Origin of the sequence: Vibrio inusitatus (genome assembly GCA_024346935.1) — a bacterium.
Classification (GTDB): domain Bacteria; phylum Pseudomonadota; class Gammaproteobacteria; order Enterobacterales; family Vibrionaceae; genus Vibrio; species Vibrio inusitatus.
The window spans coordinates 57,672-115,342 of record AP024879.1; the positions used below are offsets into that span (position 1 = coordinate 57,672).

Consider the following 57,671-nt stretch of genomic DNA (forward strand, 5'->3'; position numbering starts at 1 on the left):
CAACAATGGTAGTAGGATTAATGGTTGCTGTGTTACCAGTCGTTTCCACATAGGCTGGGACTGTGGTTGAACCAAGCTGAGTCCAGCCGTAGTGTTCATGTACTTTGGCTGTGACTATGACTTCGTCCCCAACATTCAAATTGTTGGTGTTCGCATTGACGAAAATACCATCAGAAGTTCTTGGATCATGATCACCAGTCTTATCTTGCATAAAGAAACCAGTCAGCAGATCGTTACCTAGTTTAGAGGTTTGAGCATGTGTGATGATGCCGATGACTTCAAAGGTTTCATCTGATTCATATTTATGGTTTTCAGGATCAGTATAAGGCGACCACATTCCTTCGCCTTGAAGTTCCATAACGGTCGCTGGGATACCATTAGGTGGCTCAGGAGGTTCTGGTGCTTCACAGGTTTCTGCTATGTCGCCTAAACCTGACCAGTCATTCGTTGGCAAAGTGAACCACTGAGTTTCATCCCAAGTAGGACTAGCTTGATAGCTACAACGTACTAACGTGATATCTTTATTAAAATCTTGGCAATTAGAACCACTATTGTTCTCAAATCCGATAGTGTCCATAACCGAACCGTTTTGTACCAATCTAATAGCATCATCGCCGTTAAAATTGGCTAGACTGTTGTCTTGTGCATCAAGTCTAGATAAGAAATCCGGGTCGTTTGGATTATTGCTTTGTCCAGAGTGCCCAATAACGTATGTAGATAAAGGTGATAATACAATACCGTCTAGGGAATGTTCATTTCCCCAATCGCCTTTACAGTTCATTAAATTTTGTAGAGCATACCCATTTAAAGAGACTGCTTCATTTCCAGTATTCGCTATCTCGATAGCTTTATGGAAACCAGTACCTTCAACAACTTCCGAGATGATAATATTCGCATTTGCATTCCCTGCTAATAAAAAATAAGGTAGTGACCATGCGACTTTTAACTTATTCATTTTAGTCCTTGATTGGCTTTATATTATAGGTCGAATTTTAAAGGTGAATTAATTAAGTTCAATTTTTTATTTTATATATGGCGGTCATGTTTATTTTATCTGTAATTTCTTTGAAATAAAATGAATGATCACTTGCTTAATTTAAATTAATACGTGATGTTAATCACGATTTATTACGGATTAAAATCAAATTGAAATGTTTTATGAATAAAACATTCACAATAGATAAATGTTACAAGCTATTTTTATTTTTAGGGTTTTTAAATATTTAAACTTAAACAAAATTGTCGCATTTATTTAATTTTCCAGTATTAGCATGCTTTTTGTTCTAGCCACTTCTGGCTATAAATATAAATATAAATATATGGAAATAAAATGAACAAGAAACTATTAGCAGTGGCAATCGTTATGGGGTTAGCTGGTTGCAACTCCTCAAGCTCTGACAATGATAGCCAAGATAGAGAAGCTCTGAATCTTCGCATACTACATATTAATGACCATCATTCAAAGCTGGATGCTACAGGGCCACTTGCTCTGAACCTTGGTGGCGTTGACACTCAAGTAGAGGTTGGTGGGTTTCCTCGCTTAGTTACTAAGTTCAATGAACTGCAAAATAGTAATACTCTTCGTTTGCATGCCGGTGATGCAATTACAGGGACTATGTTTTATAGCTTGTTTCGTGAAGAGCTACCCGATGCACTAATGATGAATCAAATATGTTTTGATGCTTTCGCTTTAGGAAATCATGAATTTGATGACGGTAACGAGCAGTTAGCTCACTTTATAGATACTTTGAAAAATGGTGAAGATGCGTGTGGCACTGAGGTTTTGGCTGCCAATATTGAAGTGCCTTCTACTAATCCTATTTACGGTCTCTATGACCCGTATAAAATATTTGATGTAGCGGGTCAGAAAGTCGGTGTTATTGGCATCGATATATCGAGCAAAACTCAAGCATCTTCCTCACCTTCACCTGATACCGAGTTCTTCGATGAAGTGGAAACGTCGCAACGCTATATCGATATCCTAAAAGAGAAGAGCGTTAATAAGATTGTTTTAGTCACTCATTATATGTATAGCAATGACATTGCGATGGCTAAACAGTTATCGGGTGTTGATGTCATTGTTGGAGGCGATAGTCATTCACTGCTTGCAAACAATGAATTACACACTGAAATTGGTTTTGGTATCGCTGAAGGTGAGTATCCTACGGTAGTTCACAATGCGGACGGTAACGATGTATGTATCGTTCAGGCATGGGAAAACGCACTGATTCTTGGTGAGCTCAATGTTAGCTTTGATGCACAAGGTAACGTCACTCAGTGTGCAGGTACCCCACATTTACTACTAGGCGATGAATTCATTGCGCCTAGTGATGAGGAAAATCCTGACGCGACGCATACTCCGGAGGAGTTGGAGAAGATTGCTCAATATATTGCCGAAAAGCCAGAACTGAGTTCAGTTAAAGAGGATGGGGTAACAGCGGAGAAGCTCGCATTTTATGCCGATCAAGTCGATGAAAAAATGAAGGAGATCATTGGTAAAAGTAATGGGCTTTTATGTAATGAGCGCACTCCTGGATCAAATCATTCATCAGGTGCACTGTGTGCCGAGGGCAGTGATGAGCGTGAATTTATGAATCAGCATGGCAGTATCATGGCAAATGTGGTTTCTGAAGCGTTTGTAGATATGTCCATCCGTGCTGATATAGCTATCCAAAATAGTGGCGGTGTTCGTACCACTATTCCTAAAGGAGACGTTTCAGTAGGGCACGCTTTCAATGTTCTACCTTTCACTAACTTGCTTGTGAACCTTGATATGACAGGTCAAGAAATTGTAGACACAATAGAAGATGCTATTGATAACGTGGTAGTCAATGATTCAAGCGGTGCATTTCCAGCTGCGGCAAACCTTAGGTTCGATGTAGATATGAACGCAGTAAAGGGTGAGCGTATAAGCAATGTTGAAGCGCGTCGTAAAAATGACGATGGAACACTTGATGAATGGCACGATATCGACCTCGGTGGTGGGTATGTAGTTGTGACTAATGACTTTATTGCGCAAGGTGGTGACCGATATGATTCGTTTGTCCCAGTATACGAAGATGAAAGTCGTCGTGAGGACACTGGACTTCTTTATACTGACTCGTTAATCAATTACATAAAGAAACTTGAAAAACGAGGGGAGAGTTTAGATATTCCTGATGAAAGCGAAATGGCAGTGAGTAGTTTTATACCTCTAAACCCTTAATATTTTCTTTCCATTGGCCGGCTGAAAATTGCCGGCCTAGTTTCTATTGCTCTGATTTAAAACGACTATTCTCTTATTCATATTTTAAATACGAGTTGTGATTTTCGTAAATACGGCTGTAATGTCTAGCATCGCTGTTTTTAATTTACTGTCATCAAACGCCCTTTTCTATGCTTCCTGCCTATGCCCCTGATCTTATAGTTGGAACTATAGAGATAAGAGAGTTAAGGGCTCGTTTGTGTGTTTCAAACATGAAACCTTCAGTTGTAGCTATTGCACACGCAATCGTTTACCTGTATTTTTCGCATCTGAAATCTTTACTCACATATTTGATGAAAAACGCTGCTAATTTGTCGTTTTTCTGGCAATACAAAGGAAATAGCATGTCCGAGAATAGCGCACCCCAAGCAAATGGTGCTTCTGTAAAAGGCAGTTGGTTAGATACTTTCTTCTTGATTTCACAACGAGGCAGTAATGTTCGTCGTGAAGTTGTAGCAGGTTTAACAACCTTCTTGGCGATGGTGTACTCAGTTATTGTTGTGCCTAGCATGCTAGGAGCTGCAGGCTTTGATCAGAACTCAGTGTTTATAGCAACCTGTCTCGTTGCTGCATTTGGTTCCTTATTGATGGGCCTTTGGGCTAATCTGCCAATGGCTATCGGCTGTGCTATTTCACTTACCGCTTTTACTGCTTTTAGCTTGGTATTGGGGCAGGGCATTTCTATCCCTGTTGCGCTAGGCGCAGTCTTCCTCATGGGTGTTATCTTCACGGCTATCACGGTAACCGGTGTACGCCAGTGGATCCTAACTAACCTGCCAGCCGGTATTGCGCATGGTACTGGTATTGGTATTGGCTTATTTTTACTTCTAATTGCAGCAAGTGGCGTAGGCCTAGTCATCAAAAACCCTTTTGAGGGCTTGCCTGTGACTTTAGGTGAATTCACTTCTTTCCCTGTAATTATGTCGATGCTAGGTCTGGCGGCTATTTTTGGTCTAGAGAAACGTCAGGTTCCAGGTGGCATTTTGCTGGTGATCATCGCTATCTCTGTATTTGGGTTAATCTTTGACCCTGCAGTTCAATACCAAGGATTCTTTGCTCTGCCAAACATTGGTGGCGAAAACTCTTTGTTTGGCACCATGGATATCATGGGTGCGCTGAATCCTATCGTATTGCCTAGTGTTTTAGCGTTGGTGATGACCGCTATCTTTGACGCAACAGGTACTATTCGCGCTGTAGCAGGACAAGCTAATCTTTTAGATAAAGATGGCAATATCATTGATGGTGGTAAAGCACTAACCTCAGATTCAGTTTCAAGTATTGTCTCTGGTGCTGTCGGTGGTGCTCCTGCTGCGGTTTACATCGAATCGGCTGCTGGCACAGCAGCTGGTGGTAAAACAGGTCTAACCGCTGTCGTAGTAGGTGTGCTTTTTTTGTTCCTACTTTTCTTAGCGCCAATTAGCTATCTAGTACCTGCTTATGCAACAGCTCCAGCCCTAATGTACGTAGGTCTTCTGATGCTAGGTAATGTTCGCAAGCTAGACTTTGATGACTCAGTTGATGCGTTAGCCGGCCTTGTTTGTGCCGTGTTTATCGTACTGACTGGCAACATCGTAACGGGCATCATGCTTGGCTTCCTTTGTTTGGTTGTTGGTCGCGTGTTTGCTGGAGAATGGAAGAAGTTAAACCTAGGTATTGTGTTAATCACAATCGTTCTGGTTGTCTTCTATGCCGGAGGTTGGGCGATCTAAAATTCGCTATTCAACGTATTTCTCTAATACCCAGCCTTGGCTGGGTATTTTTTTGTCTAGCAGATCTTTAGTTGGAATTATCTTTTAAGGGATAGATTGAAATTTTCTGCTGATTCATCATTTCTATATTAAGGTCAATGAAGATTCAAAAGGAGTGATTGTGATGGTAAAGAGCATGATTCGTTTAATGGGCGTGCTTGTCGTAGCGCTTATGCTGACTCGCCCTGCATTAGCTATTGAGCCGGTGTATAGTGATTTCTTTGGTAAGGCTATTGGGGGATATGACTCTGTTGCTTACTTTACTGAGGGCAAACCGGTAGAAGGAAGCAAGCAATTTAAACACCAATGGAACGATGCTACATGGTATTTTTCTTCAGATGAAAATCGCGCTGCCTTTATTGAAAATCCTGAGAAATACGCACCTCAATACGGTGGTTATTGTGCGTGGGCTGTAAGCCAAGGCTACACCGCCAAAATAGATCCGAATGCTTGGTATATTTATGAAGGCAAGCTCTATCTAAATTACAACAAATCTATACAAGCAAAGTGGCAGAAAGACATCCCTAACAACGTAACTAAAGCCGAGGCCAACTGGCCAAGTTTGCTAGCCAATTAAAGTAAAGCAATGATTTACTGACGAAATCATTGCTCACCTTTTTCAGTTCATGACTTTTTGGCGTGGAACATAGGCTGATTACGTTTGTCCGCATTAGACCAAAAGTTGATATTGAATTGAGCGTCATCCGACATTTCAATTCGGTGCCAATACTGTGGTGGACTGGTAGCAAACTGTCCCGCATTAATGGTGACCTTTAGCTCCGGCTCTGTGGCTGCTTCGTTGGCAAAGCCAAAATAGGTCACGCTACCTTCCATAACACAAAGCTGCCCAAATACTTCTGCTGCCGTATTGTGATGAGTTAACAATGCTTGAGGGACGTTGTCTTTAGTAAAGAAAGGAGTAGAGCGTTGAATAGTCCAGCCTTGGGGGATTCTTAAATGACTCATAGTGTTCACCTGTGTTTTATATGATTAATTTTAAAAATGTTCGATGTTTATGACGCAGTCGAGCAGCACGACCATGCATCATTGAGACGGTTAAGCAGGCGTTTAAGAAATGATTGTCTACATTGTCTTTGAGCTACTGCATCGCATGTACTTGCATTGCAATGTAACTCTTCGATGAAAGCCTCTTCGGTTCGGTTTTCCAAAAACATCTGATACATGCTGTTCTCTTGTCAAAATGATTCATTCAATGATGTCTTAGATATAGCAAACGCCATGCCAGAAAATTAATTCACATAATTTCAATGGTTTAACTTAAATGGTTAAAAGATGTTGTCATATGGATAACCCCTTCCTTTATCAATAATACAAATCATTATCACTTGGATACTCCGGTGAGAGCTTGATGCAGGTAAAAGTGAGAGGGTGTGTCTAATGATTAATTAAGATACCTATTCTTTCTCGCCTCTTTGTAAAACAAGCTCTAATCTAAAAGAATCAGGTAGTTAACAGAGTAGTGAATATGAGCCGAAAAAAACCAACACCAAAGCGCGTCACTGTAGTCAGTTCTGAACAGATTTCCCCAAATATGCAAAGGATTCGATTGAAAGGTGAGGCGTTGTCAGTGTTTCCTGAGGACTGCGAGGGGAGCTATATAAAGTTCTTATTCGATTCTGAAGGCAATACGATTGAAGCTATGGTGGAAGGGCAAAGACCTGTTATGCGAACGTATACCATACGTCGGTTTTTTGCGGATGAAAGTATCATTGAGGTCGATTTTGTTCGCCATATTACCCATGATTTACAGTGTGGTTTTGCTGCTCGTTGGGCCGATTCTGCCAAGATCGGCGATGAGATCAGTATCATGGGGCCAGGGCCTATTGCTGATATTAACTTAGAAGCGGACTGGTTTTTCATGGTAGCGGATATGACAGGTCTTCCTGCATTATCAGCAAAGGCGCGTACGCTTCCTTCTGATGCTAAGGGCTATGCTGTAATTCAGGTTTTAAAAACTGATGATATCCAATCCATTGAGCTTCCTTCGAATATGCAAGCGGTATGGATCCATGCAGGGGATTCATTGTACGAACATGCGCAAGCTCAGACATGGCTTGATGGAACCCCATTTGTTTGGGTCGCCAGTGACTTCGATTCAATGCGAGAACTGCGACAGTATTTTAGAAATGACAAAGCTGTTGATAAACAGGATATTTATATCAGTAGTTACTGGAAGCAAGGCGTCTCAGAAGATGGGCATAAAGCTATCAAGAAGCAAGATGCAGAAGAGAGCGGCTTCTAAACGGTTCTGGTAAGAAAACAAAAGCCCTGTCTCGGCACACCGAGTTCAGGGCTTAGTTTTATGAGACGATCAGGTTCTACTTTCCAGAGTAATAGATAATCACCGCATCATCATCTAAGGTTCTAGAAAACCCATAACCACGCTCTTGCTTGATGTCTTTATGCACTCCGCCGCCAATAGCAGGGTGACGCTGACGGAATTGGCCTAGTGTTTGCCAATGTGTAAGAAGTGCTTGTCGCTCTGCATCGAGCTTCCAAACCATATCCGAGCGAGTACCTTGATGGAAGTCATCCGCATATGGACCGATGTCGCGGGCTACTTCATCACCGTAGTAGATCTGAATAGCGCCTGGAGAGAGTAACAAGGCATTGGCCGCGTTGCGTTGCATCTCTAAAGACTTAAATCGAGCAAAGAACAATTCAGTATCATGTGAAGACATGTAACTTACTGGGGTATAGCCAGAATTGTCTTGGATTTCTGCGCTGTAATTGGCGTAAGTCTTGCGCATATCAGAGAAACAAACCGCTCCGCGGTCTAGTTGCTTTTGCATATCGAAGTTAATCAATGCATCAAAGCCTTCATCTGCATATGGAGAGCGGTAAGCAGAGTGTGCCCATACCTCACCCATCATCCAAAAGGGCTCTTGAGGTCTGCTATTTTCTTTTTGCCATTGAGCTAGATTTTCACTGGCCTTCGCCTTAAGGTCTAGCCACACATCACCCTCAACGTGTTTTACTGTATCTACGCGAAACGCATCAATGCCAAAACGCTTAACCCAATCGGTTTGCCACTCGACCAAATAGTCGGCTACACGATAGTCGTCTTTTTTAACCACTCGTGTACCCGGGTTATCCAACAGCCATTGTGGCGGAGTTACGGCTTTATCTGACTCCGTTTTAAAGTCTGGTAGTCCGGCTAGGGTGAGCGTTTTATCGCTGCTTCCTGGGCTATCATAACCGGGTAAGCCAGAGCGTACCCAATCTGCTCCCCACCATTGCGACCAGTTTTCACTTTTGTAGTCGACGAGATCATGGGAAGAGTGCCAGTTTTTACCTGATGCAGGTTTCCATTGTGTTAGATCTTTGCCTTGGGCATCAGGGGTGAGCACTTGTAAATTATCATGCTGAATATCTGCAAGCGTAGCGTATCCAGGGTGGTTAATGACTGCATCGAGCATAACCTTAATCCCACGCTTATGTGCTTCGGTGACCAATTTCTTTAGGTCTTCATCATTACCGAAGTTTTGGTCAATCTTGGTAAAGTCTCGTGCCCAGTAGCCGTGATAGGCATAAAATGGGAATGAACCTTTATCGCCACCACCGACAAAACCATGTACTTGTTCAACAATTGGCGACAGCCAGATCGCGTCTGTTCCTAGCGATTGAATGTAATCCAACTTTTCTATCACGCCCTTGAGATCACCACCATGGAAGGTACCGATTTCTTGTTTGCCATCTTTAAGGCGACCGTAGCTGCGATCGTTGCTTTGTTCTCCATTATTAAACCTATCGACCATCACGAAATAGATATTGGCGTTGCGCCAATCCAGCGCACTATCGGCTTTAGGTTTGGTGGCAACCTTTTCGATGAGCATGACAGCGCCAGTCTCTCGTGTGGGATTGAAAGTGATAGTGCCATTTTTAACTATCGCGGTTTGTCCACTAAAGGTCTCTTTGAGCTCAGTTCCATCAGCAAAAGTGCCCGAGACGTTAATCATGGCCGGCATGTCGGTATAAGTCTCACAGCCAACCTTAGGAAGTGGGCGAACGAATTCTTTCTTGGTGGATTTTTTAGGTTGGCGCTTAATGGACAGTGTTTGTTTTTGCTCATCATAGGTGATGGCATAGTCGCCAGAGAAACGTATCTTAATTGGTAGTTCTGTTTCGGTATTACAGTTCAAACTAAGAGGAGTATTAAAGCGAATACGTTGTTCTTCTGGGGCTGCGCACTCCCCTTCAATTCCGCTGACCTTAAAAACGTAACTGTCTTTGTTTAGAGTGACAACTAGAGGTTCATTTGCATTTAATGGATAGTCTCTAGCGGTGGTTGTGGTGGCAATAGAAACACTTGGGTCTGCATGCACAACGCTGCTTGAGAGAGTGATGGCTGTTAATACAGCACAACAAGCTAGGCTTTTTTTCATCGTTACTAATACTCGGTCCCTGATTATCTGATGGCGCTTAGAATGACGAAGGCTAGGATTGACCTCAATTAAAGTGTCTAGAATCTGTAAGCGAGATCATCAACTGCGCAAAGGTTGAGGGTGTTTGAGGGATTATTTGCGGCGTCACTTTTTGTTATAGTATCACTCCATTTATGCTACTAAGCTCACATCTATGTGCCTGTTTCGCTTGTTCCTTCTTGCTGGTTTTTCATTATTTTCGTGGTCGTCTGTAGCAGCGACCAGTCCCATTTGGTACTACCCATTTATCTCAGCGCAGTACTCATCTTGGAAGACAACGGATTTTCAGCAGTCGGGTGAATGGTTTGATTGTGCAGAAGACGATAAACCATTGTTTTGTACAGATCAGGTGAAGATTCATCATACCCCAATGGTTGCAGTGGTGACCTTTGATCATGCAATGGATCCTATTTTAGAGTTGAATGGTGAGTTTAGTCTTGTCTATTTTAATAATCTGCAATTAGGGCTTCGACAAGATGGCTTTCAACTGACAAAGGTCGTCATTGATGGTGTGACACTCGATGTTAAATTGGAGTTGATCAACAAATCAGAAACCGAGGTAGACAGAGAAGTATTGCAGTTAATCAACCGCTATCCAGCGACGCAATCAAGAGTCCTCTTCTGGCAAAGTGCTGACCAGGAGCGTTTTGTACAATGGCACAGTGATAGAGACTCAATACAAATTACTTATCAGCAGTAAAGTACACCTGATTCAAAAGCAGTCACACGGACCTATCCAATAACAAAACGACCCCACCTAACCGTCGTCTCCGATGTTTTTATCAGAGCCCCTTTCAACGGATGAGCGATGAGATCCTCGATAGGAGCACTCGAGGATGACGCCTTATTACTCGTGGGAGTGTATGTTGGTTGAAATGGGATGAATGCCAATATATCGAATAACAACACATTATTACCCGCCCGTCGTCTCCGAGGTTTTTTATCGGAGACTTTTTCAACGGATGAGCGATGAGATCCTCGATAAGAGCACTCGAGGATGACGCTTTGTTACTCATGGGAGCGTATGTTGGTAGAAATAGGATTAATGTCAATATATCGAATAACAACACGTTATTACCTGCCCGTCGTCTCCGAGGTTTTTTATCGGAGACCTTTTCAATTGATGAACGATAAGATTCTCGATAAGAGCACTCGAGGATGACGCTTTGTTACTCATGGGAGCGTATGTTGGTTGAAATGGGGTTAATGTCAATATATCGAATGACAACACGTTACTACCCAACAGTTGTCTCCGAGGTTTTTATCGGAGACCTTTTCAACGGATGAAGGATGAGATTCTCGATAAGAGCGCTCGAGGATGACGCCTTGTTACTTATGGGAGGGTATGTTGGTTGAAATGGGATGAATACCAATATATCGAATGACAACACGTTACTACCCAACCGTCGTCTCCGAGGTTTTTATCGGAGACCTTTTCAATTGATGAACGATAAGATCCTCGATAAGAGCGCTCGAGGATGACGCCTTGTTACTTATGGGAGTGTATGTTGGTTGAAATGGGATGAATGCCAATATATCGAATGACAACACAATACTACCCGCCCGTCGTCTCCGAGGTTTTTATCGGAGACCTTTTCAACGGATGAATGATAAGATCCTCAATAGGATCGCTTGAGGGTGTCGCCTTGTGACCATTGGTGATGACGATAATGTGGAGCATAGTTCACACTATCGTGATTTAAACATGCCAATTGAAAGCACGGTAATTGAGCCTAGCTAGGTCTGCGAATAGGATGGATAGCAAAGGTCTTCGGACTTCACTACCTCTTGGAGTTTTTCATGGTACAGAAAGTATCTATAGCCCCTCAAGGGCCAAACCTATCCGAACTTGTTCAAGGTTATTGGCGTGTTGGTGATTGGGGTATGACCCCTCAGCAACGCCTTGATTTTTTGAAGCAACATGTCGACCTAGGTGTAACCACGGTTGATCATGCTGATATCTATGGTAACTATGAGTGTGAGCGTTTGTTTGGTGAGGCGTTAGCGCTAGATAAGAGTGTTCGTCAGCAGATTGAGATCGTTACTAAGTGCAATATTATGTTGTGCGGCGATAAAGCACCAGAGCGTAAGGTTAATCACTACAACTCGTCAAAGCAGCATATTGTTGCTTCTGTTGAGAACTCTTTACGTAATCTGCAAGTGGACAACATCGATGTGTTGCTGTTGCATCGCGCTGACGCATTGATGGATGCGGATGAAGTCGCTGATGCATTCGCCACTCTTAGGGCGTCGGGGAAGGTCTCGCATTTTGGAGTATCTAACTTTACTCCTCGTGGTTTTGAGTTACTTCAGTCTCGGTTAGATGCACCACTAGTGACCAATCAGGTTGAGATCAATCCGTTGAATTTCGATGTTACGGACGATGGTACTTTAGATCTAATGCAAACACTTCGCACTCGCCCAATGGCTTGGTCTTGCCTAGGCGGAGGTAGTATCTTTAGTGGTACTGGTGAACAAGCTGTGCGTGTTAGAAATGAGTTGGGAATCCTTAAAGAGGAGTTAGATGCAAGCAGCATCGATCAGGTTATTTATGCTTGGGTTCGCAAATTGCCTTCTAACCCACTGGCGATTATTGGCTCTGGTAAAATAGAACGTGTTGAGTCCGCGGTTAAATCTCTTGAGATTACGATGACTAATGAGCAATGGTATAGAGTCTGGATTGCTTCTAAAGGTCACGGAGTGCCTTAAATATTTTTGCTTTAGAACCTAAGACCACGCTTCGGCGTGGTTTTTTTTGTTTATGACTTATTTAAGGTTAGAGCTAGCACATTACCAAAGGCTAAATAATACTGAAGGTAAATGATCTCAATGGTTCTTGCTCGGTCGAAAAGAGCATGGATGTCGAACTAGGAGTAGGCTACGCAATGCAACAGTTAACTAGCATGATCATGCAGAAACAGCGGTGGCTGAAAACATTATTAGCCAGTGTACTGATACTGGCTCTTACGGCATGCACTGCCAAGCTGATGTATCGTAATTTAGATTGGGCTGTTTTGGAGTTCATTGAAGACTATGTCACTTTGGATGGCGATCAAGAAGAAATACTTGAACTGCAATTGAATCAGTTTACCCAATGGCACAAAACAGAAGAGCTTCCTCGGTATGAAGCACAACTACGATCGCTTTATGATACAGACCTATCACTTGTTGATGAAGAGTTTTTAATTGAACAACATCAGATATTCAGAACGCACATCAAACGCCTTGCGAATGAGATTACCCCAGAGCTCTATTCATTGTCTCATTCTATGTCGAAGGAGCAAATTGATGAGTTTTTGCTGAATTTAACCGAACAGCATAATGACTATTCTGAAAAATATTCTCAAATGAGCGAGCGCGAGGCGAGAGTCCGTTACAAGGAGCGAATTGAGAAAATTTTGCGTAGATGGTTGGGAACTTTATCGATCGAACAAAAAAGCATCGCTTATCAATGGTCCTCGAGCATAGAGCGAACTCACCAGGATTGGGCCGCTTATAGGGTCGAAACTCGAGACCGTGTTAAGACGATGTTTGCTCGAAGAGACGACCCGTTTTTTTATCAAGAAGAGTTAACAACCCTTATAAATAACCCCGAGCAAGGTTATTCAAATGAGCTTAAAGGAAAACTGGAGCGTAATAGAGCATTAGCTAATCAAAGCATATTAGCCATCCTATCTACCGCCTCTGTGGAACAAAAACAGCACTTTAAACAAGAAGTAGCAGACTGGTTAGAATTGGTTCAAGAACTGCAATCTGACTGAATCTAAAAATAAATCGACTATTATTTGTCTTTTTTTAGATTTTCTATTCTAAAATTTCGTTCTGATTTCTAAATCACTTCACATTTGAAATAATTAGTTACATATCGCAGGTTAAGGTCGTTGATTTTCACGAATACACTGAGCAGCTATTCATCGATTTGATATGTATAAATGAAGTCCTATATCAAAAAGATTATTGATTTAGAAAAAGGTTGTTCAATGAAAAAATCTTTACTGGCAGCGAGCTTAGCAAGCACCTTGCTTTTAGTTGGTTGTGGCGAAGCTCAAAAGTCTCAGCAATCTGCAACTGCACCGACTGTAACTGTGGAACCAACGATAGTTATTGCCCATCAGCCAAGTAAGGCTTATGTGGGTCGTATTGAAGCGGTCGAGGATGTAGACATTACTGCTCAGGTGACAGGATACTTGAAAGAGCGTCACTTCCAAGAAGGGCAAATAGTAGAGAAAGGACAACTTCTTTATACCATCGAACCTTCGTCATTTGAGGCTCAAGTAGCGAGTGCAAAAGCTTCTGTTGCACAGGCAATGGCGAACTTAAAGCGTGCAGAAAATGATTATAAGCGTGCAAAAAACCTCTTACCGAAAGGGAATATTTCTCAGTCGGAGTACGACACTCGTCAAGCCGAGCAACTAGGTGCAGCTGCGCAACTTGAAGCGGCTAAGGCGCAACTGCTATTAGCTGAAGTGAACCTCTCATATACTAAAATTACAGCTCCTTTTTCTGGACGTATCGCAGATACTAAAGTGAGTATCGGTGATTTGTTATCGGCTTCTTCTGGCACGTTAACTACCTTAGTTAGCCTTGATCCCGTTCACGCCGCTTTCCAGTTGAGCGAGCGAGAACGACTACAGCTTGGTGTTGATAAATACGAAGGTGACGGTGAGTCTAACAGTGGTGAAGTAGAAGTAACTCTGAATCTTGAGAATGGTCAGAAACACCCAGAGAAGGGCACTTTGGATTTTGTGGGGAACCGTATCGACTTAACTACGGGTACCTTGGCTGTGCGCGCATCAGTGCCAAACAGCAAGCATACTTTGTTGCCGGGTCAACATATCAATGTTGTTATTGCTTCTACTGAAAGCCAGCCTGCAGTTGTAATCCCTCGCCGTGCGGTTCAAACCGATATCGCTGGTGACTTCGTGATGATCGTAACTGATGGCAATGTAGCAGAAAGACGCAATGTTGAGCTAGGCGTACAAACAACAGACGGTGTGATTGTTAAGACCGGTCTTGGAGAGGGCGATAAGGTTATCGTTGGTGGACTTCAACGCGTACGTAATGGCATCGCTGTGCAAATAGCTGACGCAAAACCAGAAGCGTCGGAGTAACGATATGCTGAGTCGATTTTTTATTCAGCGTCCTAAGTTTGCGCTGGTTATCTCTATTATTTTGACGCTAGCGGGTGTGATTTCATTGGCAGTTTTGCCTGTCTCTGAGTATCCAAGAATTAGCCCACCTTCGGTAAGTGTAACGGCTTACTACACAGGTGCGAGTGCTGAAACCGTTGAGCAAGCCATTGCTGACCCAATAGAAACCTCGGTAAATGGCGTAGAAGGCATGATATACATGTCTTCAAAGAGTGCCAATGATGGTTCGTACAACTTAAATGTGACGTTTGAGGTCGGTACAGACCCTGACATGGCACAGGTGAACGTACAAAACCGCGTAACACAGATAGAGTCTAAGCTTCCGCCTGAAGTTCGCTCTGTGGGTGTAACGGTTAAGAAACGTTCTCCTGATATGTTGATGGTATTGAACTTCTATTCACCGGAAGGAACTTACGACGATCAGTTCTTGATCAACTACATCAACCTTAACGTTAAAGACCAACTGGCGCGTGTGAAAGGCATCAGTGAAGTGAGCGTAGTGGGTGGCGGTGAATTCTCAATGCGTGTTTGGCTAGATCCTGAGAAGCTAGCAAGCTTGGGTTTAACCACACCGGATGTCTATGCCGCGTTGTCTGAGCAAAACATACAGGTAGCCGCTGGTAAAGTAGGCGCACCACCGTATGAAGCAGCGACAGATGTTACTTTTAACTTGGTAACTAAAGGTCGACTAGAAAGCGTTGAAGAGTTTGAAAATGTCATGCTTCGCGCTAATCAAGACGGTTCAGCTGTTTATTTGAAAGACGTCGCTCGTGTTGAACTAGGCAAGAAGTTCTACGATGGATCTGGACAGTTCCGTGGACAAGATGCTTCTATTGTTATTTTGAATCTTCAATCTGACGCTAACGCCCTCGAAAGTGGTGGCTTGGTGATGGATATGCTCGATAATCTCAGCGTCAACTTCCCTGAGGATATGGAGTATGAAAGTAGTTATGATACCACTATTTTCGTTGAAGAATCGATCAAGGGGGTTGTAAAGACGCTCATTGAAGCTATTTTGCTGGTAATCGCTGTAACTTACCTATTCTTGGGTAGTGCTCGTGCCACCTTGATCCCTGTTGTTGCGATTCCAGTATCCCTTATCGGTACGTTTGCTGTTATGCAAATCACCGGTTTTACCATCAACACCGTCACCTTATTTGGTCTCATTCTAGCCATCGGTATCGTGGTGGATGATGCGATATTGGTGATCGAAAACGTTGATACTACGATGCGTAAGGACCCTTCTTTAACACCGCGCAAGGCTACCTTGATGGCGATGAAAGAAGTAACCGGTCCGATTGTTACCTCTACCTTAGTATTGTTGGCAGTATTCTTGCCTGTAGCTATGTTGCCGGGTATCACAGGTATCATGTACCGCCAGTTTGCTCTGACCATCTGTATCTCGGTTGTGATTTCGTCGATCAATGCACTGACGCTATCTCCAGCACTGTGTTCATTGGTGCTGAAACAAGGTGGTGGTAACACCTCTAGTTGGTATAAGGCATTTAACAATGGCTTAGACAAGGTTACTGCAGGCTATGGTCGTCTTGCTGGTTATTTGGTAAAGAAAGCGATCTTGTTGTTCGTGTTCTTTATAGCAGCAGTGGCTGCGGTAACTTACTTTGGCAAAACTACCTCAACGGCTTTCGTTCCTCAGGAAGATAAAGGTATCTTGCTCGTCAACGTGCAGCTTCCGGACTCTGCATCTCTATCTCGCACTGAGGCTGTGACGGACGAACTCGTGGCTCTAATTGAACAAGAGCCAGGAGTTGAAGGCATCACGGCTGCAACGGGTTATGCGTTTATGACGGGTGCTGCAGCCTCTAACGGTGCTTCACTGTTTATAAAGTTGAAGACATGGGATGAGCGTGCAGCCTTAGATGGGGAGCATTCCTCGTTTGCTATTTCAAATCGTATCAATGGCATTGCTGCGAATAAGATCCCGGATGCGGTAGTATTCGCAATGGGACCTCCAGCGGTTCCGGGTATGGGCTCTGCATCTGGCTTCGAGTTTGTTCTAGAGGATACGTTAGGTCGTAGCCGTACTGATTTGGCGCTATTGATGAATGATGTGATTCAAGAAGCCAATAAGCAACCAGAGATTGCGTATACCTTTAGTACTTTCCGCGCGAATGTTCCGCACTACTATGTGGATATTGATCGTGAGAAAGCGAAGCAACTAGGGATCTCATTAACGGATATTTTCACGACCTTGCAGGGCAATTTGGGTTCTATGTACGTGAATGATTTCACTATGCTAGGCAAGAACTTCAGAGTGACCATGCAGGCGGACAGTGAGTACCGTTCGTCGATGGATGACTTAGGACGCTTCTTCGTGCGCAGTAATCAAGGCGTAATGGTACCGTTGAGTACTCTTATTACCCATGAACAGGTGTTTGAGCCAGATGTAGCTTGGCGTTACAACATGTATCGCTCTGCGGTTATCCAAGGCCAACCAGCACCTGGTTTCTCTAGTGGTGACGCTATTGAAGCAATGGAGCGCGTAGCAGAAGAAATGCTGCCACAAGGCTACCAGTACGAATGGACTGGCATGGCATATCAGGAGAAACTCGCGGGAAATCAAGCTATCTATGCCTTTGCGTTGGCTCTGATCTTTATCTACCTATTCATGGTGGCTCAGTACGAGAGTTGGACCATTCCGATTGCGATCATTCTGGTAGTGCCTATCGCGACGTTGGGGTCATTCCTAGCACTCAACTTAGCGGGAATACCTCTGAACTTGTACGCGCAGATAGGCTTGGTTCTGCTCATAGCGCTCGCCGCGAAGAACGCAATCTTGATTGTGGAATTTGCTAAAAATGAACGTGAACAGAACGATCTAGAAATTGATAAAGCAGCCGTTATGGGTGGTATTCTTCGCTTTAGAGCGGTGAACATGACCTCTTGGTCATTCATTCTAGGTATCTTCCCTCTGGTGTTCGCAGCAGGCGCGGGTCACATCAGTCAGAACTCACTAGGTATTTCCTTAGTTGGCGGGCTGTTGTGTGTACTTCTAGCTGGTACCTTATTGATCCCTGGCTTCTACGCCATCATTCAGAAGTTACGTGAAAAAGCACACGGTGGTAGCACCAAGCTTGTAGACCTTGATGATGAATAACCGAGAAGGTTAAATTGCGAATGAATTGAAGAGCCGCATGCAAATGCGGCTCTTTTTTATTGGGGATACAGAACCTGCAATATCATTGATAGAGTAATGTGGAGCCGCAATACTTCTCTTTCTTAAATACGATCAGGTACTGCTTCTAGTCTTGTGCAATATGGGGATGTATGTCCTTATTTGCCACGGACACCTCATCTAGCAGATACAAAATGGATTGATAAGGTACACCACTGTGATGGGATAGTCCTATTTCACAGGTTCTACTATTACTGAAGCCTCTACTACAGTATTTTGGTACTTGCTCTTTTAATGAATGAACGGCAGCAGCATTGAGTTCAGGTGTAGTAAAACCCTTATCTCCAGCCCAGCCGCAGCATTGAATATGCTCAGGCACAATAACTTTTGATGCACAGGCATTAGCCAATGTCATCATGGTCTTTTCTAGTCCCATTCGTCTTGAACTACAGGTGACATGCAGCATAACGGGTTCGTTTAGTGGGCTAATTTCTAGATGCTCAAGTAAATAAGCCTTCGCAAAGCCTGCAGGCTCAAGGATGTCTAAAGGCTTGGAGAAGTGCTCGATACTGCGTTTGGCACAAGGGCTGGTATCCATTAAAACGGGATATTTGCCTTGTTCACTCGCCTGCCAAAGAACAGCCTCTAGTTGACTAGATTTTGATTGGGCAAGGTTATTCATTCCTTTACTTTCATAAGGCATACCACAACATTGCTCATTAAGTTCTTGCGGAATAACCACTTCAAAGCTGGCTTTGTTCAATAGAGATAAGATCACTTCGGTAAGTGGTCTTTGATCTTGTGCATCGTTTTGTTGCCCCATGCTACGACTTGCACAAGAGGGCAGGTAAACCACTTTCTTGGTTGATGGCTTTTGTGTTGATGCTTGCTGTTTCAAATCAAAGTAGTTTGCTTGTGGATATTCTTTTAGCCAAATGGGTGTGGTTTGTTTAGTGAGTTTTCTAAGTCCGTTGGCCATTTTGCCAACGGTGCTCTCACCCAGTATTTTTGACGCTACTTGGTTGGCAGAGAACCCAGTTTTTGCCAGTTTACTGGTGGTAGCGAAATGCTCTGCTGTCCATTTAGCAATAGAGTGATATCTTTGATACTTTTCTGTGCGTAACTGCTTAATGAGATCGCCAGTATTAATGCCAACAGGACAGCGTTCAGCGCATAATCCTGTTGCTGCACAGGTATCTATGCCTTGATAATTGAAGGTTTCTTCTAGTTCAGTCGCTTTTGTATCCTCTCCTGATGCTCGCTTGCGCTGGAGTTCTCGGTACAATACGATGCGCTGTCTTGGAGACAATGTAAGCGTCCTTGAAGGACAAACAGGTTCACAAAAACCACATTCGATGCAGCGGTCAATGAGAGCATCTGCTGCGGGCATTGGTTTTAGATTTTCTATGTGTGAATGTGGGTTATCATTGATAATTACCCCTGGATTAAACAATCCTTTGGGATCAAATAGGGTTTTTATCTGCTGCATTAAGGCATAGCCTTCCTTGCCCCATTCCAGTTCCACATACGGAGCCATGTTTCTACCGGTGCCGTGCTCTGCCTTTAATGAACCTTGATATTTTATCGCAACAAGGTCGACAACATCATCCATAAATTGACCGTATCGTTCAATTTCTGTTTTAGAGTCAAACCCTTGGGTAAATACAAAGTGCAGATTTCCTTCTAATGCATGTCCAAAAATAATAGCTTCGTTGTAGTGATATTTATCGAACAAAGCTTGAAGATCGCGAATTCCGTTAGCTAGATCTTCAACAGGAAAGGCCACATCTTCAATAATGACGGTCGTTCCGACCTCTCGCACAGCGCCGACTGCAGGGAACATGCCTTTGCGTATATCCCAAAGGGTTGCAACGGTAGTTGACTCACTGGTGAATGGTACTGATTCGATGATGTTATACGTTTCTAAACCTTGCATGACTTGTGAACATTGTTGATCGAGGTGTTGCTGGTCATGAGCATGTGATTCAATCAGAATTGCAGTCGCATCTAGGTCTAAGTGCTTAATGAATTCAGGCATTCCTGACTTATCGGCCACTGAGCGAAGTGCTCGACCATCCATCAATTCAACTGCGGCTACGGGTAGTTTTGATAATGTGGTGACGGCTAGACTTGCCTCTTCAATTGTCGGTAATACGAGTAGTGTGGAGGCCTTGTTTGGATGTTCTGCAACGGTGTTGTAAGTGATCTCTGAGATGAAGCCAAGTGTTCCCTCTGAACCTATCATTAGGTGCTCAATGACATCGATAGGGTCGTGATAATCTACGAGAGCATTAAGGGCATAGCCTGTTGTATTTTTGAGGCGATATTTATGTTTAATCTTTTCTGATAGCTCAGTGTTGTTTGACACCGTTTCGCACAATGCGCTGATGCCATGAATTAACTCAGGATTAGCTGACTTAAATGCTGCGATACTCTCTAAGCTACCTGTATCAAGTTGAGTACCATTACTAAACACCAACTTCATGCTCGCAACCGTTTTATAGGAGTTTTGTGCAGTACCACAACACATCCCACTAGCATTGTTCGCTGCTATACCGCCAATTTTGCAGGTGTTTATGGAAGCAGGATCCGGACCAATCTTTCGTTGATATTGGGCAAGATACTTGTTTGCATCGGCGCCAATGACACCTGGTTGCAGTACAATTTGTTCTCCATTATTAACGATCTCATGTTTTCGCCAATCATCGGTCAATGTGATTAAGACTGAATCTGATAGTGCTTGACCGGATAAGCTTGTGCCTGCTGCTCGAAAGGTACAATGTATACCAAACTCTCGGCAGCTATTAACGGTAAAAATCACTTCATCTAGGTCTTTGAGCTGCAGAACAATTTTTGGAATTAATCGATAAAAGCTGGCATCGGTACCATAGGCAAGGCGCTTCGCTTCTTGAGTTACAATGCGATCTGGCGTGATTTTTGATGCCAGCAAGGTTTCAAGCTGTTGAAAAGAGTCAGAGGAAAGTAACTTGCCCATTGAGTGCGTCCTTTAAATCGGTTTCACTAAAGAGTCCTGTGAGAGGTCATTGATAGTCTTTGCTCCCGTGAGTGTCATGGCGACGCGAATTTCTTTATTGTAGAGATCTAGCAGGTTCTCCACACCTTGCCCACCTTGAGCTGCCAGCGCGTAGACAAAAGAGCGACCTAGTAAAGTACAATCAGCGCCAAGCGCGATCATACGAACCACATCAAGACCGTTACGAATCCCAGAATCGGCTAAGATTTTCAGATCGCCTTTTACCGAGTCTGCAATGGCAGGTAGTGCCTTTGCGCTTGATAAAACCCCATCTAACTGCCTACCACCATGGTTAGACACTACGATGCCGTCTGCACCAAAACGCACGGCATCTTTTGCGTCCTCTTCATCGAGGATGCCTTTAATGATCATTGAACCATCCCAGCTATCGCGTATCCACTCAAGATCTTTCCATGAAATGGAAGGGTCAAAGTTGGCCCCTAACCAGCCAATGTAATCTTCAAGTTTTGTGGGTTCCCCCCTATAGGCGGAAATGTTTCCTAGATCATGAGGTTTGCCAAAAAGCCCTACATCAAGGGCCCAGCTAGGATGAAATATCGATTGTGCGATGCGGCGTAAGTTCGCGTTAGGACCACTCATTCCGGAATGCACATCTCGATAACGAGCTCCAGGGACGGGCATATCAACGGTAAAGACTAGAGTCTTAACTCCCGCAGCTTTAGCTCGCTTTAGAACATCTTTCATAAAGCCGCGATCTTTTAACACGTAGAGTTGGAACCACATTGGTCTATTGATGGCAGGAGCAACCTCTTCTATTGGGCATACTGAAACCGTCGATAGTGTAAATGGAATACCTTTTTTCTCCGCAGCCTTTGCTGCTTGTACTTCACCTCGGCGTGCATACATCCCAGTTAATCCAACGGGTGCTAATGCTATGGGCATCGCTAGCTTTTCGCCAAACAGTTCAGTTTCAAGGTTGAGCTCAGACATGTTATTGAGTATTCGCTGTCTAAGTGCAATATCGCCAAGGTCTTGGGTATTATTTCTTAGTGTTCGTTCGTCGTATGAGCCTCCGTCAATATAATGGAATAAAAAGGGAGGTAGCTTTTTTTTTGCTGCTGCTCGGTAATCGGTTGAGGAGGAAATGATCATCTATCAGGCTCTTTATTGTTATTCCATCAGTGATGGTTTCAAATGGTTCGCCATAGATTGAGTAACTTAGCTTATTGGAGACACGCACTTTCAAATGGCATTCTAAGTACTTACTTTAGTTTAGAAAATTGCTTCATGAATGCATCAGTGAAGTCAAAGTTGCAAACTAAGATCCCCGTCATAACTACGGAGCAAAGAGGGGGGCATAACAGTCTTACCGTGAGTCGAAATCAAAGCCTTGATAGCTTCCGATATCATGCAGTAGTCGTGAGTACTCATACTGATTTATGAGTAGCGTTAATTGTTTATTTTAATTCAAGATAGGGCTGTGAATGATGCGGTTTTAATCGTATTGGCTAAAAGAGTAGGGATTTGTTAGTTACTGTCGGACAAAGCCATAATTTTTGGTAAAATAACCGCACAAAAAATTGGATTTTCAATAAAGGGTAAATAAGTCGTGGCTGAACAAGTCCAAACTCCCCTCCGTGTTGCTGTGATTGGTGGCGGGATCGCTGGTTCTACGACAGCGTTGCATCTGGCTGAACAAGGTATCGATGTCACTTTGATTGAGCAAGGTGAGCGTTTAGTTAATGGGCCTCCTATTTGCCACCTTCATGCCGGTGGAAACCTTTATCGAGAGATTTCTCAGCAGCAATGCGTAGAGTTACTCAAACAATCGATTGAGACAGTTCGCTTGTTTCCACATGCGGTCAATGTTCGCCCAACCGTGATCGCGACGCCACTGACAGACAGTGGTGATCCTCAAGCCTTGTTGCCGCGTTTATCAGTTATCCAAGACAGTTATCACAACTTAGTTGCACAAGACCCTTTGAATGCAGTGCTAGGTGAACCCCAACAGTATTATTCTCAGTACAATCGAGCCCAATTAGAGGCGCTTCGAGAGCGTACGCAACCTCAGAATCCATTGACTCATGATGACTGGCTGATTCCCTTCACGCAGAATGTCGATCTGGACAATCTAAAATATCCAGTATTCGTGGTTCAAGAGTTTGGCCTGAGTGTTTTTCGTCTTTCTGCCAGTGTGAGCCTGACATTAGAGGCTCACCCAAACGCAAACTTGAGGATGGGATGTCGTCTTGAGCAGGCGTGTTACATCGACAACCAGTGGCATCTAACCTATCAACATAAAGATCGAGAAAAACAACTCTTAGTTGTGGATTATTTGGTCAATGCGACAGGTTATAAAACAGGTACTATTGACGATCTAACCAACCAACCACAAAAGCGCTTAGTGGAATTTAAGTCCGCATTCATCACACACTGGAATAATAATGACATACACTGGCCAGAAGTGATTTTTCATGGTGAGCGAGGCACTCCTCAAGGGATGGCTCAACTAACACCATATAGTAATGGCTATTTTCAAGTACATGGAATGACAGAGTCCATCACGCTCTTTGACAATGGCCTGGTCGCAAGCCAAGCACCCAGCTCACAGCCACGATTGCCGTTAGAACTTGAAGCTAAAATTACTCATGGTTGGCCAGAGTCTGTGACTCAGCAACGCACGAATAACGCGATCGAGCATATGAGTCAGCACATTCCTGCATTTTCAAATGCAACAGTAGGGGGGAAACCTCTCTATGGTGCTCAGCAAATCCCAGGAGATGATCCTGCTCTGCGTGCGGTCGATGTTTCGTTCACCGAAAGCAATTATGCGAGAATTGAATTGGTAAAAGCCTCATCAGCTTATCAAGCGGCAACTAAGATTAGAGATCAACTACAACGATTGTATGCTAAACAATCGGTGACGATTAAATGTGATCTCGGTATAGAACAGTCTCACCCGCATTTGTCAGCTCTATCGTACGAATGTATTGAAATGCGAGCGAAAACATTAGCACGAGAAAAAGGGTATCCAGAGGACCTCGCCATTCAAACGGGACTTCCTCTCAATAACCCGGCGGTTTGATCGTTTTTGATGCAATATATCAACAACTGCGAAACGGTTGAGGCAATTAACGAGAAAATTATTGTTAATTGTGCTTCATTCATTGGTTGAGATTTCATCTGCAAGCTAACTCATGTATAAAGGCGCCATGAAGATACCTAAAAGAATACAACCTTTAGTTGACGATGGTTTAGTCGACGAAGTGACAAGCCAATTAATGAGTGGCAAAGAAGCCTCAGTGTATATCGTACGCTGCGGTGAAACGATCCGTTGTGCCAAAGTGTACAAGGAAATTAGCCAACGAAGCTTTAAGAAGGCAGCTGCCTATCGCGAAGGGCGTAAGGTCCGCAATAGTCGCCGGGCTAGAGCGATGGAAAAAGGTTCTGGGTTTGGTCGCGACCAACAGGAAAAGGTTTGGCAAAATGCAGAGGTTGATGCTCTGTATAAGCTAGCTGCTGCTGGCGTGAGAGTTCCGGAGCCGTATGGTTGCTTTGACGGTGTCTTACTTATGGAATTGATCACTGATGACGACGGTTATGTTGCACCGAGACTGAATGACGTCGTGATCTCTCCAGAACAGGCGATTGAAGACCATCAGGTGATGATGACCTATGTGGTTAAAATGCTGTGCGCAGGCTTGATTCATGGCGATCTGTCTGAGTTCAATGTACTTGTTGATGAATATGGTCCTGTCATTATTGATTTGCCACAAGCGGTAGATGCCGCCGCCAATAACAATGCGGAGTGGATGCTAGCTCGCGATATAAATAATATGCGTGACTACTACGGACAATTTGCGCCTGAACTTCTTACCACTGAATACGCTAAAGAAATTTGGTCTTTGTTTGAAAAGGGCGATTTAAAACCAGACAGTGAGTTGACCGGTGAATTTACCGAAGATGACACTTTGGCTGATATTGACTCAATAATGGAAGAAATAGACTCTGCTCGAATCGCAGAATTAGAGCGAAGAGAAAGAGCTAAGGAAGCCAGTGATGGGGTTGACGAAAGTAAATTCAATTGGGCTGAACCTCAATAACGATGTGTTAGTGAAAGCAGCAGCGTAGGATAAGTTATACTTCTGCTTTCAAACAAGACTCATAGTGATTGGGAGCGTTTCATGTCATTGACTACACAGCTAGCGTTATTTCGTGACGTGGTGCAGCAAGGCTCTTTTTCTAAAGCCGCTGCTCTTCATGATATGGATAACTCCTCTTTATCAAAGCAGATAAAAAAGCTAGAAGCGTCGCTTGGTGTACAGTTACTCAATCGCTCAACCCGCTCATTCTCGATCACCTCCGCGGGAGAAGAAATTCTAGAGCAGACGCATACACTGCTCGATACGTTGGCACACATTCACAGTATTGCTGACACCTATCAGTCCGTTCCCAAAGGTTCTCTTCGAATTACCTCACCTATTTTCTTTGGTCAAGAGTATCTGCAACCCGTCGTTACTCGGTTTATGAAACAGTATCCTGATGTTCAAGTGACCCTTTCTTTAGATGACAGACGAGCGGATATTATCGCTGACCACTTTGATCTCGCGTTTCGTATTAGTAAACTTCGAGAGTCAAACCTAATTGCAAAGAAAATAGCCAACACCAATTTTGCATTGGTGGCTTCTGAGCAGTTTGTGGAGCAATACGGCGAGCCTAAAACACCGCAACAATTGTTGGAATTGCCTGCAGTGGTGTACAGCAATGGGAGCATAACCTTAGATAGGATTCGTATTAGTGAGACCGCACACTCTAGCAATATGATGACACTTAGAATGCAGGGCAATTATAAGATCAGTGATGTACGCACTATGATGAGCGCCGTAAAAGATGGATTAGGTTATGCGCAGATAGACTTATTTAACCTAGATCGTCCGATTTCGGAAACAAAATTAGTGCCGCTACTGACTGATTATAAGCTCTCGACTATGGATACTGGGATCTACGCTATCTATCCTCATCGCAAACAAACCTTACTCGTCAGTGAGTTTATTCAATATGTACAACAACATATTGGCAGCCCAGCCCTATGGGAAAGCTACATCCCAGACTACAAAAAGATGTATCAATAAGATTAATCAACCAATTGTATGTTGAGACTTTCGAGTAGATTTAACGCCTCGAAACGAGAGAATTTAGCACCAGATAAGCGGTTGTTGTTTAAGTCGATACCAAGATTTGAAGATTCGGTGAAGTCCACTTGTTCTAAATTTGAGCGCATAAATAAACTGCGGCTAAAATCACAATAGGTCATACTTGATTGAGAAAAATCCCCTTCTCGGAAGTCAGCATCATGTAGTTTACACTCTGTGATAGTGAGTTCTTGTAACGTAAGACCGAACCAAGAACAATCATTGAGGATACAATGCTTGAAAGAAAGCTCACAATCGGAATGAAAGTTAGGCCAGTGCGCCGTCGTCCAATCAATGCCGACCATTTTGCTTTCATTAAATGAGACCTGATACCAGCGGCTATTCGGGATCTTGATAAGACTGAGATTACAACGAATAAACGCGCAATTGATGAAGCGACAGTTGGAAAGCTTAGCTTCAGAAAAGTCGCAATCCACAAACTCGCACTCTTCAAATTCAATGTTGCTGAACTCCTTACCGCTTAAAATCTGTTTAGAAAACGATTCATCGTAATATTGCTCGTTATTTTCCATTCTTTGTAAATACCTGTGGTGTGTTCTATAAGTTAGCAGGCATTCGAAAATTGCAAATGCCCTTGGCGTGCATAAATTCGTTGCATGATAAGGCTCGCCAGTATTAAGACAACCGACAATATCATGAAGCCAAGGCTAATGGCATTGTAGTAACTCAGTACAGCGATCATTACGTAACTAATACTCTGAGCAAAGGTAGAAAAGAGCTTAAGTCCACCATCGATACGGCCACGGTAGTGGTTGTCTACTTCTAGATTCATCTTATAAGTCCGCGCGATCCGATTATAACTAGAGCAAAATCCGACGAGCAGAGTTAACCCTACTATCATCTGCGGTGAAGGCGACAGTGCCATAGTAAATACCAATAAGCCTACGCTAAATAGGCAAACCATCATGGCTTTTTCAGTAGCAAACTTAGTCAATAGCGTTTTGACAATGAAGCCACACAGCAATGCGCCGATCCCATAACTAAGGCTCCAACTTGCGAACCAAGAAGCGGATATGTGTTGTGCGCTAAAGTGAATGGGAATCAACTTTGAGAGATAGGTTAAAGCTGGGTAGCCTAAGCAGGAGAGTGCTAAGAATGCATAAAACCTTGGTTGCTTGGAAAATACGACTTTAGTTTCGATTAATTCGGACCCGAATGAAGCTGAAGCTTGAGGTCTCTGGCATCGATGATAAGAAGTCATTGCAAAGCTAATCAGTGATAATGAAGAAGCAATGGCGGCAAATGCAGCAAATTGAGCAATTCCCCAAAGCTCTAAGAATACGATGCCCAGTGACCCCGCACCTAATGATGTGGCTTGCAATATAACTTCTTGATAACTGGAATAGGTTGCGTACTCGTGTTTTTGATAATTCTCTTGAGTAAACGCGCTGTTAGTACACCAGGCCAAGTCATTAGTTAACCAAAATACCCACTGAGCAAAGGCTAGCACCCATATTGAAGCACTCAGGTTCTCAACAAATACAAGTAATATCACCGCAGTGGTGATCTGAATACCTTGTACCATCATTAATATCGCTTTGCGTGAGTGCCGGTCTATTAGAGTGGAAAAAATGGGGGTTAAGACGAACGATGATAATGTGCAGGCAAGTGTTGTCAGTGCGACAAATAGTCCCATGTCACCCTGCTGCAATAAAAACCATGGCAAGGCCATCATAACTAGCCCCGATGAAATTCCATCCCAAAATAATCCGCTCAAATGTGGTAAGAATTTTGTGTTCATCTCTGTCCCTTGAATGTTAACTTTTCATAAGCTTAATAGTTAAAGTTAACTTTAAGTCAACGCATTAATTTCAAGTTTTGGGAGGACGAATAATATGCGTATAATTGTGTTACCCTTGATAAGGGATACTTATTGGATAATGGTAGGCAGATGGCGAAAGACTTAGTGACAAATTTGGATCTTAACTTGTTGCGTGTATTTACCGTGCTGTTTCAAGAGAAGAACATGCGCCGTGCTTCTGAGAGGCTAAACGTTACCCAGCCAGCGGTCAGTCAATCGCTTAAAAGGTTACGTCAACATTTTGACGAACCTCTATTTGTGAAAGTCACGGGGGGCTTAGCCGCTACGGGTTATGCAGAACAGCTTTACGATCTAGTTTCGCCAAATCTAGAGGCGTTGTTTAGTGGATTGTCCCATCTGACTCATTTTTCACCAGAAGAATTAAAGCAACCAATCACCATCGCACTTTCGCCTCCGGCAATGATGGCACTGTCGGGAGCGCTGATCCTAAAGTTTAAACAATTAGCCCCTAATGTTCCGCTGTCCATAGTAGCGTGGTCTGGGCAGACGATAACTGATTTGTCCAACGGCAGTACGTTAATTGGAGTTCATTATGGCGACATCGCTTACCCTAAAGCCATCCATCGTCACCAAATTGCATTGTTAACCGCAGCGGTCGCGGTAAGAAAAGGTCACCCTTTACTGAAGGAAGAGCGCGTTTTTGAGCAGCTATCTAACTATCCTATTGCATCTCAATTGATCCCCGAGTGGAATGAAAAAATCGTGGTCGCAGCCCAAATCATGGAGCGTCATGGCATGGAGCTTGAGGTAGGGTTTCGTGCTGAAGATAGCGCTGTATTGGTTGATGTAATCAGTCAAACGGATATGTTTATGCCAATAACCAATCTATTCCCAAAGCATAGATATAAGGATATAGCATACCCAAACGTACAAGTTCCGAAGCAGGAACGTTATCATCCTTTGTATTGCTACCATCATTTACGTCAACGAAACAGTCCGCTTATTACATGGCTGTACCAAATTATCCAACAGACAGTGGAAGAGCAGATAGAGCTCAACGCCGATAAGTAAAGCTTATCATCGGTATTATCACTGCTACGTAGTGCCGATTCGGGTGGTTGCTTATCATAACGCGTATACTTTTGAGCCAGTAGCTCAATTCAATTACGCGTTACATGGATGTTTCGCTTACATAGAGTCGTTGAGCTATGAAGCATTTTATTCCTTTTCTATTTGCTCCCTTTTTAACTTTTGCTAATGAGTTACATTTTTCTCCACATATTATGGCCGGCCCGATGGTTGGGGCTGGTATCAGCGGTTATGGCGGCCAACTTGGCATTACAGATGTTTTTGGTGGAAATACGCTTTATGCCAGCTTTGAACAAGTTGATTTCACATACCTGACTGATCATGATGAGTGGAAAACTTACCGGCTGGGTATTCAGCACTCTTTAGATAAAGAACCAAGAATTGCGTTTCAATTTGAAATTGGGGGCATTGATTATCAAGGGGAACGCACTCTCATTTGGAGCAAAGAATCCCGCTCAGGAACAGGCGTTTCAACCTCAGGGTCGGTTGTGCTTAAGGTGAATGATTACCTCGGTGTCAGAGGCGGGCTTACCTTAAATTACATTGACCGTGATAACACCTTTCTGTCTTATTCTATGTTTACTACCGTACATCTGGGTGTAGTTCTCAACACCAATTTCAATGGCTGATTGAAGACCTTAGCTTATTCGATATAGCTCTAAACAAGGTGCAATTGTGGATGGTTTTAGAGCTTCTAAATGGGTGAATAAATTAACCTTTTCATTTTCTAATGTGTCATTTCCCACCCATTCCAATCACTGCTTGTGAGTAACGAAAAACAGGACTTTAATGTAAGAGATTGAATTTTATTGATTTAACGGAAAATCAACAATTCTGGCACGATGTTTGCTCTCTATCGGCAAACTGCACCCATAGATGGGGCAGGTTGACCATCAAGGAGATACAACATGTTGAAACCCCTCACTCTATTATCCGTTTCTGCGCTCGCTTTACTGAGCTTTAACGCTAGCGCCAACTGTGATGATGGCGAAATTGTAATTAAATTCAGCCATGTAACCAATACTGATAAGCACCCTAAAGGCATCGCCGCATCTCTGCTTGAAGAAAGAGTGAACACTGAAATGAATGGTAAGGCGTGTATGCAAGTATTTCCAAACTCAACACTTTACGATGATGACAAAGTACTTGAGGCACTTCTAAACGGTGACGTACAACTAGCCGCACCATCACTATCTAAATTTGAAAAATTTACCAAAAAGTATCGCATTTTCGATTTACCTTTCTTGTTTGAAGACGTAGCAGCGGTCGATAAATTTCAAAATTCGGAGGCAGGCGACAAGCTGAAGAACGCTATGAAACGTCGCGGCCTAGTAGGCTTGGAGTTTTGGCACAACGGTATGAAGCAAATGTCAGCTAATAAGCCACTGCTAATGCCAGAAGATGCGAAAGGGCTTAAGTTTCGTGTACAAGCATCAGATGTGTTAGTAGCACAGTTCGAGCAGTTAGGTGCTAATCCGCAAAAAATGTCGTTTAAAGAAGTGTACGGCGGTTTACAAACCAAGGTTATCGATGGTCAAGAGAACACTTGGTCGAACATCTACGGTAAAAAATTCTTCGAGGTTCAAGATGGCGTAACGGAAACAAACCACGGCATCCTAGATTACCTTGTGGTGACTTCAAATGACTTTTGGACTGAACTACCAGACGATGTGCGCACTCAGCTAGACACTATTTTAATGGAAGTTACTCAGGCCCGTAATTCAGAGTCTTCCAAGGTTAATCAAGCGAACAAAGAAAACGTTATCGCCGCGGGTGGCACAGTAAGAACATTGACTCCAGAGCAACGCGAAGCTTGGGTTAATGCGCTTCAACCCGTATGGAAGAAATTTGAAAAAGATATCGGTTCAGATTTGATTGAAGCGGCATTGGCTTCAAACCAATAACTGGGCAAGGCTTCTTCGGAAGCCTTATTTCAATCTGAACGAATCACTGTTTCTATAAGAAATTAAGTTCGAACGAATAAACAGTGCTCGTTTAGATTGCGATTACCTCTCGTACAACGGATGTGAGTACAACATGATGAACGATAATCATCAAATCGAATCTACTTGGGATCGAATTGGCCGGGCTACTGACCAATTTGAAGAAACCCTTATCGCCTTTTTTCTTGGCACTATGACGCTGCTGACCTTTGCTAATGTGGTCATGCGCTATGTTTTCAATGACAACATCTTGTGGGCTTTAGAGCTAACCGTTTTCTTATTCGCATGGTTGGTATTGGTCGGCGCTTCTTATGGTGTAAAAAAGCAATTCCATATAGGTGTAGATGCCTTCATCAATATCCTGCCTGCTAGAGCAAGACAAGCTTGCGCCATGCTATCTGTTCTTTGTTGTTTGGCTTTTGCACTGCTATTGCTCATTGGCTCATGGAACTACTGGTATCCATTTGCTACCGATAGAGCATGGTATGAAACCGATGATATTCCTATGCCTGAGATCTTTCAGTTTATGTCTGATTGGCTAAATGAAGGAGAGCGCTATGAGAAGATGCCGAGACTGATTCCTTATATGGCGCTTCCTATTGGGATGCTTTTATTGACGTTTCGATTTGTCCAAGCTGCGGTACGCATCTTCACCGGAAAAGCGGATCGTTTGATTGCAGGTCATGAAGCGGAAGAAGAATTAGAACAACTAAAACATGACAGCGCTGATATCGCTGGCAAGGGAGATTAGACGATGGCTGTTTTAGGACTGTTTGTAATGGTTATCCTGTTCATGCTGATTGGTGTGCCAATCGCCGTGTCGCTAGGGCTGGCCAGTATTCTTTTCTTGATGATCCACTCTGATGCTTCTTTGGCTTCAGTGGCGCAAACTTTGTTTAACGCCTTTGAAGGGCACTATACGCTGTTGGCGATTCCCTTCTTTATCTTAGCATCTAGCTTTATGTCTACTGGTGGCGTGGCTCGTCGTATTATTCGTTTTGCTATTGCCTTGGTGGGATGGTTCAGAGGCGGGCTGGCGATGGCGTCGGTAGTTGCGTGTATGATGTTTGCGGCGCTATCGGGATCATCACCAGCAACTGTAGTTGCCATTGGTAGTCTGGTTATTGTGGGCATGGTGAAGAATGGTTATACCAAGGAATTTGCGGCAGGTGTTATTTGTAACGCTGGTACGCTCGGTATTCTTATTCCACCTTCTATCGTTATGGTGGTATATGCCGCCGCAACAGATGTCTCGGTAGGGCGGATGTTCCTTGGTGGTGTAATTCCTGGTCTTCTCGCGGGCGTGATGTTAATGATTGCTATCTATATAGCGGCAAGAATCAAGAACCTTCCTGCTCAGCCTTTCGCAGGGTGGAAGGAAATTGGCGCTGCAGCGAAAGATGCAAGTTGGGGCTTGCTGCTGATTGTGATTATTCTTGGTGGTATTTACGGTGGGGTGTTTACTCCAACGGAGGCGGCGGCAGTCGCAGCCGTGTACGCTTTTTTTATTGCTAACTTCGTCTACAAAGATATGGGCCCGTTTGCGGATAAGTCGAATCAAAAGCCAATGCTACTTAAAGTGGTTCAAACCTTTGTCCATAAAGACACTAAAGATACTTTATTTGAAGCCGGAAAGTTGACCATTATGTTGCTATTTATCATTGCTAATGCATTGATACTTAAGCACGTACTGACAGAAGAACGTATTCCTCAACTCATCACTGAGTCAATGTTATCAGCAGGCCTTGGCCCTATTACTTTTTTGATTGTAGTGAACATATTGCTACTGATTGGCGGCCAGTTCATGGAGCCATCAGGACTGCTAATTATTGTCGCACCTTTGGTATTTCCCATTGCTATCGCTTTGGGTATTGACCCCATTCACCTTGGTATCATGATGGTGGTGAATATGGAAATCGGTATGATAACGCCGCCAGTTGGGCTCAACTTGTTTGTGACCGCAGGGGTTGCCAAAATGTCGATGTTTGGGGTAGTTAAAGCCGCCTTGCCATGGGTTGGCGTGATGTTCTTGTTCCTCATCATCGTGACTTATGTGCCTTGGGTATCCACTTGGCTTCCAACCCTGCTTATGGGGCCGGAGATCGTGACTCGCTAGTCGGCTTTATAGTTGTCTTTATCGAGTTGATAACGCTGCATCTTGTCGTAAAGGGTTTTACGTGCAAGTTGCAGTGTTTCCATTGTTTGTTTGATACTGCCATGATTGTCAGTCAATGCTTGTTCCAGAGTATATTTCTCAAATTCCGCAATTTGTTCAGCTAAGCTCAGTTCCGATTTTTCATGTGTACTTGAGTTCTCAAGTGTAAGCCTGCCTAACAGCACAAAGCGCTCTGCCATATTTCTCAATTCTCGAACGTTTCCAGGCCAATCATGATTGAGCAGCAAGCTGAGGTCTTGAGAACTCAGTGCCTGTGACGTTTTACCATAGCGTGAGGCAGCGACGAGTAAGAAGTGATGGAATAGGGTCGCAATGTCCTCTTTTCGTTCTCTTAAAGGGGGCAATTCTAAAGTGACAACATTGAGGCGATAATATAAATCTTCTCGGAAATTGCCTTGCTGTGCTGCCTGTTTAAGGTCCACTTTTGTTGCAGCTATAACGCGAATATCAATTGGGATAAGGGCGTTAGAACCGACTCGCTCAATGGCACGCTCTTGCAGGACTCTTAATAATCTTATTTGCGCCTGCATTGGCATAGACTCTATCTCATCAAGAAATAGTGTACCGCCTTGTGCATGCTCAAGCTTACCAATACGTCGAGATTCAGCACCAGTAAAAGCGCCTTTCTCATGGCCGTAAAGCTCACTCTCTATCAGGTTTTCTGGGATAGCGCCGCAGTTAACTGCGACAAAGTTATTATCTCTACGGCGACTTTGTTCATGTAGAGAGCGTGCTACCAACTCTTTACCTGTTCCGGTTTCGCCAAAGATTAGGATATCAGCGGAAGTATCTGCAATATGTGCAATCGTCTCTTTAAGTTGAAGTATTGCAGAGGTATCACCGATGATTCGCGGTCCGAGTGTTTGGCTGGCTTTTAAAGAGTTTCGAAGGCGCTGATTCTCTATTGTGAGTTGTCGTTTCTCTATGGCTCGCTTAGTGGTATCGAGTAGTCTATCTGTGGCGAAGGGCTTTTCTATGAAATCGTAAGCTCCTTTATGCATTGCTTCAACCGCCATAGAAATATCGCCATGGCCTGTGATCAAAATAATAGGGATCTCAGGATGTTGCTTACTAAGGCGATCTAGTAACTGCAAGCCAGATAACCCGGGAAGACGAATATCCGAAATGATTACGTGGGGTAGAGTTGACTCTAAAGCTTGCAATGCGAGCTCTGTATTTTCATAAAACTGAGCTTCAATATCTTCGAGTTCGAAGCTTTGTTTTAGAGCCAAGCGGATTTCTGGTTCGTCGTCGATAATGAAAGCGTGACACATAATCAGTCCTTAGCCGTGAGTAATGAAATAGTGAATCGAGCGCCGCCTAAAGGGCTTGAAGCATACTCCAAGTGACCTTCAAAGCTATCAATGATTTGTCGCGAGATAGAGAGGCCTAACCCGAGCCCATTGTCCTTCGTGGTAAAAAAAGGCTCGAACAGGCGTGCTATTTTTTGTTCTTCAACGCCAGCTCCATTGTCGTCTATGTGTATGAGTAGCCATCCATCTAAACTCGGTTCTAAAGAGATAGTAAGTTTTGGTTCTTCCAGGTTCTTAATCTCTTGCATCGCATTGGTAAGAAGATTCACCAGTACTTGCTCTAGTTGAATCGGGTTCGCTAAGACGGAATAGGACGAAGCCTTGGCCTCGATAAGCGAGATATTGAGAGATTTTAGCTGTGGATTGAGTAATGCCTTGGTAGAGTAAAGCACAGGATCCAATGCAATATAGGTAAGGTCGGTGTTATCAGATTTTTTAGCAAATGAGCGTAACTGTTGGCTGATATTTGCCATTCTTTGAGTGAGCAGAGTGATCTTTGAGAAGTTATCGGATGCTTGTTCACTATTGCCTTTAATTAGGTAACGAGCGCCGTTATCGGCATAGCTTCGGATGGCCGCAAGTGGGTTGTTTAGCTCGTGACTAATACTGGTGGATAATTCACCTAATAGAGCCAGTTTCGCCGCTTGAATGAGTTCGCCTTGGGTTTTTATAAGCTGCTGTTCTGCCTCTGTGCGCTGGCGAATCTCTACCTGTAATTCCGCGGTACGCTCTAGTACTTGAAATTCAAGCTTTTGCTTTGCCTCTGCTTGAATACGATCTATTTGTTGATGTTTCAGACGTCTATGTCGAGCCAGCAATAGAAGTAGGGTCAAGATACCAAATATCAATGCGACAATGACGATGAAATTGATCAGAGACCAGTACAGGTGCTTGGTTGAAACTAAGCTTCTGAGGTTCAATTTTGCTCTTGGAAAAGGCTCTACTAGGCTAAGGAATTCTCCATTAGTGTTGTTGTCTTTTAGGTTAAGAATGCCGGAAGAAACTGTAAGATCGCCTGTAGCATTTAATGGCTCTATATTCGCATTTAAGTACTGCCGGCTTTGTCTAATTTGAGTGAGGGTATCTTCAGGCAGGTTAGTTAGGCTTTTGAAAAGCCACGAAGGTTCACTGGACATGAATATGATGTTGTTATCATCGGTGGCAATAAAGGCTCCTTGGCTCTGTTGCCATGTTGACTCAATAGTGGATAGTTCCATTTTCACAACGACTACACCGATAATTTCGGCTGCATATACCACCGGGAATCCATAATAATATCCTCTCAATCCAGAGGTTAAACCTAGAGCAAAATACTCACTTTCTCTTCCTTGTATTGCCTCTTTAAAATAGGGACGGAAGGCAAAGTTTTTACCAATAAATGAGCGATCCAAAAACCAATTGCTTGCGGCGATAGTTGTACCGTAGGAGTCGAGTAAGTACGTATCTGCGGCAGAGACAACTTCATTAACATGATCAAGATAGCGGTTCGTGATCTCTATTTGAGCACTGTTATTGGGTGCCAATAGTGCATTGATTAGCTCTTTATCTTTGGAGATCAATTCAGGGATATGACTGAATTTATCGAGTTCGCTGGTAATGTATTGAGAGAGCTTTTCAATGTGTGTGTTTTGTTGGTTAATTAATTCATCTTTGGTTTTGTCCCATACCCACTGTCCACCCAACATCAGGGTGCAGACAAACAAAATCAATATCAGTGAAAATTGGCGATACATTGTGGTAAATCAGCGAGATTCCAACAGGTTAGCTTGCACAAAGTATATGTTAAATTATTGTAACTGCGATAAAGAGGGGAAGTTATTGAGAGGTGTGTATAGAAATAAAAAACGCGAGCCTTAATAAAAGGCTCGCGCTTGTCATTCTATCTAGCAATAGCGGCTATTTTTTACCGTGTACTTGCTTGTCTTCTTCTGTAAGTTCACGAATTTTACGGCTGATCTCACGACGAGTCTTTGAGATTTCAGCAGTTGTGATGATGTGGTCATCTACACGATCTTCGTAATCAGCTTTCATGTTTTTCACAATCATAATGATTTCATCGTGAGTCATATCTGGTTTGATGTAATCCATCAGATTGTCGAGCAGGTCAGCACGCTTGCGGTTATCACGAATTTTCTTTTCGTTATCGAGGATTTCGCGCTTAAGCTTATTTTTGCGACGAGCTAAATTAACAATTTCATATACGTTGTTCATTTTCTATCCTTTAAAACCAATATTAAACTTGGGAAATTAAACCACAAGCTTTGGCAAACATACAGTGTGTAGTTCAAGCTCTGTAGACTGCTGCCTGCTTTTTCTGCATTGAGACCAAAACAAGCATAAATTCATATGCTTGCTATCGCAACCTAGTCAATACTTGCATACAATCTTATTAATTGAAACATGAAGATGGATCCTGAGAATGTTATTGCAATTATCCCCTCTAGAAGCTCGTATTATTGGCTGTCTTATAGAAAAAGAAGTCACAACTCCTGACTACTATCCCTTGAGTCTTAACAGTTTAACCACGGCTTGTAATCAAAAGAGCAATCGTGATCCCGTTATGGAACTCAGTGATGCCGAGGTATTAGATGGCATCAATGCCTTAACTGATCGCCGACTAGTGAATGATGAAAGTAGTTTCAACAGTCGTACAGCGAAATATCGCCACAGATTCTGCAACACTGAATTTGGTGACCTGCAGTTTTCAGCTCAAGAGAAAGCTATCGTTTGTGTGATGCTCCTGCGAGGAGCACAGACGCCGGGTGAGATTCGTACTCGCACAAATCGCTTGGCGCAATTTGCTGATGTGAAAGAAGTCGAAGCGACTTTGGATAAGCTGGCGAATTTAGACACTCCTATCGTGGTTAAATTACCAAGGGAGCCAGGAAAACGTGAATCACGTTATCAGCATCTATTCTGTGGAGAAGTAGACATTGATGCATTAACGACGGCAACTCCAGTTGCTTCGGTGAAAACACCCACAGCTGAAAAGCTAGAAGCGTTAGAGCAAGAAGTGGCTTCATTGAAATCGGAAGTGGCGGAACTTCGGGCTTTGATTGAGTCAGTGCTCTGAGTAATACAGTCGTGAGTAAGTGGTTTGTTTACTTGATTCGTACTCGTCACAACGCCTTATATTGCGGCGTGACGAACGATCTAGAGCGTCGATTTCAGCAACATACTAATGGAACTGGCGCTAAAGCGCTCAAAGGTAAAGGACCATTGATTCTCGAATGGTCCATTCCTGTTGAGAATAAGTCACAGGCACTGAAGTTGGAATATAAGATCAAGCAATTGAGTAAGCAGCGCAAAGAGCGGTTAGTAGCGGGTGAAGACATTATGCTTGAGGGGCTGACTATATGAGATGGCTTTTTGCAGGAGTAATATTGCTTTCCTTTCAATGCTTGGCGAACAACACGATATTGAGAGAGTACTGGGAATATGATGCGTTCTTGGATGAGTATCCTAAGCACAAGCAACTCGCTCAAGATATGGATTTTAGGATCTACCAACCCCCAGTACCATTAAAGGTTGAGCAAATTAAGCCGGTGAGAATTGATATCGTTTACCCGGGCTCTCAACTTTCAGATTATTGGTGGAGAAACATTAAGGCGCTGGAGATTAGATTGCAGGAATTGGGCATCGAATTTGATCTTCGAAAATATTCTTCACGCCCTAATCTCGATTATCGTCAAGAAAGCGAAAGTTTACAGCAAGCTATAACCAATGATTCTGATTATTTGATTTTCACTTTGGATACAAGCCGTCATAAAAAATTTGCCGAAAGTGTCCTTAGTAACCACCATACGAAACTGATTCTTCTCAATATCACCACCCCCATTAAAGCATGGGGCAAAAAACAACCGTTAATGTATGTAGGTTTTGACCATGTACGTGGTACAGAATTATTAGCAAGGGAGTACAAGAAAGCTTTTCCGGAATCAGCCAATTATGGTTTGATTTACTATTCTCCTGGCTACATAAGTGAGGCTCGTGGAGATACTTTCATTAAGTTCTTGAAAGAAGGAGGAGACTATTCCCTAAAACGAGCGTACTTCACAAAAGCGAATAGAGAAACCGGCTACCAAGCAGCACTGTCTATGATTGAGCAAGAAGCCCACCTAGACTTTATTTATGCTTGCTCAACCGACTTAGCCTTCGGCGTGACTGATGCTTTATCTGACTTAGGTAGGGAAGATATTGTAGTAAACGGCTGGGGTGGCGGCTCAGAAATTAAGGCTGTTCAAGACGGAACACTGGATTTTACGGTAGTGAGGATGAACGACGATACGGGTTTGGCGATTGCCGAGGCGATTAAGCTTGACCTACAGAATGATCCTGTTCCTCAGGTGTATTCGGGAGAGTTTGAAGTCTTTACAAAGTACGATGATGCCAAGCGGGCTGAAGCCTTGAAACTTAAAGCATTTCGGTATTCGGATAGGCAAGAATGAGTATAGTGGGTAAAAAAACATCCCTTACAACACAGATCATCAGGGTGGCCTGGGTGTCTTGGTTTTTTGTTATTTTGGGTTTTTTCTTTTACAACTACCAGCTCAGTACAAAGACCTATGAATCAGAACGAGAGCGAAATTTTAACCAGACTGCTAGGGTAGTGAAGCAGTTGATTGAGAGTCGCCTGCAAACCATACAAGTCACACAAGACATCAGCTCCAAATCTCGCACCCTAATTGAGTTGTTCAATGCAAAAGACTACTCAGCAGTGGATAATTACATGCTTGAACTTGAAGAGCTTGACCCAGACGGTGCGGCAGATTTTAGGTTTATGTATCAATATGGAGAGGTGGTTTGGGAGGATGGTAACGCTGCTTTTTATGGTTTCAGCCCAGCTCATTTAAAGGCATTAGGGGAGACGGTCGATTTTAGTAATAGCTGGTATTTTATTGTCCCTTCAACAGAGTTAGGGAACAAGCACGTTATAATACGTCGCTCCGCACTGATTCATCCTGATAGTAGTGAGTTAGTAGGGTATTACTATGTAGTGTTTGTTATCGACAACAACCTTAGGCTTTTGCGAAACCTAGTTCTTGATAGCATTGTCACTGATATTGTATTTGTTGAAAGTGGTGAAATTATCGCAGCTTCATCGCCCAAAGTGTCGAACTTATTAAAACAATATTCCCCATTAAAGCTCGAAGATCAACCGCAATTAATGTCACAGATGATCGGTGAGATTGATGTCGTTGTCGAAGGAATAGTTACGCCTGTGAAAGCGATTTTTATACAAAACTCTAGCAAACTTGATCGAGTTGAAATCAGCTTTGCCGCTTCCTTAATGCTGGCATTATTTGCCATAACAGCATCGGCTGTGATTATTACAAAGATGGTACAGCGCAGGGTTGAGCGAGAGATTAAAGGTGTGATGTATATTGCCGACAGCTTTGATAGTGCAAAGAAAAGTATTTCGTTTAAGGGGTCAAATATTGTCGAGTTTGACCGCTTAGGACATACTTTACAGGCAAGCATACGGCGTGAAAAGCAAAAAGAAACTTCCTTTAAAAACTTGTTTGAGTTTTCGTTGTTGCCCACAGCGCTCCTAAACAGTGAAAAACACGTATTGGAGCTCAATCAAGCGGCGATTGATGCATTTTCTCATGATAGGGGAGCTGCCGCTTTAAAGAAGGAGCTTGATACGCATTTAGATCATGTATTGAAAAGCCAGCAAAATGCTGAAGTAGATACGCATGTGGGTGAACAGATCTATCGCTGGAGTATCGCACCAATTTTGGTCGACGGTGCTTCCCCAACATTGGTTGTCCAAGGCAAGAATATTACTCAATTTGTTGAAGCTGAGCAGCAAAGCGAGCGCGCAAGACAAGAAGCCGAGCAAACGGCATTAGCTCGCGCTGAGTTTTTGGCGAAGGTAAGTCATGAGATAAGAACGCCATTAAATGGAATATTAGGTATGGCGCAACTCCTTAAACAAGGGGCAATTTCAGATGAACAAAAACATCAAACATTGGTATTGCATCAAAGTAGTGAGCACTTATTAAACTTGCTCAACGATATTCTCGATTTCTCCCGGATAGATAAGGGTGGAGTCGTTATTGAGTTTTCAGAGTTTTCTCTTAATCGAACCATAGAAACCATAGAGTCATTTGCTGAGCCGAGTTGTTTACAAAAAGGACTGAAGTTTGTTGTAAATAGGAACTTTAGCGACGATGTAACGGTGAGAAGTGACCAGATGAGGTTGACACAGATCTTTCTTAATTTGCTGACTAATGCAATTAAGTTCACTTCCAAGGGAGCTGTGGTTGTCAATGTTGAATTACGTAACCGCTTAGCAGATCGAGCAGAGCTCTACTTCTCGGTGACTGATACTGGTATTGGTATTGGTAAAGATAATCTTGATACCATTTTCGCTTCATTTATGCAGGCAGAAACTCATATTAGTCGTGAATATGGTGGTAGTGGGTTAGGCCTTAGTATCGTTAAAAGCTTGGTTAATTATCTTGAAGGTAAAGTCAGTGTTGAAAGTCAGTTGGGTAATGGAAGTTGCTTCTCTATTACCATACCGATCCTTACCGTAGAACAGAAGCCGTCGTTGCCTGAAATAATCAACGAGAAATCTATTGTATTTGAGCGTGAACTGAAAGTCCTTTTAGTCGAAGATAACAAGACCAATGCCTTTGTTATTCAAGCTTTAGGTAAGAAGCATGGCTTGGTTTTTGAATGGGTAACTGATGGTGTTCAAGCCATCGAAAAAGCCCAACACAATTACTATGACCTTATCTTAATGGATAACCAAATGCCGAATATGGATGGTATAGAGGCGACCGATAAGTTACGCGCTGAGTTTGGCTTATCAACCCCAATTATCGCTTGTACCGCTGATGGGTACCAGTCCACAGCAGATGCATTTTTGGCTGCTGGCGCTAATGCTGTATTAGTTAAACCTATCTTAGAAGAGAACCTTGTATTGACACTGCGCAAGGTTATGGAAAACACATAATGCTGAATTACGAACCTATTGATGTCCCCTTTAATCACCGGCACACTTGTTGGTTTTGCGCTGAGCCTAGTAAAGATAAGGTGCAGTTTCCTAAAGTAGCTTCCCCTTATCTTGCCCATGTCCCACTTGAGCTTCCCGCGTGCCGAGAGTGTCAGGTTATAGCAGCATCTTGCATAACAGATTCTATTTGGGATCTGCAGCTTCAGATAAATAATGCACTTATGAAGCGATATGCAAAGCACTTGGGTATTGGTGTGAATTGGACAAAGCAGGAATTGGAAGAAACCACGTTAGAAGGGACATCTTTCAAGGGCTTTACTGATAGCGCTTGGATGATGTACGAGATTGCAAAAGGACGAGTGGACTTCGTGGGCTGGCCTCTTGCGATCAATGGTGTACCACTGGATATTATTGATGACAGTTACGGCTATGATTTTGACGGAACGCGGTTTATTAACTTTCAGGCAGCAGTGGAGTTTTATCAAAAAGCAGAGTCGTTGAATAAATACCTCGTTGATGGATTGGTGTCTCTACTGGGGCAGGAACGTTTTTCATATGTACTGAGAGTGGCGCGACTGCATCCCTCTATTAGCAAGAAAATGGCCGATGAAGTCCTCGCTGAAATTACCGCGCAAGAGTTTGACCGTGCTGAAATACTACAGCAACCCGAGCACCTATCAGGACAAAAAGAGGTGGCTATAGAGAGTATTTCTAGTGTCACTCTCGGAACTGAGCGAGTAGAACCAGAAGCTATAGCTTGGGCTATGAGGCGAGACATTCGAGATCTTCTTGGACTGCAGCAGTGTGAAGATGCGTTTTTTGATGAACATGAGCATCTAGGTGGTGTCGCAGCTTTTCAGCTATATCATGGCCTACAACTGTATTTAGAGGCGCGTCAAGATGGTACTTGGGGTGAGCAACATGATCCCAACCATTCGTTGTGGTAGTAAGAATAGTTGGCATCGTTAAAGCTACTTGCCTAATCACTCTTTACTAGCAGACGGTCCAACAGACGTGTTGGCAAGATACGACGTAGAAATCCAAATAGGTAAGTTGGTGTCGTGACATAGTAACGCGCCTTTGGTTTTTGGTTGCTGAGTATCTTTTTCACAGGTACAAGCACCGCTTCGGCAGGTAAAGTAAATCGGTTGCTAGAGGTTTCTTTGCCTAGGCGCTCAATTGTATTCTGATAGTTTTTGCTGTGCCTCGAGTTGTCAGTATCTATTGTTTTTTCAAATGCCTTAAGGGCATTTTCTCTAAACTTACTCACTATCGGCCCCGGTTCAATTAGGCTCACAGAAATGGGAGTGTCCATTAGTTCAAGTCTCAGGGTATCGGTATAACCCTCAAGAGCAAATTTACTGGTGTTGTAGGCGCCACGATATTTCATTGCCACTAAACCCAACACTGAACTGTTTTGAATGATCTTCCCACTGCCTTGTTTCAACATGACAGGAATAACCGCTTTAGTGAGTTCATGCCAACCAATGAGATTGGTCTCTAACTGCGCGCGCAATGCTTCTGTAGGCAAGTCTTCTAATGCACCACATTGTCCATAAGCTGCGTTATTAAATAGAGCATCAAGTTTTCCGCCTGTCATCTCTAATACATCCGCTAATCCAGAATGTATCGATTTGGCGTCGGTAACATCAAGCTGAACACATTTAAGCCCTTCTTTTCTAAGTCGCTCTACGTCTTCGGTATTTCGGCAGCTGGCAATAACAGTATACCCTGCGTGATGAAGTTGTTGGGCACAGTGATACCCAATGCCACTGCTACATCCTGTAATTAAGATTGATTCTTTCATTTAGATCCTGATTCGTCGGCAAGCTATCGAAGTGCCTATATTGGCAAGTGTTCATAATATCAAAATTGAAAGAATGAAATAGTATTGCTAGTACGATTTATATGACCGGTAATAAAGTTGTTCATTCTTGATGAGAGTGAGTGGAACCTAGCCAAGTTAATAAGGTCATAAATAACATGGGTTTAGCGTTAAGTGTCTGTTATATAAGGTGTGATTATGTTTAAGGTTCCAGCATATAAAGCCTATCAATTATTTAAGATAGGACTTATTACAGAGCGACAACTTGTACGTTTTTTGACGTGCATTGATCGAGCAATGAAAAATAAAAATTGATCACAATTTAATGTCCCGTCGTCGTCCTTGCACTGGTGGAGGCTTGTTTGGGGATCTTAATTAACAACAGAAAGGGGATAATCAATACAAACATCAACGTGATAAACGAAAACGTATGCACAAACGCGACGATCTCTGATTGCTTGTGTAACTGTTCTTGAAGCAAGCTTTGCGTGGTTGGGTCACTGAGTTTTAGACCCGTATCACTTAGCCAGTGCTGAAGATTTGGATTATAGGGATTAATCGACTGACTTAGAGAGTTCCACTGCTCTTGAGCACTTCTAAATTGGTAAGTAGTGGCGATAGAAATACCAAATGAACTGCCTATAGTTCTGAACAAGTTGAAGATGCTGGCACCTGCAACACCTTGATCTGGTCTCAGTGTTGTATAAGCGATAGAGGATAGGCTTGAGAATACTAAGCCCATACCACATCCTTGAATGACGCTAGGTAAGATCAACCAATAGAAATTAATATTCTCTGAGTATTGGGACATGATAATGCCGGCAATACCACACAGCACAGCACCAATTGCGACCATCCATTTTAAGCGATCATTAGTGATAAACTTAGCGGTAGCAATAAGTGTAATAGCAGCCGCAATACCCCGCGGTGCCATTAGTAACCCTGTTGTATCCACAGGGTAGTTTAAAGCGCCTTCAAGCATCATTGGTAACTGAGCGGTAAGCCCAAATAAAGCACTTGCAAAAATCGCCATCATAAGTGAACCAAAGGCAAGATTTCGGTTGCTGATCATCCAGATAGGCGCAACGGGACTGCGGGTTTTGAAGCTCCGATGAACAAAGTAACCAAGCCCTACAAAAGCGGCAATCATACTCACTTGAATCAAACGTGATTCGAACCAATCCAGTTGATTCCCTTGGTCAAGTACCATTTGTAACATGCCAATGCCCACCGCCATTGAAATCATGGTCGGCCAATCAATCGTGGTTTCACTCTTATTAGAGGTTTTCACAAACAGGGTGATCATGGTTAGACAAAACAATCCAACCGGTACGTTGACATAGAATACCCATCTCCAGTCCATATTCTGCGTGATAAGACCACCCAAAGTAGGGCCTAAAATAGGGCCCAACAAAATTCCGATGCTAAAGATAGACATGGCTTTGCCGCGCTCTTCTGGCGGGAATACGGCAATTAACAGTGATTGAGATAGGGGAATTACGACAGCGCCAAACATGCCTTGGATGATTCGAAATAACACCATAGCTTCAATGGACTGGGCTTGCCCACAGAATATTGAAGACACTATGAATCCCGAGACTGCGACTAAAAGTAAGCGGCGTTCTCCTAGTTTACTAGAGAAGAAGCTAGTTAAAGGGATGAATATGGCTTCTGCCATTGTATAGGCGGTTAGTACCCAAGTAATAGTGTCTGACGTCGCACCAAGTGCCCCTTGCATCTGTGGAAGGGCAACGTTGGCAATAGTCATATCCAGTAGAACCATGATGGCAGAGGTCATCACTGCAATCACTATCATCCATCGTTTCATCGGGGTTATGGTTTCCACCATTACTCTCCAGCCGTTGTATCCACAGTGACTTGGGTGCTCGATCCAATTCGTAATAGTGGTTTCGATGAAAGGTCATCTGTGATCACTATTTTCACAGGGAAACGTTGTCCTATCTTCACCCAGTTGCCGGTAGCATTTTCAGGCGGGAGCAATGAAAAGCTGGTGCCACTCGCAGGCGAGATTTTTGCGAGTTTGCCGTGCCAGATTTCATCAGGGTACATATCAACTTTGATATTGACCGGCTGTCCTTCTGCGAGTCTTGGCATTTGCGACTCTTTAAAGTTCGCTTGCACCCATTGTCCGTATTGCTTAACGACAGGAAATAGAGGCTGACCGATCGCAACAAAAGTACCGAGATGAATCTTAATATCACCCACGTAGCCATCAAATGGAGCGCTAATTTCTGTATAGCTGAGATCCAGCTCTGCTTTTGCTAAGCGAGCGGCCGCTTGTTGCACTGCTGCAGAAGCATCGCCCTTGCCGCCTTGGGTATCGATAGCTTGCTGAAGAGAGGCTTGAGCTGCATGTAAGCGAGCTTGAGCATCAGCAAGATTTGTACGATCGGTATCGGCTTGTTGAATTGGAACAAGTTTTTTCTCTACTAGCACTTGGGTGCGCTTGTAGGTTTTTTGTGCATTTAACAGGTTCGCTTTAGCTTCATTAAGTTGAGCGATTGCGGCATTAACGCCAGATTCTTGGGACTTGTTTTGTTGTAGGGCTGCTTGATAAGACGCTTGTGCTTCATGTACGGCTATTTGATATGGTTGAGAATCCACAGAAATCAGATGATCACCCATATTTACAAACTGAAAATCATCAACAGAAACTTGAGTAATTCGCCCTTGGACTAATGGCGCAATAGAAACAGTTTTACCATGCACATAGGCATTATCAGTAGAGGGGTGAAGATCACTGTAATGCCAGTAATACGCTACTCCGCCACAGATTGTGAGCAGTATGATTACGGCAAGGTATCCTCTAATGTATTTCTTCATAGTCCATCCAAAATATGACATTTAAAATCGAATGATTTCTCGGACTAGACTATATGCTCTAATTTTAGGTTTTTATATGCCAAAAAGTGCACACTTACTTTCAGTTTCTGTGGTGCGTTTTGTGAAGTGATATTACTTTATTATCGAATTATCAGAGGGTTATAGGTGTCATAAGAGCTTTATTTCTTTGGCTATTTTTCTTATGTATCCAATGTAAGGTTCACTCGTGATAAAACGGTCTCTTCGTTACCCCTTTGTTGAGTGACAGTGTGCTTATTCTCTTGGGCTTTGATAAGTAAATAGTGCTCTAGGGTATCTACTTCTGCCGGTGTCATTTCCAAGTACAATTTAGTACGTCGATAAAGGATATCTTCGGCAGAATGTGCAAATTCTTGCTCCAATAAATAATCAACCTCTGCGGCATACAACTGCTCTGAAAAGCGTTCACCCAAGTCTTGCTCTTCTCGTAATGAATGAATCATGATCAGTGCGCGAGTACCATAGGTCATAGCCCAACGCTCGATGATATCTTTATCTACAAAAGGAGCCAGCTCTCTTAACTGCGCCAGTAGGCGGGTTTTATCAAATTGCTCTGCACCCGGTAATAGAGTGGACTCAGTTGTACAAGGCCGCATTTCAGGAAAGGCATGTTCTAGTTTATCTAGCGCTGCATTTGCTAATTTTCTATAGGTAGTGAGCTTTCCACCGAATACTGATAACAAAGGTGCGGTTTCTAAAGAGTGTTGCAAGGTGAGTGTGTAATCTCTAGTTATTGCCTGTGGGGAATCAGATTCATCATCACAAAGAGGTCGCACGCCACTAAAACTGGAAATAATGTCATCCTTGAACGTGAAGTGCTTGAAGTGTTGATTTACCACATCTAACAAGTAATTAATTTCATCATTGGAAATTGTAACTTTGCGGGGATCTCCTTTATATTCAATATCGGTAGTGCCTATTAAAGAATACTTATTTAAATAAGGAATAACGAAAACAATTCTGCCATCTTGGTTTTGCAGAATATAAGCAAACTCCTGAGAATAGATTTTCGGAACTATGATGTGCGATCCCTTGATAAGGCGAATGCCCATGGGCGATTTAGTTTGCACGGTGTCGGAAATAAACTGTTTTACCCAGGGACCAGTAGCATTCACTACACAACGTGACTGCCGTGTTAGGCGCTCCCCGATTCGGTGATCGAGAAGCTCGACAGTCCATACTTTATCTTGCTGGGTAACAGAGACGACCTCACAATAGTTTCGGACTTCAGCGCCTTTCTCTTTGGCTTGCATAGCATTGAGGACCACCAACCTTGCATCATCCACCCAGCCGTCAGAGTACTCAAAGCCAACTTTAAACTCATCATGCATGATGCCGTCATCACTGAGAGAAACCTTACAGGAAGCGGGCAGCGAATTGCGTGTGCTGAGATAATCGTACAAATACATTCCTGTACGAATCATCCAAGCAGGTCGAAGAAAAGGTCGATGAGGTAGGCGAAATCTCATCGGCTTTGCGATATGAGGTGCCTTCTTAAGAATGACTTCACGCTCAGACAATGCCTCTGAGACTAAGCGAAACTCGTAATGTTCTAAATAACGCAAACCGCCATGAATTAGTTTAGAACTGGCTGATGAAGTCGCACTGGCAAAATCTCTGGATTCAAATAGGGCAGTAGACAGTCCCCTAGAGACTGCATCGGTTGCAATACCGACACCGTTGATACCACCGCCTACTACAATAATATCTAGGATCTGTGATTGTTTGCTGTTGTGCTTTAATCGCTGTGATCTTGCTTGGTTCATTCGCTAACTACCCTAGAAGAACGTTTACACTTTTAACTCGAAAAGTGAATGATGCTAGTTTGGGTTTATAGGTATAGCTTAAGACATTGCGATTAAGGAGATGGAGAAGCTAGGGCAATTTTCACACCTATGTATGAAAATTGCCCAGAATTGAGAGAGAAGTCTCTATTTTTAGACACAAGACTTCAATTGTTGACTGCGGTGGTTGGTATTACTGGCTGTTTACGTAGGCTTTAAAGCGTGCTTTTGTTGCATCATCAGCCTTGCTGTACCAGAACATCAGCATTTCTTCTTCTGTTGTACCTGCTGAGGTTTCAGGAAGTTGAGTTGGTACTGCCGCGTCAGCCGTTGTTGCTACAGGAACCACTGTGACTGTCTGTCCAGATGCTTGCGCCGCAGTTACTGCAGCGTAAGCCGCACTATTGGTTGTTGCAATGGCTGCTGCACCGCCAGCGGCATTAAACTTAATCATCTCAGATTCGTAATCACGACCAATCTGCATGCCTTCGTGAACCAACTTGTCTTGAGTCATTTCCATTGCTTGGTTGGATTCGTTAACCAATTTCCAGTCAGGGTTGTTATTGAACCTCTGTGCTTCACGGATGTTGCGGTAATTAGGAAACTCAAACTTTAGCTTTTCGTCTGTAGCGGCAAACTTCGCTACGATAACGTCTGAGTTCATTTTTTCGAACTCTTGGCCTTGCTTGAAACTAGGGACGTAGCGAAATACGATCTGGTTTTCGCCGTCAGGTAGAATTGCCGTAGAGCTTGATGAGAAGAAACCACCGTCAATTTCGGGTTCCGTACCGTTGACCAGTAATAGGTCAACATCTTCAGGAAGATCGATCGTTACCTCTGCGAATGCAGGTGTAGCCAGTGAAAGTGCTAGTCCGGTTAGCAAAAATTTCTTGTACATAGAGCTTCTCTATAGTTTTGGGTCTAAGACCTATTTTGATTTTGAAAATGTTTGGCTGAGTGTTTTTATCTCTGGCAACATTCTGTGGATCAGGTGTAATTGTTGCAAAATCATCTGTGCAGAAGTGCCATCACTCTCTCGCCATTGTGATAACTTGTGCTGAATATGGTTGATATCGAACACTTTTTCATCGAAAGGCTCATCACGTAAAGCCTTCTCAATAGCGCCGAGCTTAACATGAATTTCCTGATATGCATCAATTACTAGCTTGTGCGTTGTCGCATCATTGAGCTGTGTCCGGTGTGCGCCTAGCGCAGAAACGTAACTGAGAAGGGCGTGATTTAAAGTCAAAAAACGAAAGCTCTCATTGACCGCATGTTGATACTTTCCAGGTTCGGCCATCATATTACTAATAGCCGCGCTTAGATTCGCATCATGGCTATGAGCTGCGCGGCGAGCGATACGATAATTCAGGTCGTCAGATTTTCCGAGTCGATATTGAACAATAATCTGAGCTAGATAATTACCATTGGCTTTAATGGCTTGTGCCATAAGCGAGGGCAATTTCTTAGCTTGCCAATCAGGTAGAATGAAATATACAGCCCCTGCAGCAAGTAAACTTCCTATCAATGTATCAATCAGTCTGGGGACAATCACAGCATATCCTGCTCCAAGCTGAGAAAATAGGAACAGCACTAAGACAGTAATAATGGCTGTTGCATAAGCGTAGTTTTGAAGCCTAAAAGCGAAGAAGAGCACGCTAGATATAACGATAACAAACAGTTGACCTTCCACTTCAGGGATCAGAGAGAGCATCACTACACCAACGATCAGCCCTGCAAAGGTGCCGCTTATCCTATGAAATAGCTTTTGCTTGGTGGAGCTAAAGTTGCGCTGACACACAAATAAAGTCGTGAGTAATATCCAAAATCCATGCTCAATTGAGAACAACTCAATAATGCCATAACCGACGGTAAGTGCCGTTGCCAATCTTATGGCATGGCGAAATAGCACAGATGAAGGGGAGAGGCTGTCGCTGATACGTTGCCACATCTGTTTGGCAGTGTATGCGGTTTTATCGTCCAATACATGGTCGGCCGATTGAGCGTCAGGATTGTTAATGTTGTTCAGCAGTCTATCTACCGTACACAAGTTATTGAATAAGTACTGAAGCTGAGCTAAAGATTGTTGCCACTCTGGGTTACGTTGCTCAACCAAGTGAGTCATTGCTCCTTGCAGTTCATCTAAGGCGATAACTGACTCTTGATTTCGCTGATAAGGTTGGTTGAGCCTTAGAGATTCGGCAATATCTTGGCATTCTTTAGCGTAGGACTGAATGAGATGCTTGAACCGAAATAGCACATCGGAGCGTTCAAAATGCAGAGCAAGGTCTTGATAACGGTAGTGACTAGAACTGAGCCTTTCATGCATATCTTGGGCAAGCAAATAGATACGTAAGAATCGATCACTAGGGCCATCGACATGGCCTTTCTTTGAGCGTTTTATTAGGGTGTCACGGCAGAGCTCTAAGGCTTCTACGGTATTAGCGTTAAGCCTAGCTTCCTCGATACGCATCGGTTGAGGTGTAAGCCCTATCGTCGGATGAAAAAGACGACTCTTAGTATCGAGGTAACGAGATAGCTGGTGGAAGGTCTGGGAAAGGCTTAGTTGTACGGGTTGCATTGGCCATAAGCTTTGCCATATTAAGGACAGTAAATAGTACCAAGCTGCGCCTAACAGTAGCAGAATTGGCTGACCCCAGATGTCAGTGCTTTCACTCGCTCCCAACATGGTATAAATAGCGATCAGCAATGACCCAAAGGCGATGCTCGCATAACGAGGTCCAATCGCGCCCAGCATGATAAACGCAAACGTTGAAGTAAATAACCCAACGGCAAAAGCAAGGGGGTAAGGGTAGAGCACTTCAATGGAGATACTTGCTATCGCAAAACAGATGAAGGTTAGGGTGAGTGCTTTTAAGCGCCCCCAAAAATTGTCGTCAGTTTCCGCAAGGGCGGCTGCAATGACCCCGAGAACCAATGGAGTAATGAGGGTATATTGACCCAGATACCAACAGGGGATGACTACGCCTAGCATAGTGACTAGGATGAGAAGGCTGTAGTTAATCGTTTTATTCGCCCAATACTGGCGAAGTGTGGCAGAAGTGTTCACAGAGTCTTAGGCTAGCCTTTTTAAGTACTCTGTCACCTGTAACAGAGCGGTCCTTTATACAGAGTAGTACTTTACACAGGGTTAACGTGATTTGCACTCTATAGAGTAGTGACTGTGCTCGCGATCTTATTGAACTTGCGAAGAAAAACCTAAAATTTACATACTGCCTAATGCGTTCTTTGGATTAATCATAGTAAACTGAAGCGGTTCAACCCGAAACCTTAAGGACAAGTACGCTAACATGCAGTTGCAAGCCACCCCGTCAGCTCGTTTTTTCTTACAAGACGAATACTTTGACATCAAGCTAGAGAAGGATCAGTTGGTTCTTACCTCTCGAGAGAATCAAACCTCGATTCCTTTTTCGGAATGGAGCGGTAAAACCTCGATTGAGCGTGGCTTAGTATGGGGGAGCATTACCTTCTTTGGCTACCAACAACATCAAGCCGGTGAAGCAGTGCAAGATGCTTGGCAGATTCAGGGATTGTCCTGGGGAAAAGCCAAGTCATTCGGCCGAACTGCGGTTCAATATTATGAAAAATGGCATCGCCTTCAATGTCGCCAGTTGAATCTTTACTTACCTAAATGGCAACAAAAGCTGCAATTATTGCGTCAGAAACCCGCCTACCTTGCGCACTCCGAATGGCGTTCTTGGCAAGAAATGGTCCATGCTGATCTTGAAGAAATGAATATTAGTTTGAACGACGCAAATCAGCGTATGCCTGACAATATGCAAGAAGTGAATCAGTGGTTATGTCCTAAGGGCGATATAGTTAGAGAGCGCAATGAGCTTTGGCTCACTAATGAAACTCAGAACTGGCAAGTTCTATTTGCTCAGATTGAGAGCTCACCACTGAATGAATCTCAGCAAAAATCAGTACTACTAAATAACGATCACAACTTAATCTTAGCAGGAGCGGGTACCGGTAAAACCAGTGTGCTGATGGCCCGAGTGGCCTATCTTTTACAAAGTCATCAGGCTCAAGCTGAAGAGATTGCTCTGCTAGCGTTTGGCAGAGATGCCGCAACGGAAATGTCACAGCGTTTATCCAACAAAATTGGCGTTACGTCGCAAAAGGTGAATGTGAGTACCTTCCATAAGATGGCGCTGCATATCATTCAACATGTGGAAGGTAGCCCTGCGAAGGTAAGTTCATTGGCTTCCGAAGCAAAACAGAAGCAGCAGTGGAGTGCACAATGGTTGAAAGAACACTGGACTAACGCTACGAATTTCAAGCGCTGGCAAAAACATCTATCTCAATGGCCGATTGCATATTTGAAAGGAGATGTGGATCTTGGCAGTCAGTTTGAAAACCCAAAATTGATCGCTTGGCTAGACCAACAGTTGGATCAGCTGTGTTCTATGAATGTCACCAAGAAGTCTATTCAACAACAGATTATTGATCATCCAGAATATTCGCGTCTCAATAGCGAACTTCAATTAGTGTGGCCTTGTTATCAAGCGTGGAAACAGTACTTGAAAGAACAAGGTGAGTTGGATTTTCATTCAATGATAGAAAAAGCGACGCAGTATGTGTCTAAGAATCGGTTTAAGGCGCCATGGCGTTATTTAATGGTAGATGAGTATCAAGACATCTCCCCAGCTCGCTTAGCTTTAGTGGAAGCGATTGTGAATCAGCCTTGCGAACAAGGAAGGCGCTCACTATTCGCGGTTGGTGATGATTGGCAATCTATTTACCAATTCGCAGGCTCTGATGTACATCTTACAACGGGCTTTCTCAAGCGTTTTCCAGATGCGGCGACGCATCATCTCGATACTACCTATCGTTTCAACTCTCAAATTGCTGATGTGGCGGGTGAGTTTATATTGCAGAATCCAATGCAGTTAACCAAGACTCTCAACGCGCATAAACAGCAGAAACAAAAAGCGGTTTCAGTAGTCGCGGAAGCTAAACTAGAGAAAACACTGCAACGAGTGAACAACTCCCATAAGCCTCTGTCGGTTCTAGTTCTTGGGCGTACCCATAAAGACAAACCAAGTAAGCTTAAACAGTGGCAATCAGAGTACAGCAATCTCGAGTTTAACTTTATGACTTGTCACTCAAGCAAGGGAAAAGAGGCTGATGTCGTATTATTGATGGGTGTGAACGAACATAATTTCCCACAAAAAGAACGTGCTCCTCATCTTGATGTCGCTCTTAAATCGACTAATGAATCTTTCCCATTTGCAGAGGAACGTCGCTTGTTTTACGTAGCTCTAACTCGCGCAAAGCAAGAGGTAATCGTGAGTTACGATCTTCAGCCATCACCGTTTATCACTGAGCTACTAGAAGGGTCTTATGCGGTGAAGAAGCACTAATACCAACCATAGTAGGTAAATGCTCAGAAATCGTGTTTTAACTATCTAGGTCGTTCAGTTATACACTACGATGGGTATCAATTACTTTTATTCAGAGCGACCTTAAACATTCGCGATAGGTGGGTATATTAGAAAATCTAATGTTTACTTTGTCCTAAGTCTTTCTATGTTAGCTTTAGCGACGTTATTTTCGTTTGCATCAAATCAAACGCTACCTTCCGCATCAGATTTAATGGTTCGGTCGGGGCAAGTCAGTTCACTGAAGTACCTTTCTCCTTTGCGCGGCAGCAAATCCATACGCCTACAGCTTATTGATGGAAGTTGGTATCAATACTCATCAAAATCAGGTGATATTGAAACGGTTTATCATGCTTTGCAGCGTAACAATGGGCAGATTTTACATGTGGGATATGTCTCTGGGTTTAGTGGATCACCGGTTGGAGATGAACGCCAATTTTATAATGTCCTCTCTTTGAAAATTGGTTCTCAAACCCTTAGAGACTATCAACAAATTCAAGATGCGTGGAGCAGTGATAACCAGCTTGCGGTGATTATGTGCAAGGGGCTTTTTATAGGCGGTATCTTGCTTCTTGTATTCGGCAGTGCACTTCGCTTTCGAGGCCAATAACGCTTAAAACTCTGCAGTTCTTGTCATTAATCTAAAAAAGGGACAGGAACAATCGAAAGTTATAACTACAATTTAGAGGCGCATAGCTTAAACAGTGTTTAAGAAGGAGGTTCCAATGAACCTAAAAGTCATCATTATATTATCTTTATTACTGGCAGTTATTTATCTGGGGTTCAATAGTAATATTCCACAGCTCAATGCCTTCAAGAACTTCATTACGGGCACGTTTACCACAGAGGTTGCAGAAAACCGCGCTGGCACTAGTAACGACAATCGACGTAGGCGCTCTGCACCTGAACCGTATGAAGAAGACACAGAAGTGGATGCGAACGTTTACGTTGAGTAATACCAATCGTACTAATTCTGAACACTTACTTAGTGTGATTGGTATAAAAGTCATTGTTGAAGAGTGAAATGAGAAAGCCACCTTACATTAGGACTACTAATTTGGGTGGCTTATCAGAGACGATTAATCAATGATAGTGAAAGCTGGTCTTTGACTGATATCCGACTAGGTACGTTTAGCTAGGTAAGACTCATAATCTGGAATTGCGATTTCTACTTCCTCATCAATCAAAGAAGAGTCGAATAGGAATCGTGCGGTAGCGCGGTTGGTGGCTACAGGAATATTCCATACGCTAGCAATGCGGAGTAATGCTTTTACATCTGGGTCGTGTGGCGCTGCATTCAATGGATCCCAGAAAAAGATCATCATATCAATCTTCCCTTCTGCAATCATCGCACCTAATTGCTGATCGCCTCCCATTGGGCCGCTGATAAGGCTTTTAATTTCCAGACCCGTTTCACGGCTAAGTAGATGGCCAGTTGTGCCCGTTGCATACAGAGTATGCCTTTCCAATTTCTGCTGGTTTTCTTTGGTCCAATGAAGGAGTTCTTTTTTGTAGTGGTCGTGGGCTACTAGGGCTACGTGCTTGCGTGCCTGCATAGTACGGGTAGTTTTTTCCATGGTTCAAGTACCTAATTTTTGTTGTCGTTTTATCAGATATTACCATTACTCTTATTGGCTGTGGTGACAGATTTAAAAATTTGTTTTCCCTGATAAATTTGGTAGATTGTGCGCGATTAACTCAATGTCAGTGAAAGGAATAAGTATGAATAAAGCGGTCGTTATTTTTAGTGGAGGTCAAGACTCTACAACGTGCCTAGTGCAAGCTCTCACACAGTTTGACGAGGTGCATGCGATTACTTATGACTATGGCCAGCGTCATCGCCAGGAAATTGAGATTGCTCAGAAGTTGGCAAAGAAGCTCGGCGCAAAAGCACACAAAGTAATGGATGTGACATTACTCAATGAATTGGCTGTGAGTTCTCTAACTAGAGAAGACATACCGGTTTCTCATGACCTTGGTGAGAATGGATTGCCAAACTCGTTTGTACCTGGACGTAATATCCTATTCCTTACTCTAGCGGGTATCTACGCCTATCAAGTCGGCGCAAAGACGCTGATAACAGGTGTATGTGAAACAGATTTCTCGGGTTACCCTGATTGCAGGGATGAGTTTGTGAAGGCCATGAACTCAGCGCTTTCACTTGGAATGGATTATCAACTGGATATTAAGACCCCACTCATGTGGCTAAACAAAGCTGAAACATGGGCGATGGCTGATCACTATGATGCATTGGAAATGATAAGGGATGAAACCTTAACCTGTTACAACGGCATCATTGGATCAGGTTGCGGAGATTGTCCTGCATGTGATTTAAGAGCGAAAGGTCTTGCTGAGTACCAAGACAATGCAGATGAAATAATGGCGTCTTATCAGCAGAAATCGCTGTAAAAATAAAAAGGCTCCGACGCTGGAACGTAGGAGCCATTATTTTGGACAAAACACATAATTTCCTAATAGTCATCTCCAGTCAAACGGCCTTCTATGGCGTATGGGTCGTCTTCGAATACATGATTTGCTCGTCCTCTAAGAGCCTCTAGTTGTTGTTCCAACGTGTCCATAGTTTCAAAATTTCCTTCTGAGCAGGCAATGTAAATTTGTTGCTCTAGATCCTCTATTCTGTCGCGTACGGTCATCATAATCGCCTCCCTAGGTATGCAGTGTTTATGCTTACGAGCGGCTTACTCAATTAGCTCACCATGAAGTTCATTATTCTTCAATTTCAACAAACGAATCATACTGTGACTTTCAACGGAATTATAGAACATAAAATAACCAGTAATAGTGTGCGAGAAGAGGATGGTATCAAGATCTAACGCTAAGCTTTTGACTCTACTAAAAAAGAAAATATTAAATTTTACTGAGACGATGATGATAGAAATTCAAGGTATTGATCATGTGGTTTTACGTTCAACTCAAGTCGAAAGTATGTTGTCGTTTTACTGTCATGTTTTAGGATGTGAGGTAGAAAGGCGTCTTGTTGATGAGGGCTTAACACAGCTTAGGGCAGGTAATGCATTGATTGATATTATTGATGTTGATAGCCCGTTGGGAAAGCTTGGAGGCAGACCACCGCAACAAAATGGACGCAATATGGATCATTTTTGTTTGCAAATTCAAGCGGTTAATCAAGAAGAGTTACTCACATACCTTCGAGGCCATCAAGTTGATATCTTGCCAGATGCTATCCGTTACGGAGCGACAGGGTTGGGTTGGTCCATATACGTGCACGATCCTGAAAATAATGTCGTTGAACTTAAACCCATTTAGGTATGGGTTCCGACATGTATTCAGTAAGCGAATTAATGCTTAACCAACAGATAGATGTGTGCAATCTGTCACTGTGCAAACAGTAAGCTTACGCATTATTGACATAATAGCAGGCGGCAAAAGAGACACTATCTCTATGAGAAATTTACCCCGTTAAGCCCGATGGAATTTACTGAACAAGACAGAGCTGCCCTATACGAAACATGGATGTCCCAAAAAGCCAAAATGCGTCTAACGCAAATGGAGATCTCCCGAAAACTAGGAGTATCTCAGGCTGAATTTGGACAATTGCTTCGTGGTCGCGCCCCTCTAACATACCCATTTGTTACTCGCTTTTGTGAGTATCTAAAAGTTGATGCTGCTTATGCGATACCGTCACTACGAGTGAACGTAACCGTTGAAAACAGTGTTGTTACTTTGTGTTCGAGAATGTCCGTGGATGGGGATATTCGAAATGTGTACGTCGATGGCAATCAAGTCGTTGTCGAGTACGAGCACCGTATTTGCTAAAACACTATCAAGGCAGGCCAATAGGTCTGCCTTTTTCTTTTCCCTCTCCCTTCATTTGATTTTCATCTACCTATTTTAATAGCTTAAGCCGATCAAAATCGTTAGGATCGGCGTGTCCGATATCGCCTTTGTAGGCTGCATTTAAACGATAAAAGCGTGTATGAGCATAATAAATAAGTTTAAAAAAGAATGGTTTCTTGTGGGGATGGTATTAGCTATCGCTTTAGCGGTATTTACTCCAGATCTTGGTAAAAGTGGAGGGGCACTGCATCTCGATAGAATTACTGTATTAGGTATTGCTTTAGTATTTTTCCTGCATGGATTGGGCTTGTCGCCAAAAGCTATCGTTGAAGGGCTATCAAACTGGAAGCTGCATCTATTTGTACAGAGCGCAACGTTTGTTGTTTATCCTCTGTTATGGGTGATATTTGGTCAGGGATTTATGGCCTACATGCCAGCGGCTCTCGCCTTTGGTTTCTGCTATCTATTTGTTTTACCGAGCACAATCTCTTCTTCTGTCGCGATGACTGCAATAGGTAAGGGAAACCTTCCTGGCGCAATCTTTAACGCCTCGCTCTCGAGTATCCTTGGTGTGTTCATTACTCCATTACTCATTCAAGTATTTATGGGGATGGAAGGTGCTGAGCTTAATCTAATGGACTCTGTGCTTTCAATTTCGAAGATGTTGTTATTACCAATGATACTGGGGCAACTTTTACGACCGTGGCTTTTAAAGTGGACACAGAAACACAAATCAATAGTAAACAAGTTAGATAAATACGTGATTCTGTTAAT

General features: G+C 43.2%; 47 protein-coding genes (2 of these 47 cut by a window edge). 29 read left to right on the forward strand and 18 right to left on the reverse strand.

What is annotated here, in order from left to right; genetic code table 11:
* Positions 1-955: the 5' portion of an ExeM/NucH family extracellular endonuclease gene (locus OCU48_RS13515; protein ID WP_141346433.1), read on the reverse strand. The gene continues 1,715 nt to the left of window position 1, outside the view; 955 of the gene's 2,670 nt are visible here — the first part of the coding sequence; the start codon lies at positions 953-955; its stop codon lies beyond the left edge, outside the window.
* Positions 956-1,330: 375 nt separating this feature from the next.
* Between OCU48_RS13515 and OCU48_RS13520 the strand changes: the two genes are divergently transcribed.
* The 3 genes from OCU48_RS13520 to OCU48_RS13530 all read left to right on the forward strand — a co-directional run bounded on the left by OCU48_RS13520 (position 1,331) and on the right by OCU48_RS13530 (position 5,569).
* A complete protein-coding gene (locus OCU48_RS13520) occupies positions 1,331-3,205 on the forward strand; it encodes a bifunctional metallophosphatase/5'-nucleotidase (protein ID WP_141346432.1) in 1,875 nt (624 codons plus the stop codon).
* Between the two features lie 383 nt (positions 3,206-3,588).
* Complete coding sequence (locus OCU48_RS13525) at positions 3,589-4,953, forward strand: NCS2 family permease (protein ID WP_141346431.1); 1,365 nt, start codon at positions 3,589-3,591, stop codon at positions 4,951-4,953.
* A 163-nt stretch (positions 4,954-5,116) separates the two neighbouring features.
* Positions 5,117-5,569, forward strand: a complete 453-nt coding sequence (locus OCU48_RS13530) for a YHS domain-containing (seleno)protein (protein WP_208727199.1) — start codon at positions 5,117-5,119, stop codon at positions 5,567-5,569.
* Positions 5,570-5,616: 47 nt separating this feature from the next.
* Here the strand turns inward: OCU48_RS13530 and OCU48_RS13535 are convergent, their stop codons facing one another.
* Positions 5,617-5,958 carry a TehB family protein gene (locus OCU48_RS13535; protein WP_141346429.1) on the reverse strand — a complete coding sequence of 114 codons (342 nt, stop codon included), beginning with the start codon at positions 5,956-5,958 and terminating at the stop codon, positions 5,617-5,619.
* 520 nt (positions 5,959-6,478) lie between these two features.
* On the opposite strand from OCU48_RS13535, the gene OCU48_RS13540 reads away from it, so the two are divergent.
* On the forward strand, positions 6,479-7,255 hold the full coding sequence (locus OCU48_RS13540) for a siderophore-interacting protein (RefSeq protein ID WP_141346428.1): 777 nt from the start codon (positions 6,479-6,481) through the stop codon (positions 7,253-7,255).
* 76 nt (positions 7,256-7,331) lie between these two features.
* Here OCU48_RS13540 and OCU48_RS13545 read toward each other — a convergent pair whose 3' ends face one another.
* Positions 7,332-9,398 (reverse strand): alpha-amylase, encoded by a 2,067-nt coding sequence (locus tag OCU48_RS13545; RefSeq protein ID WP_141346427.1) that lies wholly within the window; start codon positions 9,396-9,398, stop codon positions 7,332-7,334.
* Positions 9,399-9,591: 193 nt separating this feature from the next.
* Between OCU48_RS13545 and OCU48_RS13550 the strand changes: the two genes are divergently transcribed.
* From OCU48_RS13550 to OCU48_RS13570, 5 genes are all read left to right on the forward strand, one after another.
* Entirely contained in the window at positions 9,592-10,137 is a 546-nt protein-coding gene (locus tag OCU48_RS13550) for a hypothetical protein (protein ID WP_141346426.1), read from the forward strand.
* Positions 10,138-11,237: 1,100 nt separating this feature from the next.
* The gene (locus OCU48_RS13555; protein ID WP_141346425.1) at positions 11,238-12,146 is read left to right on the forward strand and encodes an aldo/keto reductase; all 909 of its coding nucleotides are present in this window, start codon (positions 11,238-11,240) and stop codon (positions 12,144-12,146) included.
* A 176-nt stretch (positions 12,147-12,322) separates the two neighbouring features.
* Positions 12,323-13,198, forward strand: a complete 876-nt coding sequence (locus OCU48_RS13560) for a DUF6279 family lipoprotein (protein WP_141346471.1) — start codon at positions 12,323-12,325, stop codon at positions 13,196-13,198.
* Between the two features lie 219 nt (positions 13,199-13,417).
* Complete coding sequence (locus OCU48_RS13565) at positions 13,418-14,548, forward strand: efflux RND transporter periplasmic adaptor subunit (protein WP_167496211.1); 1,131 nt, start codon at positions 13,418-13,420, stop codon at positions 14,546-14,548.
* Between the two features lie 4 nt (positions 14,549-14,552).
* Entirely contained in the window at positions 14,553-17,705 is a 3,153-nt protein-coding gene (locus OCU48_RS13570) for an efflux RND transporter permease subunit (protein ID WP_141346423.1), read from the forward strand.
* Between the two features lie 145 nt (positions 17,706-17,850).
* Here OCU48_RS13570 and OCU48_RS13575 read toward each other — a convergent pair whose 3' ends face one another.
* Positions 17,851-20,718, reverse strand: coding sequence for an FAD-binding and (Fe-S)-binding domain-containing protein (locus OCU48_RS13575; protein ID WP_141346422.1), 2,868 nt, complete (start codon positions 20,716-20,718; stop codon positions 17,851-17,853).
* 12 nt (positions 20,719-20,730) lie between these two features.
* Complete coding sequence (lldD, locus tag OCU48_RS13580) at positions 20,731-21,870, reverse strand: FMN-dependent L-lactate dehydrogenase LldD (protein ID WP_141346421.1); 1,140 nt, start codon at positions 21,868-21,870, stop codon at positions 20,731-20,733.
* 457 nt (positions 21,871-22,327) lie between these two features.
* On the opposite strand from lldD, the gene OCU48_RS13585 reads away from it, so the two are divergent.
* The 3 genes from OCU48_RS13585 (at position 22,328) to OCU48_RS13595 (ending at position 25,850) form a co-directional block, all read left to right on the forward strand.
* Positions 22,328-23,803 carry an FAD-dependent oxidoreductase gene (locus OCU48_RS13585; protein WP_141346420.1) on the forward strand — a complete coding sequence of 492 codons (1,476 nt, stop codon included), beginning with the start codon at positions 22,328-22,330 and terminating at the stop codon, positions 23,801-23,803.
* Positions 23,804-23,930: 127 nt separating this feature from the next.
* Positions 23,931-24,821: a PA4780 family RIO1-like protein kinase gene (locus OCU48_RS13590; RefSeq protein WP_141346419.1), complete on the forward strand. Its 891-nt coding sequence runs from the start codon at positions 23,931-23,933 to the stop codon at positions 24,819-24,821.
* A gap of 81 nt (positions 24,822-24,902) precedes the next feature.
* Positions 24,903-25,850 carry a LysR family transcriptional regulator gene (locus OCU48_RS13595; protein WP_141346418.1) on the forward strand — a complete coding sequence of 316 codons (948 nt, stop codon included), beginning with the start codon at positions 24,903-24,905 and terminating at the stop codon, positions 25,848-25,850.
* A 2-nt stretch (positions 25,851-25,852) separates the two neighbouring features.
* On the opposite strand, the gene OCU48_RS13600 is transcribed toward OCU48_RS13595, so the two are convergent.
* Both OCU48_RS13600 and OCU48_RS13605 read right to left on the reverse strand, forming a co-directional pair.
* A complete protein-coding gene (locus OCU48_RS13600) occupies positions 25,853-26,443 on the reverse strand; it encodes a pentapeptide repeat-containing protein (protein ID WP_141346417.1) in 591 nt (196 codons plus the stop codon).
* 32 nt (positions 26,444-26,475) lie between these two features.
* Positions 26,476-27,672 (reverse strand): MFS transporter, encoded by a 1,197-nt coding sequence (locus tag OCU48_RS13605; RefSeq protein ID WP_141346416.1) that lies wholly within the window; start codon positions 27,670-27,672, stop codon positions 26,476-26,478.
* A 150-nt stretch (positions 27,673-27,822) separates the two neighbouring features.
* Here OCU48_RS13605 and OCU48_RS13610 point away from each other — a divergent pair, with 150 nt between their 5' ends.
* The 5 genes from OCU48_RS13610 to OCU48_RS13630 all read left to right on the forward strand — a co-directional run bounded on the left by OCU48_RS13610 (position 27,823) and on the right by OCU48_RS13630 (position 32,841).
* Positions 27,823-28,764 (forward strand): LysR family transcriptional regulator, encoded by a 942-nt coding sequence (locus OCU48_RS13610; RefSeq protein WP_141346415.1) that lies wholly within the window; start codon positions 27,823-27,825, stop codon positions 28,762-28,764.
* 137 nt (positions 28,765-28,901) lie between these two features.
* A complete protein-coding gene (locus OCU48_RS13615; protein WP_141346414.1) occupies positions 28,902-29,411 on the forward strand; it encodes a hypothetical protein in 510 nt (169 codons plus the stop codon).
* Positions 29,412-29,690: 279 nt separating this feature from the next.
* Positions 29,691-30,686: a TRAP transporter substrate-binding protein gene (locus OCU48_RS13620; RefSeq protein WP_141346413.1), complete on the forward strand. Its 996-nt coding sequence runs from the start codon at positions 29,691-29,693 to the stop codon at positions 30,684-30,686.
* A gap of 136 nt (positions 30,687-30,822) precedes the next feature.
* Positions 30,823-31,476 (forward strand): TRAP transporter small permease, encoded by a 654-nt coding sequence (locus OCU48_RS13625; protein WP_141346470.1) that lies wholly within the window; start codon positions 30,823-30,825, stop codon positions 31,474-31,476.
* A 3-nt stretch (positions 31,477-31,479) separates the two neighbouring features.
* Positions 31,480-32,841, forward strand: coding sequence for a TRAP transporter large permease (locus OCU48_RS13630; RefSeq protein ID WP_141346412.1), 1,362 nt, complete (start codon positions 31,480-31,482; stop codon positions 32,839-32,841).
* Here OCU48_RS13630 and OCU48_RS13635 read toward each other — a convergent pair.
* The 3 genes from OCU48_RS13635 to OCU48_RS13645 form a co-directional block, all read right to left on the reverse strand.
* Positions 32,838-34,175, reverse strand: coding sequence for a sigma-54-dependent transcriptional regulator (locus OCU48_RS13635; RefSeq protein WP_141346411.1), 1,338 nt, complete (start codon positions 34,173-34,175; stop codon positions 32,838-32,840). The two genes, OCU48_RS13630 and OCU48_RS13635, sit on opposite strands and share 4 nt — an antisense overlap.
* 2 nt (positions 34,176-34,177) lie before the next feature.
* Positions 34,178-35,947 (reverse strand): sensor histidine kinase, encoded by a 1,770-nt coding sequence (locus tag OCU48_RS13640; RefSeq protein WP_141346410.1) that lies wholly within the window; start codon positions 35,945-35,947, stop codon positions 34,178-34,180.
* Between the two features lie 163 nt (positions 35,948-36,110).
* Positions 36,111-36,425: a DUF496 family protein gene (locus tag OCU48_RS13645; RefSeq protein ID WP_141346409.1), complete on the reverse strand. Its 315-nt coding sequence runs from the start codon at positions 36,423-36,425 to the stop codon at positions 36,111-36,113.
* Positions 36,426-36,633: 208 nt separating this feature from the next.
* On the opposite strand from OCU48_RS13645, the gene OCU48_RS13650 reads away from it, so the two are divergent.
* From OCU48_RS13650 to OCU48_RS13670, 5 genes are read left to right on the forward strand one after another with little or no spacing between them, the layout of a single operon-like run.
* Positions 36,634-37,287 carry a YceH family protein gene (locus tag OCU48_RS13650; protein WP_141346408.1) on the forward strand — a complete coding sequence of 218 codons (654 nt, stop codon included), beginning with the start codon at positions 36,634-36,636 and terminating at the stop codon, positions 37,285-37,287.
* Positions 37,288-37,298: 11 nt separating this feature from the next.
* Positions 37,299-37,574 (forward strand): GIY-YIG nuclease family protein, encoded by a 276-nt coding sequence (locus OCU48_RS13655; protein WP_141346407.1) that lies wholly within the window; start codon positions 37,299-37,301, stop codon positions 37,572-37,574.
* The gene (locus OCU48_RS13660) at positions 37,571-38,662 is read left to right on the forward strand and encodes a substrate-binding domain-containing protein (RefSeq protein ID WP_141346406.1); all 1,092 of its coding nucleotides are present in this window, start codon (positions 37,571-37,573) and stop codon (positions 38,660-38,662) included. The genes OCU48_RS13655 and OCU48_RS13660 overlap by 4 nt, the downstream gene beginning before the upstream one ends.
* 53 nt (positions 38,663-38,715) lie before the next feature.
* Positions 38,716-41,181 (forward strand): LuxQ periplasmic sensor domain-containing protein, encoded by a 2,466-nt coding sequence (locus OCU48_RS13665; RefSeq protein WP_244312350.1) that lies wholly within the window; start codon positions 38,716-38,718, stop codon positions 41,179-41,181.
* Positions 41,181-42,128 carry a hypothetical protein gene (locus OCU48_RS13670; RefSeq protein WP_141346404.1) on the forward strand — a complete coding sequence of 316 codons (948 nt, stop codon included), beginning with the start codon at positions 41,181-41,183 and terminating at the stop codon, positions 42,126-42,128. Before OCU48_RS13665 ends, OCU48_RS13670 begins: the two co-directional genes overlap by 1 nt.
* Positions 42,129-42,160: 32 nt before the next feature.
* Here the strand turns inward: OCU48_RS13670 and OCU48_RS13675 are convergent, their stop codons facing one another.
* From OCU48_RS13675 to yccS, 6 genes are all read right to left on the reverse strand, one after another.
* Positions 42,161-42,988, reverse strand: coding sequence for an SDR family oxidoreductase (locus OCU48_RS13675; protein WP_141346403.1), 828 nt, complete (start codon positions 42,986-42,988; stop codon positions 42,161-42,163).
* Between the two features lie 340 nt (positions 42,989-43,328).
* Positions 43,329-44,855 (reverse strand): DHA2 family efflux MFS transporter permease subunit, encoded by a 1,527-nt coding sequence (locus OCU48_RS13680; RefSeq protein ID WP_208727183.1) that lies wholly within the window; start codon positions 44,853-44,855, stop codon positions 43,329-43,331.
* On the reverse strand, positions 44,855-45,850 hold the full coding sequence (locus OCU48_RS13685) for an HlyD family secretion protein (RefSeq protein WP_141346402.1): 996 nt from the start codon (positions 45,848-45,850) through the stop codon (positions 44,855-44,857). The genes OCU48_RS13680 and OCU48_RS13685 overlap by 1 nt, the downstream gene beginning before the upstream one ends.
* 200 nt (positions 45,851-46,050) lie before the next feature.
* Positions 46,051-47,655 (reverse strand): glycerol-3-phosphate dehydrogenase, encoded by a 1,605-nt coding sequence (gene glpD / locus OCU48_RS13690; RefSeq protein ID WP_141346401.1) that lies wholly within the window; start codon positions 47,653-47,655, stop codon positions 46,051-46,053.
* 211 nt (positions 47,656-47,866) lie between these two features.
* The gene (locus OCU48_RS13695; protein WP_141346400.1) at positions 47,867-48,571 is read right to left on the reverse strand and encodes a DUF2057 family protein; all 705 of its coding nucleotides are present in this window, start codon (positions 48,569-48,571) and stop codon (positions 47,867-47,869) included.
* A gap of 30 nt (positions 48,572-48,601) precedes the next feature.
* Positions 48,602-50,743 (reverse strand): YccS family putative transporter, encoded by a 2,142-nt coding sequence (gene yccS / locus OCU48_RS13700; RefSeq protein WP_141346399.1) that lies wholly within the window; start codon positions 50,741-50,743, stop codon positions 48,602-48,604.
* Positions 50,744-50,984: 241 nt separating this feature from the next.
* Between yccS and helD the strand changes: the two genes are divergently transcribed.
* From helD to OCU48_RS13715, 3 genes are all read left to right on the forward strand, one after another.
* Positions 50,985-53,060, forward strand: a complete 2,076-nt coding sequence (gene helD, locus OCU48_RS13705; RefSeq protein WP_141346398.1) for a DNA helicase IV — start codon at positions 50,985-50,987, stop codon at positions 53,058-53,060.
* A gap of 166 nt (positions 53,061-53,226) precedes the next feature.
* Positions 53,227-53,688: a hypothetical protein gene (locus tag OCU48_RS13710; protein ID WP_244312348.1), complete on the forward strand. Its 462-nt coding sequence runs from the start codon at positions 53,227-53,229 to the stop codon at positions 53,686-53,688.
* A 115-nt stretch (positions 53,689-53,803) separates the two neighbouring features.
* Complete coding sequence (locus OCU48_RS13715; protein WP_141346397.1) at positions 53,804-54,034, forward strand: hypothetical protein; 231 nt, start codon at positions 53,804-53,806, stop codon at positions 54,032-54,034.
* Positions 54,035-54,199: 165 nt separating this feature from the next.
* On the opposite strand, the gene OCU48_RS13720 is transcribed toward OCU48_RS13715, so the two are convergent.
* Positions 54,200-54,655 (reverse strand): methylglyoxal synthase, encoded by a 456-nt coding sequence (locus OCU48_RS13720; RefSeq protein WP_141346396.1) that lies wholly within the window; start codon positions 54,653-54,655, stop codon positions 54,200-54,202.
* A gap of 145 nt (positions 54,656-54,800) precedes the next feature.
* Between OCU48_RS13720 and queC the strand changes: the two genes are divergently transcribed.
* Entirely contained in the window at positions 54,801-55,487 is a 687-nt protein-coding gene (gene queC / locus OCU48_RS13725) for a 7-cyano-7-deazaguanine synthase QueC (protein ID WP_244312346.1), read from the forward strand.
* 62 nt (positions 55,488-55,549) lie between these two features.
* Here the strand turns inward: queC and OCU48_RS13730 are convergent, their stop codons facing one another.
* Positions 55,550-55,732, reverse strand: coding sequence for a hypothetical protein (locus OCU48_RS13730; protein ID WP_208727197.1), 183 nt, complete (start codon positions 55,730-55,732; stop codon positions 55,550-55,552).
* A gap of 232 nt (positions 55,733-55,964) precedes the next feature.
* On the opposite strand from OCU48_RS13730, the gene OCU48_RS13735 reads away from it, so the two are divergent.
* The 3 genes from OCU48_RS13735 to OCU48_RS13745 form a co-directional block, all read left to right on the forward strand.
* On the forward strand, positions 55,965-56,366 hold the full coding sequence (locus OCU48_RS13735) for a VOC family protein (protein WP_141346393.1): 402 nt from the start codon (positions 55,965-55,967) through the stop codon (positions 56,364-56,366).
* A 162-nt stretch (positions 56,367-56,528) separates the two neighbouring features.
* A complete protein-coding gene (locus tag OCU48_RS13740) occupies positions 56,529-56,876 on the forward strand; it encodes a helix-turn-helix domain-containing protein (RefSeq protein WP_017031988.1) in 348 nt (115 codons plus the stop codon).
* A gap of 205 nt (positions 56,877-57,081) precedes the next feature.
* Positions 57,082-57,671: the 5' portion of a bile acid:sodium symporter family protein gene (locus OCU48_RS13745; RefSeq protein WP_420719129.1), read on the forward strand. The gene runs 346 nt beyond the window's last position; 590 of the gene's 936 nt are visible here — the first part of the coding sequence; it begins with the start codon at positions 57,082-57,084; the stop codon falls past the right edge of the window.

Excerpts from the sequence above, each read along its gene's own strand:
- OCU48_RS13520 (WP_141346432.1), top strand. The coding sequence starts at position 1,331 with ATGAACAAGAAACTATTAGCAGTGGCAATCGTTATGGGGTTAGCTGGT.
- OCU48_RS13525 (WP_141346431.1), top strand. The coding sequence starts at position 3,589 with ATGTCCGAGAATAGCGCACCCCAAGCAAATGGTGCTTCTGTAAAAGGC.
- OCU48_RS13530 (WP_208727199.1), top strand. The coding sequence starts at position 5,117 with ATGGTAAAGAGCATGATTCGTTTAATGGGCGTGCTTGTCGTAGCGCTT.
- OCU48_RS13535 (WP_141346429.1), bottom strand. The coding sequence starts at position 5,958 with ATGAGTCATTTAAGAATCCCCCAAGGCTGGACTATTCAACGCTCTACT.
- OCU48_RS13540 (WP_141346428.1), top strand. The coding sequence starts at position 6,479 with ATGAGCCGAAAAAAACCAACACCAAAGCGCGTCACTGTAGTCAGTTCT.
- OCU48_RS13545 (WP_141346427.1), bottom strand. The coding sequence starts at position 9,398 with ATGAAAAAAAGCCTAGCTTGTTGTGCTGTATTAACAGCCATCACTCTC.
- OCU48_RS13550 (WP_141346426.1), top strand. The coding sequence starts at position 9,592 with ATGTGCCTGTTTCGCTTGTTCCTTCTTGCTGGTTTTTCATTATTTTCG.
- OCU48_RS13555 (WP_141346425.1), top strand. The coding sequence starts at position 11,238 with ATGGTACAGAAAGTATCTATAGCCCCTCAAGGGCCAAACCTATCCGAA.
- OCU48_RS13560 (WP_141346471.1), top strand. The coding sequence starts at position 12,323 with ATGCAACAGTTAACTAGCATGATCATGCAGAAACAGCGGTGGCTGAAA.
- OCU48_RS13565 (WP_167496211.1), top strand. The coding sequence starts at position 13,418 with ATGAAAAAATCTTTACTGGCAGCGAGCTTAGCAAGCACCTTGCTTTTA.
- OCU48_RS13570 (WP_141346423.1), top strand. The coding sequence starts at position 14,553 with ATGCTGAGTCGATTTTTTATTCAGCGTCCTAAGTTTGCGCTGGTTATC.
- OCU48_RS13575 (WP_141346422.1), bottom strand. The coding sequence starts at position 20,718 with ATGGGCAAGTTACTTTCCTCTGACTCTTTTCAACAGCTTGAAACCTTG.
- lldD (WP_141346421.1), bottom strand. The coding sequence starts at position 21,870 with ATGATCATTTCCTCCTCAACCGATTACCGAGCAGCAGCAAAAAAAAAG.
- OCU48_RS13590 (WP_141346419.1), top strand. The coding sequence starts at position 23,931 with ATGAAGATACCTAAAAGAATACAACCTTTAGTTGACGATGGTTTAGTC.
- OCU48_RS13595 (WP_141346418.1), top strand. The coding sequence starts at position 24,903 with ATGTCATTGACTACACAGCTAGCGTTATTTCGTGACGTGGTGCAGCAA.
- OCU48_RS13600 (WP_141346417.1), bottom strand. The coding sequence starts at position 26,443 with ATGGAAAATAACGAGCAATATTACGATGAATCGTTTTCTAAACAGATT.
- OCU48_RS13605 (WP_141346416.1), bottom strand. The coding sequence starts at position 27,672 with ATGAACACAAAATTCTTACCACATTTGAGCGGATTATTTTGGGATGGA.
- OCU48_RS13610 (WP_141346415.1), top strand. The coding sequence starts at position 27,823 with ATGGCGAAAGACTTAGTGACAAATTTGGATCTTAACTTGTTGCGTGTA.
- OCU48_RS13615 (WP_141346414.1), top strand. The coding sequence starts at position 28,902 with ATGAAGCATTTTATTCCTTTTCTATTTGCTCCCTTTTTAACTTTTGCT.
- OCU48_RS13620 (WP_141346413.1), top strand. The coding sequence starts at position 29,691 with ATGTTGAAACCCCTCACTCTATTATCCGTTTCTGCGCTCGCTTTACTG.
- OCU48_RS13625 (WP_141346470.1), top strand. The coding sequence starts at position 30,823 with ATGAACGATAATCATCAAATCGAATCTACTTGGGATCGAATTGGCCGG.
- OCU48_RS13630 (WP_141346412.1), top strand. The coding sequence starts at position 31,480 with ATGGCTGTTTTAGGACTGTTTGTAATGGTTATCCTGTTCATGCTGATT.
- OCU48_RS13635 (WP_141346411.1), bottom strand. The coding sequence starts at position 34,175 with ATGTGTCACGCTTTCATTATCGACGACGAACCAGAAATCCGCTTGGCT.
- OCU48_RS13640 (WP_141346410.1), bottom strand. The coding sequence starts at position 35,947 with ATGTATCGCCAATTTTCACTGATATTGATTTTGTTTGTCTGCACCCTG.
- OCU48_RS13645 (WP_141346409.1), bottom strand. The coding sequence starts at position 36,425 with ATGAACAACGTATATGAAATTGTTAATTTAGCTCGTCGCAAAAATAAG.
- OCU48_RS13650 (WP_141346408.1), top strand. The coding sequence starts at position 36,634 with ATGTTATTGCAATTATCCCCTCTAGAAGCTCGTATTATTGGCTGTCTT.
- OCU48_RS13660 (WP_141346406.1), top strand. The coding sequence starts at position 37,571 with ATGAGATGGCTTTTTGCAGGAGTAATATTGCTTTCCTTTCAATGCTTG.
- OCU48_RS13670 (WP_141346404.1), top strand. The coding sequence starts at position 41,181 with ATGCTGAATTACGAACCTATTGATGTCCCCTTTAATCACCGGCACACT.
- OCU48_RS13675 (WP_141346403.1), bottom strand. The coding sequence starts at position 42,988 with ATGAAAGAATCAATCTTAATTACAGGATGTAGCAGTGGCATTGGGTAT.
- OCU48_RS13680 (WP_208727183.1), bottom strand. The coding sequence starts at position 44,855 with ATGGTGGAAACCATAACCCCGATGAAACGATGGATGATAGTGATTGCA.
- OCU48_RS13685 (WP_141346402.1), bottom strand. The coding sequence starts at position 45,850 with ATGAAGAAATACATTAGAGGATACCTTGCCGTAATCATACTGCTCACA.
- glpD (WP_141346401.1), bottom strand. The coding sequence starts at position 47,655 with ATGAACCAAGCAAGATCACAGCGATTAAAGCACAACAGCAAACAATCA.
- OCU48_RS13695 (WP_141346400.1), bottom strand. The coding sequence starts at position 48,571 with ATGTACAAGAAATTTTTGCTAACCGGACTAGCACTTTCACTGGCTACA.
- helD (WP_141346398.1), top strand. The coding sequence starts at position 50,985 with ATGCAGTTGCAAGCCACCCCGTCAGCTCGTTTTTTCTTACAAGACGAA.
- OCU48_RS13710 (WP_244312348.1), top strand. The coding sequence starts at position 53,227 with ATGTTAGCTTTAGCGACGTTATTTTCGTTTGCATCAAATCAAACGCTA.
- OCU48_RS13715 (WP_141346397.1), top strand. The coding sequence starts at position 53,804 with ATGAACCTAAAAGTCATCATTATATTATCTTTATTACTGGCAGTTATT.
- OCU48_RS13720 (WP_141346396.1), bottom strand. The coding sequence starts at position 54,655 with ATGGAAAAAACTACCCGTACTATGCAGGCACGCAAGCACGTAGCCCTA.
- queC (WP_244312346.1), top strand. The coding sequence starts at position 54,801 with ATGAATAAAGCGGTCGTTATTTTTAGTGGAGGTCAAGACTCTACAACG.
- OCU48_RS13730 (WP_208727197.1), bottom strand. The coding sequence starts at position 55,732 with ATGACCGTACGCGACAGAATAGAGGATCTAGAGCAACAAATTTACATT.
- OCU48_RS13735 (WP_141346393.1), top strand. The coding sequence starts at position 55,965 with ATGATGATAGAAATTCAAGGTATTGATCATGTGGTTTTACGTTCAACT.
- OCU48_RS13740 (WP_017031988.1), top strand. The coding sequence starts at position 56,529 with ATGGAATTTACTGAACAAGACAGAGCTGCCCTATACGAAACATGGATG.